This window comes from Peribacillus sp. FSL M8-0224, assembly GCF_038003055.1.
Taxonomy (GTDB): domain Bacteria; phylum Bacillota; class Bacilli; order Bacillales; family DSM-1321; genus Peribacillus; species Peribacillus frigoritolerans.
In genome coordinates this window covers 5505515-5563185 of sequence record NZ_JBBOOJ010000001.1, presented here as the reverse complement: position 1 = coordinate 5563185, position 57671 = coordinate 5505515, and the positions used below count along the sequence as shown (strand labels likewise).

Genomic DNA, 57671 nt, shown 5'->3' with positions numbered 1-57671 from the left:
AGGAATACCGACAGTTCCCAATGTCGCTAAAAGAACTACGAAAGATACACCTGGTACACCCGCAATCCCTTTGGATGTGATCATTAACACTAGCATTAGCGTGATTTGCTCATACATGCTTAAATCGATTCCATACATTTGAGCGATGAAGATAGCTGCTAACGCTTGGTATAATGTAGAACCATCAAGGTTAAAGGAGTATCCAGTCGGAATAACAAATGTAGCAATATGTTTCGGACATCCCGCTTTCTCCATTTTTTCCATGATTTTCGGAAGAACCGCTTCTGAACTTGCAGTAGAGAAAGCAAGAATCAATTCTTCTTTTAGAAGTTTAATCAAAGTAAAGATATTGAATCCTACAAATTTTGCAATAAGACCCAGAATGACAATTACAAAGAAGATCATTGTTCCGTAAACAGAAAGCGCTAACTTTCCTAATGGAATTAAAGATTCCAAACCGAACTTGGAGATAGTCACACCGATTAGTGCAAATACACCGATAGGAGCGAATTTCATGACCATGTTAGTTAGGTAGAACATTCCTTCAGCTACACCTTGGAAGAAACGGAATACTGGTTTACCCTTTTCACCGATGGCCGCAATACTTAGTCCAAACAACACGGAGAAGAAAATTATCGCTAGCATATCGCCTTCTACCATGGCTTTAACTGGATTGGATGGCACGATGTGTACAAGTGTATCTACGAACGATTCATGCTGCTTAGTTTCTGCTGTATCAACATATGTGGAGATATCAGTTTGTTCCAGGTTATTCATATTCACACCAGCACCAGGCTGGATGATATTCGCTGAAATTAAACCAACAGCAATCGCTATCATAGTTACGACAACAAAGTATGATAATGATTTAGCACCTAGTTTTCCTACCGCTTTCAAGTCACCTACACCGGCAACTGCAACGATAAGGCTGGATACGATGATCGGCACTACGATCATTTTAATCATTCGTAGGAAAATGTCTCCGAATGGCTGTAAAAAGCTTTGGGCCGACTCATTACCATAAAAAATGGCACCAACGATAATCCCTAGAATTAAACCAATGAAAATTTGGCTAGCTAAACTTAATTTGAATTTCTTCATTTACTTTCCTCACCTTCCATAAAGTCTTTGATGCAAAAACATTTTTGTCTCGGTAAGGGAAACAAGATACTAATAAAAAGAAAGTAATTTTTCTTTTTTTGAAAAACTCTGTCTTTACGCCGAAAAAAAAGACACTTCATGTGTCGATTTCTTATTGGCGTGAATATTCACACATGTTCCCTTAAAGACGCTGACGAGGTTAGCTGTCGGGTTAGGAATTGGAAACACAAATGCCCTTTCATTTCTGAATTCACCCCTAGCGGATAAAATCCACAAAAATGGGTCCCCCGTTCTTGGAATAAGATTAAGCGAGTTAACTTATAATAAAATATTATACTAAAAATGATAATCTGTAAATATTTATTCGCATCAGTTCTAGAAAAAATCTTTTAATATGTCTGAATATTCTGCATTAAAGGCTGTTGTATCTATAATTACGCTTCCCGATTTTTAATCAAATAAGTTATATCGATATAATTAATTCCTAATTTAACATCACCTCTCTTGTGAAAAAAGCGGTTATTTTTCCAGAATGCCAAGTAACAGATATCTTACTTTTTCCCTAGAGGTGAATTTTTTATAAGTTCCAGCTTTCACTTTTTCAAATTGAATCGGGGTAATAAAATAAGAATGGTTCTTCACTGCCGCATTCGGCTTCAGCAGGATGACGTCACCTACAGACGGTCCCTTTATGATTTCTTGCTTCCCTTCAGCCTTAAGACCTTTTGTAATGTAATGTTTATCCACATGGCCTTTATTAGTCAACTTGTAAATATAAGGCTGCTTTTGGTATTGTACGGCCTCTATCGGAATGGAGGGTACACCGGCTTTCTCATTGGTTATTACAGTAAGATTCACTTTCGATCCCACTAACAAAGGTTCCGTTTCTTCGCCTTCCGGTTCGATTAAAGCCTGAAATGGAAATCTGTTATTTTTTTTTAATGATGGCTCTTCAGCGGGATAGGAATGGATACGGCCTATCTTCCCTTTCAATGCCTTTTTTGAAACAGAGGAACTTGCTTTTATAGTCATGCCCACTTCAGCCTTTTTCATTTCCTCTTCGGAGAAATCCCCTTCAATTGCCATATTTGTCGAAACAATGGATATAATGGGATTATTCAGGTTTTTATTGATATTTTTAACGACACCATCAGCCTCGCTCGTCGTTACAATTGCATTGGACTGCTCCTCAATCGAACTTAATTTAGCATCAAGCATTTTCACTTTTTCATCCAACCTGTTTTTTTCTAGTTCCTGCTTGTACATTTCTTGCTCAATGTTACTTTTAATAAGATCTGAAGAGCTTGTCGTTATATCAATATTCAAGTTCTTTTCCACCGATTCATCAATTGCCGCTTCAGGTTCACTGATCACGGTCCCCTGATAAGACCTCAACTTCCCTATGTATTCCTCAATCCCTGCAATTTCCCCCTCCGCGGCCGTTTTCTCCGCTTCCAAATTCGCTTTAAGCGCATCAAGTTCGGTCGTCGTATACTCAAACAACGAGGAGCCAGCCGTAATCGCATCGCCTTCTTTTACAAGGAATTTCTTAAAATCATTTTTCTTGGCATCAAAATAAATATCATACTCTTCTACTGGTTTAATTACCCCATTTGTTTGAATAGTATCCGTAATTGTATCTTTTTTTACCTTAGTCCAGTTTTCAACGAAAACCGTCCGTTCCACTTTGCTTTCTTTTTTTTCAATAAGGTATAAGTTAACGGTTATTAACACTATCGACGCAATGGAGACCGTCGCTATTTTCCATTTACCGCTCATTCATTTCACCCGCTTTATACAAATACGCCTACTTGGATGTATCCTAAAAAGGCTTTAACAAACCATGTGGCCAAATACAATAGAACAATCATTAAAAGGACCATATAATTATTACGTTCTGTAAATTCCTTTAAATAAAAATATTGCAGAGCAATAATAAGAAATTGAAAAATGGTAATTTCGCTGAAAAAGTGAATGAAATAATCACTTCTGAGAAAATACTGACTGATGATCCCCAATGAAAAAGGATTGGCATCGCTGCCTAAATCCATTAAAACGAATAAGGGAATCAATAATGTTTTTTCTATTAATTGCAAGCCAAAAAGAATCATTTGAACGATAACTAATTTAATATAGGGGATATCAGTAACGATCCAAAAGAATAGAGCTGCTAAAAATATGTATATGGAAGGGTCGATTATTCCTGTTATTATATTGCCGCTCAAAATCAGCAACTTTGCTGCTTCGAATTCATTGGCGCTCATCTTCGTGATTTCTTTGGAGAATGATTCTGAACCAATGCCAAAATATCCCCCAACGGCGAATACTATAAGACTAAGAAAATATAAAACTATTAATTTCAATCCAAGCTTTGTGACTGCCTCTGCATTTTGCAGCTGATAACGACTCCGATAAGGCTCTAAAATGCCCTTTAACAATCCGACCTGGTACACCATAATTGGTCCTCCTGCAAAAAATGATATATCATCATACATTTTATCCTATTTTGGAAACAATTGCAGAAATAAGGAATGAATATACAAAAAAAACACATAAGCCTTTTCCTTCAAATGTAATCCTCATACTAATTTGGTGTTAATACTGACAAATGGTGGGCAAGGACTTTAATGCGCGAAGGAGTTTGTCTATAGTTCTCTCCATCCATATCCACATCAAGCGGCCTCTTGGATTCAATAGTCAAGGTACCTGCTTGTAAATAAGTCACCCCAGAGTCAGAACTCATATTTTCAGTCCATGAACGTTTCATCGCTATTATTTCTAAAAATGCACCAAGGCTTGCATTTTCCAAGATGGCAACGCCAAAGAGCCCATCGTCTGGACTAATCATGGGGAAAGGTAATAAATTAGTGCCGATAAAACAACCATTCAAGACCAAAATCATAACGGCTTCCCCTTCAATGAAATTCCCATCATATTCTAGTTTATAGGAAAAGGGAGCATTCTCACCAATCGTCCTTACAGCGCTTAATAAATATCCTATCTTTCCGAACCTGCTTTTTTCCTGCTCATCAATATTGTTTGAAGCATCTGAAATAAGTCCCACTCCCCAAAAATTGGAAAAATAATCGTTATTGGACTTCCCAATATCAATTGGACGAACCTTGCCATTTACTAATGCTTCCGCAGCTTGACGAACTTTTTGAGGAATCTTTAATGTCCTGGAGAAGTCATTGCAAGTCCCTCCAGGTAAAATCCCAAACAACGGCCGCCTCTGAAGGGGTGAAAGGCCATTTACACACTCATGTACCGTTCCATCTCCTCCCAATACGAAAACTACATCCATTTCTTCACCATATTCCAAACAATAACGGCACGCATCGCCTTTTTGCTTGGTTTGTAGAATGAGAAACTCATCAATATGTGGAGCTAATACCGGAAGACAACCCTCTAGATTCCTTTCGAGTTTATCTTTCCCTGCATTTTTATTATAAATCAGCATCCCTTTTTTCCATCGCATGATTCTTGCCCCCATATCATTGAAAGAATGGTCTTCTTCCCATCACTTTTTACTTTTTCCTAAACCTCCGTTTTTAACACTCATTAAAAATTCAAATGAAAAAGAGGCTATTCGCCCCCTTTCAGTAAAGCCTTCATATATACAACAAATAATCCTTCATCATTAAGATAAGCTTTGAACACAAGGGACTTCTTTTTTCATTTTTTTCCAAAAATAATAAAAGGCTTTCCAAGATGATGGAGCTCGGCCTAACTTTTGAAAATTCTTCCTGGAGCGCTTTTAAAGCTTCCGTATTTTTACGTGTTTCCATCCCCTCTTCTTTACGTGTTTCCACTTCCAGCATCCTGGCGATAATCGAATGGATTTCTTCTTTTGGGCTCATATCCCGCATCGAGCAACCTGGTAGGGGAAATTGTTTCAATAATGGATCTTCCATGTTTTCCAGACTTGTGACAATGGAATCCATCCGGTTCAATATGAAGCTAGGTAACAATTCCACATCGAAAGCATTTTGTTTCCTGATCAATATTCCGATATATCCTTTGAAAAGCGAATCTAAAATAATGGTGCAATCGGGTAGAAGATCAGATGAAAGCCCCGGGTATAACTCAATGATTTTACGCTTGAACCAAATCAAGCCCTCTTCATGGATATGATGTAAAAATCCATCTAGTTCCTTGCTGATATGAACCATTTGTTCCTGCATCATCATTTGAATCAAGTTGGTATTTCCCGTCATATGCTCAATGTGAACAGTGATCTGCCTCATGAATTTGTCTTTACTGGACAATGAAGCATCCAGTTCAAGATCAAGTAATGAGTCTGTCAACGCTTCATAATAAAATTTAAAAATGGAGACTAGTAATTCCTCCTTCGATTTAAAATAATTATAAAAGGACCCTTTTGCTATCCCGCATTTTTCAACAATTTCCTGAACCGAAGTTGCATGATAGCCTTTCTCCGCGAAAAGCTCTACAGACTTATCTATGATCATCTTATTTTTTTCTTTCATCAAATTCATCCTATCTCTTAAAATTGTCCATTGGTGACCAATGGGTCACATCTTCCAAATTGTATCCCAAAACCCTTGAAATCACAACGTTAACACTAACGGATATTATCTGTTGCAATCATAATCCATATACTATATATTTGAGTTTGTGACCGACTGGTCACAATTTTATGTATGGAGGGTACAAGCTTGAATTCAATAATTAAATTTTCATTAAAGAATAAATTGGCAATCTGGTTGCTTACCATCATCATCGTTGCAGCTGGTTTATACTCCGGTTTAAACATGAAACAAGAAACCATACCAAGCATCTCCACTCCTTTAATAAGCATCTCCACTGTTTATCCTGGAGCTGCACCTGAAGAAGTAGCAGATAAGCTCACCGACCAGATTGAGCTAAAAGTAACAAATTTGCCAGGAGTCGAATTAGTCAGTTCTTCGTCCATGGCCAATGCCTCTTCCATCCAATTACAATATGATTATGATACGGATATGGACGATGCAGTAAAAGAAGTGAAAGAAGCTTTAGAGAAATTGGAACTGCCAGAGGGAGTAGATGACCCGAGCGTATCTAAATTAGAATTAAACGCTTTTCCTGTCGTCGCACTCAGTGTAACAGATAAGGCTTCTGATTTACCAGCCCTTACAAAAAATGTCGAAGAGGTGTTAGTACCTAAACTTGAAGGAATTGACGGCGTGACATCCGTATCCATTTCCGGACAGCAAGTAAATGAAGGCAGCCTTGTATTCGACCAGGACAAGATGGCTCAATACGGGCTCGATGAAGAAACCGTAAAGAAGGTTATCCAGGCCGCAAACGTCAGTATGCCGCTTGGCATATATAACTTTGATGATAAAGAGAAAACGATCGTTGTGGATGGAAACATTTCCACATTAAAGGACCTGAAAAATATAAAGATACCTTTAACCGGCGGCCCGCAAACAGGAGCTCCAGCACAAACTGGACAGGAAACCAATCAATTATCTCCTGAAATGGCAACAGGTCCTGCCCAAATGCAAAATGTGAAATTATCAGACATTGCCGATGTTAAAATCACCGGTAAGGCTGAATCGATTTCAAGAACAAACGGTAGCGAATCGATTGGAATTCAGGTTACAAGATCACCTGATGCCGATACAGTTGCAATCGTCGACGAAGTAAATGAAGAAGCATCGAATTTCAAAGAAGAATTTAACGGGGTAAGTGTACACACTACTCTCGATCAAGCTAAACCGATTAAAGATTCTGTTGAAACCATGATCAGCAAGGCACTCTTCGGCTGTCTGTTTGCCGTCATTGTTATCATGCTATTCCTTAGGAACTTTAAAACGACTCTCATTTCCGTCATTTCGATTCCATTATCCCTGTTAGCAGCCCTTTTGGTGCTCAAACAAATGGATATTTCATTGAATGTCATGACACTTGGGGCCATGACCGTTGCGATTGGCCGAGTCGTCGATGACTCCATTGTCGTCATAGAAAATATTTATAGAAGAATGGCGTTAAAAGGCGAACAATTAAAAGGCGGCGAATTAATACGATCTGCCACTAAGGAAATGTTCATCCCCATCCTTTCATCGACAATCGTTACTGTAGCCGTATACCTGCCTTTAGCAAGCGTTACAGGACCTGTCGGGGAACTATTCATGCCATTCGCCTTAACAATGGTGTTTGCATTAGTCGCTTCATTAATAATCGCCATCACACTTGTTCCGGCAATGGCAGACACTTTATTTAAAAAGGGACTATCTAAAAAAGAATTACAATCACATGAAGAAAAGCCAAGCAAACTATCAGCATTCTATCGAAAATCACTGGATTGGTCGTTAAACCATAAGCTAATCACTTTCGGTACAGCCATTGTATTATTAGTTGGAAGCTTATTCCTAATCCCAAGCATCGGTGTCAGCTTCATGCCTGCAGATGAAGAAAAAACAATCATCGTAACTTACACTCCCGCACCTGGAGAGTTAAAAGAGGATATTGAAAAGCAAACAGAAAAAGTGGAAAAATACTTCATGGATAAAGACGATGTGAAGACCGTTCAATACACACTTGGTGAAAGCATGATGGGCGGCGGCATGATGGGCGGCTCGAGTAACTCGGCTCTCTTCTATGTACTCTATGACGAAGACACCGAAAATTTCGGGGACAAAAAAGAAACCGTCATAAAAGAATTAACTGAACTTGATTCACCTGGAACATGGAAACAACAAGATTTCACATCAACATCAAGCAACGAAACCACTCTATTTGTTTACGGAAATACACAAAAAGATATTGAACCGGTAATTGATGATATTCAAAATATCATGAAGAAAAACAAAGATTTAAAAGATGTTGATACAAGTCTTTCGGATGCTTATGAGCAATACACTCTAGTGGCAGACCAAGAAAAGCTAAGTGACCTTGGACTGACAGCTGCACAAATTGGCATGTCCATTGCCAATACGAATAAAGATGATGCTTTAACTACCATTAAGAAAGATGGAGAAGAAGTCAAAGTATATGTCGAGACAAAAGAAACGACATTCGAAGACAAAAAAGATCTAGAGAATACGAAAATTTCTTCTCCAACGGGAATGGAAATCCCATTGAAAGAGCTTGTGAAAATCGAAGAAGGCAAAGCTTCCGATACAATCAGCCGCCGCGATGGAAAAATTTATGCCGACGTGTCTGCAACAATCAAATCGGATGATGTGGCCGCAGTGACAGCTGAGGTACAGAAGGAAGTTGATAAATTAGATCTTCCTGCAAGCGTATCTATAGACTACGGCGGAGTGACGGAAGATATCCAAGAATCATTCACTCAACTTGGTATCGCTATGTTAGCGGCAGTTGCTATCGTATACTTTGTCCTAGTCGTTACTTTCCATGGTGGTTTAGCACCAATAGCCATTCTCTTCTCCTTACCATTTACGGTAATCGGGGCATTGGCAGGGCTATTCATTGCAGGTGAGACCATCAGCGTTTCGGCAATGATGGGTGTCCTGATGCTTATTGGTATCGTCGTGACCAATGCCATCGTATTAGTGGACCGTGTTATCAAGAATGAAGAATCCGGGCTATCTACCAGGGAATCTTTACTCGAGGCAGGATCCACCCGTCTACGCCCTATCCTGATGACTGCCCTTGCCACAATCGGCGCTTTAATACCTCTGGCAATCGGTGCGGAAGGCAGCGGATTAATATCACAAGGTTTGGGAATTACCGTTATCGGCGGACTGGTGAGTTCTACATTGCTAACACTTGTAATAGTGCCGGTAGTATATGAAGTTATAATGAAAATAGGTAAAAAGAAGAAAAAAACAGTTAAGTAACGAAGAAAAAGAAAAGCGGATTCCTGATATAAGGAGTCCCCTCTTTTTTGATTCAACAATGCATCAATATGTTCGGCCCTTTTGACTGAACTATATTCCTTTTCTTTCAACCTGTCCCGTCTCTTAAGACAAAACGTCCTATTCGTCATTTCCAAGGAAATCTGTTTGTTTAAACAAAAAAAAGGAAAGATCTCGCTTCCCCTTTTAATTTCTATATATTAGTGTTTGGTGAAAGTTTGATCTATCGCATTTGCCAGATCCAGAGATTTTTCTTTTAGATAACGCTTCGTTACGTTTAAATCTTTATGACCGGCAAGCTTGGATATCGTTTGTATATCTATTCCATTATCCACTAACCTTTGACAAAAAGTATGTCGCAGTTTATGCGGATGCACATTGTATTTTTTCAATATATATTGAACTGACCTCGGAGTGATCCTTTGATTATAGCTTGAGATGAATAGCGGATCTGCTTTTTCTTTTAAAGACAAAAGATAATTTTGTACATGTTGTATTGCCGATATCGTAAGGGGTACGGATCTGTCGATTTCACCTTTTGCGTTCCGGACAAGTATATAATTACGCTCTGTTTCCATGATGACATCACGGCCATTTAAGTCACATAATTCGGAGACACGAATTCCAGTATGTAACAAAAGGTAGACGATGGCAATATTCCTTAGATTTCCTTCTGCTTCTATATCTCTTAATAGTATCTGCTGCTCATTGAGGCTTAAAGTTTCAGGTACCTCAAGCTTGTGCTCCTTAACTTTACGTTCCACAGAAAGCATCACTTGCGGTTTGCCTAAAAATTTAAAGAAGACATTTAATGCGATATAGTGTTTTTCGATTGTCCCTGGGCTTTTCTTGCAATTTTCTAAATAATCAAGATAACCCTGAACATCTTCAGAATGGATCTCCATCAATATCTTTTGTGTCTGGTCACAAAACTGTGAAAGGACACCAGTATACGTTTTGATCGTATTAGCTGATTTGCCTTGGTCTCTCAACCATTCAGCAAACGAAAAAATCATTTCATCTTTAGCAGAGGTATCCATCGGCTATTCCCCCAATGACAGTTTCAGAACTATGTTAAGTTTAACATATATCCCTACAGAAACGAAGAATTCTGTCCCTTTGTCTTAAACTGATATGGATAAGACAGATAGCTGTAGAAATTCAGATGCATTAATAGTATGTCCTACCATTTACCCTGCATATAACTTTCTTTAAGGTCTTTAACAGGTTTAAATAATAAGTACTGAAGATAACGACCTCAAAAAAGACCAGCCGGATGGCTGGTCTTTTCAAATGGCTTGGCGGCGTCCTACTCTCACAGGGGGAAACCCCCAACTACCATCGGCGCTGAAGAGCTTAACTGCCGTGTTCGGAATGGGAACGGGTGTGACCTCTTCGCTATCGCCACCAAACTTAAAAGGAACGTTGTTCCTTCAAAACTAGATAATAAGAAGGTATTTCATTTTTTTTAAAGCGTTGGTTAAGTCCTCGATCTATTAGTATCAGTCAGCTCCACATGTCACCATGCTTCCACCTCTGACCTATCAACCTGATCATCTTTCAGGGATCTTACTAGCTTGCGCCATGGGAAATCTCATCTTGAGGGGGGCTTCATGCTTAGATGCTTTCAGCACTTATCCCGTCCGCACGTAGCTACCCAGCTATGCCTTTGGCAAGACAACTGGTACACCAGCGGTGCGTCCATCCCGGTCCTCTCGTACTAAGGACAGCTCCTCTCAAATTTCCTGCGCCCGCGACGGATAGGGACCGAACTGTCTCACGACGTTCTGAACCCAGCTCGCGTACCGCTTTAATGGGCGAACAGCCCAACCCTTGGGACCGACTACAGCCCCAGGATGCGATGAGCCGACATCGAGGTGCCAAACCTCCCCGTCGATGTGGACTCTTGGGGGAGATAAGCCTGTTATCCCCGGGGTAGCTTTTATCCGTTGAGCGATGGCCCTTCCATGCGGAACCACCGGATCACTAAGCCCGACTTTCGTCCCTGCTCGACTTGTAGGTCTCGCAGTCAAGCTCCCTTGTGCCTTTACACTCTACGAATGATTTCCAACCATTCTGAGGGAACCTTTGGGCGCCTCCGTTACTCTTTAGGAGGCGACCGCCCCAGTCAAACTGCCCACCTGACACTGTCTCCCACCCCGATAAGGGGCGCGGGTTAGAATTTCAATACAGCCAGGGTAGTATCCCACCAACGCCTCCACCGAAGCTGGCGCTCCGGCTTCTCAGGCTCCTACCTATCCTGTACAAGCTGTACCAAAATTCAATATCAGGCTGCAGTAAAGCTCCACGGGGTCTTTCCGTCCTGTCGCGGGTAACCTGCATCTTCACAGGTACTATAATTTCACCGAGTCTCTCGTTGAGACAGTGCCCAGATCGTTACACCTTTCGTGCGGGTCGGAACTTACCCGACAAGGAATTTCGCTACCTTAGGACCGTTATAGTTACGGCCGCCGTTTACTGGGGCTTCGGTTCAAAGCTTCGCTTGCGCTAACCTCTCCCCTTAACCTTCCAGCACCGGGCAGGTGTCAGCCCCTATACTTCGCCTTGCGGCTTCGCAGAGACCTGTGTTTTTGCTAAACAGTCGCCTGGGCCTATTCACTGCGGCTTTTCTGGGCTATTCACCCTAAAAAGCACCCCTTCTCCCGAAGTTACGGGGTCATTTTGCCGAGTTCCTTAACGAGAGTTCTCTCGCACACCTTAGGATTCTCTCCTCGCCTACCTGTGTCGGTTTGCGGTACGGGCACCTTACATCTCACTAGAGGCTTTTCTTGGCAGCGTGGAATCAGGAACTTCGGTACTATATTTCCCTCGCCATCACAGCTCCGCCTTAATGGAAACGGGATTTGCCTCGTTTCCGGCCTAACTGCTTGGACGCGCATATCCAACAGCGCGCTTACCCTATCCTTCTGCGTCCCCCCATCGTTCAAACGATGTATAGGTGGTACAGGAATATCAACCTGTTGTCCATCGCCTACGCCTTTCGGCCTCGGCTTAGGTCCCGACTAACCCTGAGCGGACGAGCCTTCCTCAGGAAACCTTAGGCATTCGGTGGAAGGGATTCTCACCCTTCTTTCGCTACTCATACCGGCATTCTCACTTCTAAGCGCTCCACCAGTCCTTCCGGTCTGACTTCAACGCCCTTAGAACGCTCTCCTACCATCGACACCATACGGTGTCAATCCACAGCTTCGGTGATACGTTTAGCCCCGGTACATTTTCGGCGCGGAGTCACTCGACCAGTGAGCTATTACGCACTCTTTAAATGGTGGCTGCTTCTAAGCCAACATCCTGGTTGTCTAAGCAACTCCACATCCTTTTCCACTTAACGTATACTTTGGGACCTTAGCTGGTGGTCTGGGCTGTTTCCCTTTCGACTACGGATCTTATCACTCGCAGTCTGACTCCCAAGAATAAGTATTTGGCATTCGGAGTTTGACTGAATTCGGTAACCCGTTGGGGGCCCCTAGTCCAATCAGTGCTCTACCTCCAATACTCTCATCTTGAGGCTAGCCCTAAAGCTATTTCGGAGAGAACCAGCTATCTCCAGGTTCGATTGGAATTTCTCCGCTACCCACACCTCATCCCCGCACTTTTCAACGTGCGTGGGTTCGGGCCTCCATTCAGTGTTACCTGAACTTCACCCTGGACATGGGTAGATCACCTGGTTTCGGGTCTACGACCTCATACTCATTCGCCCTATTCAGACTCGCTTTCGCTGCGGCTCCGTCTCATCAACTTAACCTCGCATGAAATCGTAACTCGCCGGTTCATTCTACAAAAGGCACGCCATTACCCATTAACGGGCTTTGACTACTTGTAGGCACACGGTTTCAGGATCTATTTCACTCCCCTTCCGGGGTGCTTTTCACCTTTCCCTCACGGTACTGGTTCACTATCGGTCACTAGGGAGTATTTAGCCTTGGGAGATGGTCCTCCCTGCTTCCGACGGGATTTCTCGTGTCCCGCCGTACTCAGGATCCACTCAGGAGGGAACGAAGTTTCAACTACAGGGTTTTTACCTTCTTCGACGGACCTTTCCAGGTCACTTCATTTACCCCGTTCCTTTGTAACTCCATGTTGAGTGTCCTACAACCCCAAGAGGCAAGCCTCTTGGTTTGGGCTAATTCCGTTTCGCTCGCCGCTACTCAGGAAATCGCGTTTGCTTTCTCTTCCTCCGGGTACTTAGATGTTTCAGTTCCCCGGGTCTGCCTTCAGTACCCTATGTATTCAGGTAAAGATACTGTTCCATTACGAACAGTGGGTTTCCCCATTCGGAAATCTCCGGATCAAAGCTTACTTACAGCTCCCCGAAGCATATCGGTGTTAGTCCCGTCCTTCATCGGCTCCTAGTGCCAAGGCATCCACCGTGCGCCCTTTCTAACTTAACCGTTAAAAAAGATCTTACAGATGCTTTGAAAAAAATTAATTGCCTTCTATCTATTATCTAGTTTTCAAGGAACAAAGCAGAAAGTATCCATCACATCGTGATGACTGTCTTTCCTATTTGAATGAATTACTCATTCAAAACTGAACAAAACAAAAGCGCTCTCGTAATTATCCTTAGAAAGGAGGTGATCCAGCCGCACCTTCCGATACGGCTACCTTGTTACGACTTCACCCCAATCATCTGTCCCACCTTAGGCGGCTGGCTCCATGAAGGTTACCTCACCGACTTCGGGTGTTACAAACTCTCGTGGTGTGACGGGCGGTGTGTACAAGGCCCGGGAACGTATTCACCGCGGCATGCTGATCCGCGATTACTAGCGATTCCGGCTTCATGCAGGCGAGTTGCAGCCTGCAATCCGAACTGAGAATGGCTTTATGGGATTCGCTTACCTTCGCAGGTTTGCAGCCCTTTGTACCATCCATTGTAGCACGTGTGTAGCCCAGGTCATAAGGGGCATGATGATTTGACGTCATCCCCACCTTCCTCCGGTTTGTCACCGGCAGTCACCTTAGAGTGCCCAACTGAATGCTGGCAACTAAGATCAAGGGTTGCGCTCGTTGCGGGACTTAACCCAACATCTCACGACACGAGCTGACGACAACCATGCACCACCTGTCACTCTGTCCCCCGAAGGGGAAAGCCCTATCTCTAGGGTTGTCAGAGGATGTCAAGACCTGGTAAGGTTCTTCGCGTTGCTTCGAATTAAACCACATGCTCCACCGCTTGTGCGGGCCCCCGTCAATTCCTTTGAGTTTCAGCCTTGCGGCCGTACTCCCCAGGCGGAGTGCTTAATGCGTTAGCTGCAGCACTAAAGGGCGGAAACCCTCTAACACTTAGCACTCATCGTTTACGGCGTGGACTACCAGGGTATCTAATCCTGTTTGCTCCCCACGCTTTCGCGCCTCAGTGTCAGTTACAGACCAGAAAGTCGCCTTCGCCACTGGTGTTCCTCCAAATCTCTACGCATTTCACCGCTACACTTGGAATTCCACTTTCCTCTTCTGCACTCAAGTTCCCCAGTTTCCAATGACCCTCCACGGTTGAGCCGTGGGCTTTCACATCAGACTTAAGGAACCACCTGCGCGCGCTTTACGCCCAATAATTCCGGACAACGCTTGCCACCTACGTATTACCGCGGCTGCTGGCACGTAGTTAGCCGTGGCTTTCTGGTTAGGTACCGTCAAGGTACCAGCAGTTACTCTGGTACTTGTTCTTCCCTAACAACAGAACTTTACGACCCGAAGGCCTTCTTCGTTCACGCGGCGTTGCTCCGTCAGACTTTCGTCCATTGCGGAAGATTCCCTACTGCTGCCTCCCGTAGGAGTCTGGGCCGTGTCTCAGTCCCAGTGTGGCCGATCACCCTCTCAGGTCGGCTACGCATCGTCGCCTTGGTGAGCCATTACCTCACCAACTAGCTAATGCGCCGCGGGCCCATCTATAAGTGACAGCGTAAACCGTCTTTCCATCTTCTCTCATGCGAGAAAAGAACGTATCCGGTATTAGCTCCGGTTTCCCGAAGTTATCCCAGTCTTATAGGCAGGTTGCCCACGTGTTACTCACCCGTCCGCCGCTAATCTCAGGGAGCAAGCTCCCGTCGATTCGCTCGACTTGCATGTATTAGGCACGCCGCCAGCGTTCGTCCTGAGCCAGGATCAAACTCTCCGAAGAAATGTTTGACTTGCTCATTTGCTTTTTTGATAGTGTGTGCTCACTTAAAATTTAACGTTGGCGCTTTGTTTTGTTCAGTTTTCAAAGAGCAATTTTCACAATCATTCTTTCGAACGGCTGTTTATTCATCATAACATCTTATTGATTAGTTGTCAACTTCTGCGAAGTTTTTAACTTATTTTAAATCGCTGTGTTTTTCAGCGACCATTTCATCTTATCATTTTCATAGTAAGAAGTCAATAGTTATTATTTCTTTCAGCAACCTGCCAAAAGCGATGAATTTTTTTGCATGTCTTAGTTGGTGCTTATTTATATTAATCCCATTTCACTTTAAAGTCAATGCTTTTTCTCCATTTCTTATATTTATATATTATCGGTGATTAGCATCTTCAGTTTATCAACAATTCCAAGACAGCACTTATATAATAGAAAGACAAAAATGACCTGATAAGTATCTTCATATCCTTTTTGATGCTTCTTAATAATAGTGAAGTTTTGGGACATAACCAAGTTGACTTCATAATTTTCATTATGCTATTATATAACCAAGTAAAATAATCGGAATAGTTAATTTTATTAAAACTTTCTATTAACAAAACTTAGCTAAATCAAAGGAGATGGGAATATGACAGCAGCAATGGTAATACCAGGTGCGGAATCTTTTTTCTTACCCGGCAATTCTATCGGCATCCTTATTTGCCATGGTTTTAACGGAACGCCACAAAGCGTAAGGTATTTAGGTGAAAAATTTGCCGCCAAAGGCTTTACTGTCTTCGCTCCTCGACTGGCAGGCCACGGAACGGATGAATATGAAATGGAAACAAGTCATTATCAAGAATGGATACAAGATGTTGAAATGGCTTATGCAAAATTAAAGCGAACCTGCACCCATGTTTTCGCCATCGGACAATCCATGGGAGGTGCCCTTGTTCTTGACTTAGCGACAAAATTGGCTTGTGATGGAATTCTCACCATCAACGCCGCTCTCCAAGTTCCTGAATATGAAAGATATCGTAACCAATCGGTTCCACGCTTCATTCCCGAAGGCAAGCCTGACATAAAAGACGATACACCTAAAGAAATCACATATGACCAAGTTCCGTCAAAAGCGATTAATCAATTGCTTGATATAATGGAACATACCAGCCAAAAACTAATAGACGTTTCGTGCCCGATACTTATCTTCCATTCACCAGAAGACCACGTTGTACCGGACTCGTGTTCCTATCAGATTTACGATACTGTCATGTCCGGTGATAAAGAGATGGCGCGCCTTGAAAATTCATATCATGTGGCGTCGTTGGATCATGACAAAGATCATATCATTGAACATTCCTATCAGTTCATTCAAAGGTTAAGTAAAAGGGAAATCATCGCTTCTTAAAACTCCTTTCTCCATATAAATCAGGTTTACCCACTCACTTCATGGGTATATACAGTATATAAAGAAAAAGGAGGTAACATAATGAGCGGTTTATCAGACAAAGTAAAGAGTGCTGTAAATAAAGTTAAAGGTGAAACGAAAGACCAAGTCGGAAACGCGAAAAATGATCCTCACTTACAAGCAGAAGGTAAAGCCGATAAATTAAAAGGCAATCTCCAAGATGGCATTAGTAAATTGAAAAATGACCGTTAATTGCAAATAGCCGAATACAGGATTCACTCTCTTAACGAACATTCTCATTTCATATAAAAGTGACCCCCCTTTTATAGAGAAGAGGCGGCAGATGATCTGCCGCCTCTTCCTTCTTCAATTCGCTTGAATAACCACAACACACATATCATCAGGCTGATCTTGCTGCATTTCAGGTGACATCAAAAAATCGATAGGGGGAGATTCTTTACAATCAAACCATCTTGTCGAGACCGCTTCTTTTATTTGGTTGAGCCCTTCCGTCCCTTCTCGATCTATCGCTTCCATGACTCCATCCGTAAATAGCATAAGCTGAATCTTCTCTTCATAATGAATGACGGATTTCTCTATTTTCATCTCGGTGAAGAAACCAACAGGACATGTCCCTTTTGAAAGGGAGACCACTTTTCCATCGTCCATTAAAGCAAATCCAGGAGGATGTCCGGCATTTACATATTCCACTGTCTTTTGCTCTGTATCAATGATCATATAAATCGCGGTAAAATAATAATGCACTTGATTATCATCTTTATTAAGGGTACTCATCCAGCGATTCATTTCATTTATTACTGACACTGGGTCCGAATGAGTCCTGATGGCATCCCTCAATACGGAGGATATGAACATACACACAAGTGAGGCGGATATGCCATGCCCCATCATATCCAACAGGATGATCCCATACCGATTTTCATCGATGCGGTGCCAATAGTACATATCCCCTGCTAATTTATTCGCAGGTAAGTATGATGCCCTTATAGTTAAGTGGTCATTTATAATGGGTTCACTTAATAAGCTGCTTTGAACCTGCATGGAAAGATCCAATTCATTACGGATTTTTTCATCCTGCATTTTATGCCAATCTTTTTCATATTTAAGTCTTAACCCCACGCGAATCCTCGCAAGTAAATCTATTTTATTGATGGGCTTCATTATATAATCAATTCCGCCAACATCAAGTGCCTCGGCCACCTTGTTTGAATCTTCAAGGGCGGTCACAAAAATCACGGGTATATCTCTAAGGTGAGGAATACTTTGAAGTCTCCTGCACGCCTCTATCCCATCGATCTCCGGCATCATGATATCAAGCAGAATGATATCAACTGAAGTCTCTTTAGGTTGCGGACTATCCACCTGTAAATATTCAAACATCTCAACAGCTGAAGTTAATGATAGAAAATCCGTATAGCCAGCTCGTTTTAGAATTTTCTCTATAACGAAAAGGTTAACCTGGTTATCATCTACGATTAAAATCGTCATTCTTTCATTCCCCTTTTGGCTTATATCGAGCGGCAACATTTATCTTTTTTATATGGAACAGTACTTTTATAAAGCTCCCTTAACAGGGATTTTTCCATTATATTATAACGAAGTTCAGTCTCTTTTAATAATAATAAACTGCAGTCGAGATTCTGCATGGAGACCAACTCATTATATATACCCCTTCTTCCGATGACTTAAACATAGTTATTCAAAAAAAGTGAAAAATAATTTAATCAAAAAGAAAGAGTCCGCATATATGCGGACTCTTTCTTTTTACAGTTTCCGATAAATCCGTTCCTTTGAATCAAAGTCCTCATAATCCTCCGAAAAGGATGATGTATGAAGAGTTTCCTTGCTGCCGACCGCAAGGAAGCCATCTTTACAAAGACTGTCATAAAACAACTGATTAACATAGGTCTGTAATTCACCGGTAAAATAAATCATCACATTCCGGCACATGATGATATGGAACTCATTGAACGAACCATCAGTAACTAAATTATGCTGGAAGAACACAATGTTTTTAAGGAGGCCCGAATCAAGATAAGCATTTTGATAATCGGTTGTATAATACTCCGAAAATTCCTGGTTACCTCCAGCTTGCAGATAGTTTTTCGTATAAGACTGCATTCTATTTAAAGGTAATATCCCTTTTTCCGCATGACGGAGGACTTCATCATTCATATCAGTGGCATAAATCCTCGCCTTATCATAAAGTCCCTCCTCCTTGAGGATGATCGCCATGGAAAAGGCTTCTTCACCGGTTGAACATCCCGCATGCCAAATTCTGATTTCAGGAAGTTTTTTCAGGAGCGGTACAATATTTAAACGAAAGGCTTTAAAGAAATCCGGATCGCGAAACATTTCAGTGACATTTATTGAAAAATCTCTCAATAGCTTCTCGACATACCCTTTTTCATATAAAACCATTTCAATCATTCCGCTGATCCTGCGAACATGGTCCAGCCTCATTCTATTTTCAACTCTTCTTTTTATTGAAGAACGCATATATTTACGAAAGTCAAAGCCAGAAACGGAATAAATGGCCTCTAGCAATAATTCGATTTCTAAATCTTCTCTTTCTTCAATCGTTAAAGTATCCTTCATGAAAATCCTTCCTCACCCATACTATCAATCAATTAGTCAGCCATACTCTTAGGACGGATAGCAGCTGATCCAATTTTAATGGTTTGCTGACATAATCGGAAGCGCCGGCCTTCAGGCATTTTTCCCTATCGCCTTTCATCGCTTTTGCAGTTAACGCGATGATTGGAAGATCCTCGAATTTACTTTGCTCGCGAATTCTGGTCATCGTTTCGTAACCGTCCATACCCGGCATCATGATATCCATCAATATAACATCTATATTGTTTCCTTTTTCAAGGAGTTCCAAACATTCAAAGCCGTTTTCAGCTGTAAGGATTTCCATCCCCTCATGCTTCAGCGCATTTTTCAGGGCAAATATATTACGGTGATCATCATCGACGACCAGTACTGTTTTATTGCAGAATGGTTTGGCCTTATCCAGATCTTCTTCATCCATCATACCTGCATCCGGTTCTCCCTGATCGCCAAAAGGCGCGACAGAATCATCGTGGTTAGCTGCTGCCACTTCCGGAGAAGCAGCTATTGCTTCGTCGACATTTTTGAAGCCCTCTGGCATGCTTGGAATAAAGAAAGTAAAGGTACTGCCTTGCCCCTCTTCACTATCTACAATGACCCAGCCTCCCAGAAGTTTGGCAAACTCCCGGCAAATCGATAGCCCAAGTCCTGTACCGCCATATTTTCTCATTGTAGCTCCGTCACCTTGCTGGAATGCTTCAAAGATAAGTTTTTGCTTCTCTTTTGATATTCCGATGCCAGTATCCGTCACCTTAATTTCAACCCAATTGCTTGCTCCTTTTGTCTGTATCCATTGTGCTACATTTTCTTCATCAGCTTTTTTGATTTGGACAGACACAGAACCTTTTTCCGTGAATTTAAATGCATTGGATAGCAGGTTTTTCAAAATTTGCTGGAAGCGCTGTTCATCCGTAAAGAAAATATCCGGAACGTTTTTACTTTTTTCGATTATAAAGTCAATGTTCTTTTTCTTCGCTACATGATCGAAGTTACGGTGCAATAACTCAGGAAGCTCACTCAAATTCATTTCATCAAAGACCACTTCAAGCTTTCCGACTTCAACTTTTGATAAATCCAAAATGTCATTGATCAACGTTAATAAGTCTTGGCCTGATGAATTAATGACACGAGCGAATTCCTGTTGCTCTTCATTTAATTTACTATCATTAGGATCTGAAAGCATTTCTGATAAAATCAGGATACTATTGAGCGGTGTCCGCAATTCATGGGACATATTTGCCATGAACTCCGATTTATATTTTGAACTTAACTTCAATTCTTCCGCTTGTTTTTCAAGATTCAGTTTAGCGACTTGAAGCTCTTTCGATTTTTCTTCCGTTTCACGATTTCTCTCTTCCAATTGTTCATTGATCATTCGCAACTCTTCAGCCTGTGTTTGCAGTTCCTCCGATTGGGCTTGCATTTCCTCTGACTGTGATTGCAATTCTTCCGATTGAGCCTGTAACTCTTCAGTCTGTGCCTGTGATTCCTTCAATAAACGCTCTATTTCCATCCGGCCCTCTACATTATTGATCGTGATGCCCAGAGTATCAAGAACCTGGTTCAGGAACGTTTTTTGCAGCTTCGTAAAGGCCTCCAAACTCGCCAGTTCAACCATCGCCACCACTTCATCCTCAAAAACGACTGGCGCAATGACAATGCTTTTCGGGTTGACTTCCCCCAATCCTGTCGTAACCAATTGGAAATCTTCAGGGATATCCTCGATGACTTTGGATTTCTTTTCAAGGGCGCATTGACCGATCAAACCTTCGCCAAGACGGAATTCACGCCTGCCCGAATCTTCACCATCTCCAGCAAAGCTGGCAAGCTTTACAAAGCGCATATCCACACCCTCACCCCGTTTGACGTAAAAAGCTCCAATTGAAGCTCCCATCATCGGTGCAAGTCTTGTAATGAACCGGTCAGCAAGGACTTCCACATCAACAATGCGCTGATACATGGTAGCTATATCTGCAACACGGGTCTGAATCCAGTTCTGTTCACTGATCTTTTCAGTGAAATCTTTTTCTTTTTGATTATAGATTTCAAGCGATTCCGCCATATCATTGAACGATTTCGCTATATCCCCAATTTCATCAGTGGTCCGCACCGGGATTCTTGGTATGACCGACAAATTTTTATAATCGATATTTTCGATGACCTTCGTAATCGATTGCAGATCTTTCGATGTACTGCGGATCATCCAAACAACCGTTACGGAGATGACCAAAATGCTGAGAATAACCGCAAAAATTACAAATCCGATCATATCTTCATAGGTTTGTTTCGAATTACTTAAAGTATCTTTCATGACACCTTCTTGGTAATCCTTAAATTCATCCATCGTACTGATGACTTTCGTTCGCTTTTCCCTTTGGTCATCCATCAGGCTTGAAAGATTATCAGAAGAGTTTTCCGATTTTATCTTTTGGATGATTTCAGCCTCCGTTATGGAGTAAGAAGCATATTGGGTCTCGAACTCTTTCAATAATTGCTTCGCTTTCGCCTTATTTAACGAACCTGATAACCCGGCAATTTTTGATTCAATCAAATTATGATTCTCATTGATGATTTCGAGGCTCTCTGCTCTTTCTTCTTTATTTGCATCATTGGCTGCAAACAAAATCTCACGGTCCGACCTAGAAAAAAGCTGACGGATTTCCATCGAAGCTTGCACTTTTTCATAGCGATTTTCAACTATTTCAGTCATGCTGCTCTTTAAATTGTTTAGCGTAAACATCATGAATGAAAGTAAAATAGCCAAGAAAAGCAAGATCAAACCAAATCCCAACATTTGCTTTTTCTTAAAACCCATTTTTTCCCGCCCACCTTCAATACTTATTTATACCAGCCCGAAATAACGGCATTGCAAAATACTAGAACTCACCTTATATTCTTTGAAATGATATATAGATAGTTTCATTGCTCAAAATCAATTTTAACATTTTCCAGGCTAAAATGGTTACCCACACTATCATTTTACATGAATTCCTTTTCCAATTAAGTAACAGTCTGCCTTACCATTGTCATAAACACCCAAATATATGGTTCGTACATAATAAAAGCCGAAAGTTTTCACTTTCGGCTTTTGGTGTGATCCTGTTTATTTAATCTTCTTCACTTCAACATATAAAACATGGTGGCCGTCCATTTCCTTTACAGTAAATTCATATCCGGCGTATTCAATTCTATCCCCGACAGCAATTTCAAATCTGCCTGTCAGGAACCATCCTCCCAATGTATCGATATCTTCCTCCGGCAAATCGATCGCAAGGGTATCATTAACATCTTCAACCAATGTTTTAGCATCGAATACATAATGCCCTTCCTCAATTTTTTGAATGAGCGGACGTTCATCCTGGTCAAATTCATCTCGGATTTCCCCGACGATTTCTTCAAGGATATCTTCAACCGTTACAAGACCGGCTGTTCCGCCATATTCATCGGTCAAAACTGCCATATGGATCCTTTCCTTCTGCATTTTAAGCAGAAGATCATGAATGGCGATCGTTTCAAGAACACGGATGATGGGTGTTACAAAGGAATCCACCGTCAAAGCCGTTACATTATCTTCTGTAATGGTCGCTGTATAAAGTCGCTTGATATTGACCATTCCCACGACATTGTCTTTATCACCGTCTATGACCGGATACCTTGTGTATTGTTCCTCTTGAATCAGTTCCACAACTTCCAATAATGGCATGCCTTTTTCGATAACGGTCATTTCCGTACGCGGAACCATGATTTCATTGGCAATACGCTCATCAAATTCAAATATCTGATTGACATATTTGTATTCCGATTGGTTGATCTCACCGCTTTTATAGCTTTCCGATAAAATGATGCGCAGCTCTTCTTCGGAATGGGCCATTTCGGACTCGGACGCAGGCTTTAATCCGAACATGCCCGTCAGGAGACGTGCAGAACCATTCAGTAACCAAATGAATGGGTATAAAATGCGGTAAAAGAGAATTAACGGCTTTGCAAATAGCAAGGTTACCTCTTCTGCCTTTTGAATCGCAACCGTTTTCGGTGCGAGTTCGCCGACTACAACATGAAGGAATGTCACGGAACCGAACGCGACCAGGAATGAGATGATGTGACTTACAGATTCCTCTAATCCCCATTTAGTGAACAATGGTTTTAAGATCGCCTCGACCGTCGGTTCACCCAACACCCCTAAACCTAATGCGGTTACTGTAATCCCCAATTGACAGGCAGATAAGTACTCATCGATATGCGATGTCACTTTCTTGGCTGCGAGGGCATTTCTATGACCTTCTTCAATTAATTGATTGATCCGGGAACTTCTGACTTTCACGATTGCAAATTCCGATGCAACGAAAAATGCGGTTAATGCTATTAATGCAGCTACTGCCAATAATTTTATAAAAATCTCCAATATGTGCGGGTTCGCCATATAGCTCCAATCCTACTGACCTTCGGATTAGACATGTACGGCTTAATCCCAAGCACCTCCTGTATAAATGGTTATTTTCGTTTAATAAGCGATTTTTGCCTTATAACATGAACCAAAACCATTTAGCCTATATCGTTAATATGCACCTTTGTGCATAAAACTATAGAGCTAAATTTTAATCATACGAGCAACACTAGTAATGATTGGATCAAGGCCATGCTTTCACGGGATATCTGTTTTTTTAGAAGAAGCTCACTTTTTCCGTCCTTTTCAATCAAGCTGATGAATTCCTGAAGTTCTTCGTTCAGGCCATCCATTTTATTCTTGAGCTGAAGACCTTTTGCCTCAATTGCTGATGCGGCTTCCTTATCCTTTTTAAGTATTTCTTTAATATCTTCCAATGTAAGGTTTTCTTTTTTGTATCCTTCGATACGGCGGAGCCTTTCAAGTTCACCGACTGAATAATAACGGTAATTAGAGGCGGAACGTTCTGCTTTAAGCAAGCCAAGATTCGTATAATAATCTACGGTTCGTTTCGTAACATTCGCCATTTCCGCCAACTCGCCAATTTTTAAAGTCTCGTTCCCAACATAGCCCCTCCTAACCGTCACGTTATGGTTTAGACACATCTAAAATATGTCTATTCTTCCTGACGTTTTATTCTATTCCATAATCGTACATTATTTTAATTGAAATGAAAAATATTTATTATCCTCTTTACCCTTCATTGGAAAAATAAAAACCGATTAATTGAATAATCGGTTCAGACTGTAGACAAACGATTGCCTGCATTTTTTGAGAGTGTATGAAATATGAACGCTGATTGGAACGTAAGGCACTCGTTTTCCGCGGTCTCCGGGAGCCTCGAACACCCGCTCCAATCAACTTTGTTTAAAAATTAAGATGGAACCCTTTTTGTCCACAACTCAAACCGCTTAATGGTTTAATTTAAGATCTATTCCAGTGGATTTTATTTTTTTGTTTTAACTGAGAATTGATTGCTCAGTATCTTAGGACCGCACTGGCATAGGGAAGAATGCTTTAACTTTTTTATTGGTGTTCCACATGTTCCACAAACTTTTGCTACCATTTATACTGTCCTCCTAACTTTTATTTCATGATAAATATATTATACTACTTTTATAATAATAATCAATACTAAATTAAAATTATTATAAATAAGGATATCATTTGCATGATTAACCTTTCACTTCACAAGTGATTAAAATAAGGATAAAATATAACAAAACACATCAGGAAGGTTGGTTTTCTATGACGAGTGAAATTCGCTCCATTCCCCGTCCCTTAGTACGAACGAATCAATGGGTCATTTTGTTAAGCGTAGCCACTGCCTTATTAACGGGACAATTATGGATATTAGCCATTCCTTTAACAGCGGGACTTTTGGGTCTTCTCTTTAATTTCAATCCAGTGATGCGTCTTGCCAAGCTCTTTAGTTTGCTTAGGACTTGGATTCACTTCTTTTTTGCTTGGTTGGGATGTTACCGGATATATATTCACCTTGATGGTCGGAATGGCTTCACTCATAGCCATTCTTGGATTCTGCATCGGCTGCTTCATCCTTTATCAATGGAAGCAATATTCCTATCGCCGATCTATTCGCTAATACCATACACAAATGGGACTGACATGCATCAGTCCCATTATATTATTCGGTTGTACGTAAGAAATTACTCTTTTTGACCCAAATGGTCGCCAAAACAATCAGCAAAATCAATACAGCTTGCGGCACCAGCGTTTCCATTGTTGGATAAAGACCTATCGTTTCTACAAACGGAAAGGAACTGATCGTATTTGTCTGTATCACCTGTGAAACCTGAAGTGAATGAATGGAGACTCCAAGAATCTTGAAAGCCAAGGCATATATGAGTACCGTTGCCGCTTTAAAGAATAGGGTCATCGGTAATTTCACACTATAGCGCAGCATGATGAAACCAATTACCACTAAAATGAGGAAGGCAAGGAAAATCCCGCTCAGCAGCTGCTTTAATTCCATATAAGGAGCCATACCGGCATAAAAGATAATCGTCTCGGCCCCTTCACGGAATATGGATAGAAAACTGATCAAAGCGAAAGAGATGATGCTTCCCGTAGCAATGGCTTGGTTCATTTGCTTGTCGATATACCGGTTCCATGCATGAACATTCGATTTACCATGAAGCCAAAGACCAATTGTCAACATCATTGATACGGCTATTATCCCAGTGATTCCCTCAATATATTCCCGGCTTGACGCAGCCGTGATCTGAGAGAAAACGATATTGATTATGACCGCCAATATGGAACTGGCAGCTAAACCCGCACCAACCCCTGTCCAAATCCATTTTTGTTTGTCCGCTTGCCCGATTTTCTTTAGGAAAGACAGCAATGTAGCTACAATTAAGAGTGCTTCCAACCCTTCCCGCAAAAGGATCGAAGCGGCATCCCATGTCGTATATCCCGTATCTTTAATTAAAGGGAGTAACCTTGTGTTTAAATCGGAAACGATTCCCTTCGCTTCCTCCGGCTTTACCTTTTTCGATTCTAACAGGCTGATTGCGGTCGGGACTTTCGTTTCCATATCGCTGTAAAGCTTGCTGTCCCTTGTGGAGACCTCCCCTTCGACATTAGGCCAAATTGTCAAGATCTCATTTAGCTGATCAACGGCAGAATCGATGTCACCCTTTTCAATATCCGTTGCACTTCCTTGTAAAAGTTGCGTTATATCCCCAAGGGAATAGGTATTCTCCTGGCTTCCCTCTTCAACTTTACCAGCAAGGAAATCCTCGATTAGGCCCTTCAATTCAGCTAGATTTTTTTGGGCTTTTTCCGAATCAGGTGGGTCTTGAGTAATCGCTATCCGCACAAAGGCCATTTTCGTTTCAAATTCACCATATGCAGCAACACTTTTCTCCCTGACAATGACCTCTGCGTCGGTCCATTGACTCAGAAGGCTGGTATATTGAACTTTAGCTTGATCAAAGTCACCTTCAGTTATCGAAGCTTCCAACTTATCTAATAAAGGAAGTATCGCTTCTAAGCGTTCTTCATAGTCCGTCTTGTCAACAGGGTTTTCGTTGGTATCATAAATAACAAGAGTACTGGATAATGCCGATAATCGCTTCTTGATTTCATCTGTGGAGGCTTCGTCTCTCACAGCACTTTTTACCGCAGACAGCCTCTCGTCGACTTCCCTCGCACTCTTGCTGTCCGTTTTTATCGTTTGCCAATCTTTCTCGAAAAGATCGATATTTTTCGACACTTCCTCAAGGTCTCCGGATTTTACCTTCATTAAACTATCGCCAATATAAACAAAAAGCTGATCATGGTTTTCACCCGCCGAAACAACCCTTACAGCCGTCGAAAGAAATAAAAGGCTGACTATTAAAACCAAAATCCCACTCTTCCATTTAGAAACGGTCATACTGGTCCCTCCTTATTCATGAACTAAAATCGCCAACTGGATAATTTCCATGCTGGCGATTTTCACGTCCTCATTTGAGATTATATTTATCCAAAAAGGGAATCCCCAATATAGCCACCCTTTTTCACACCTGGTAAACAAGCGAACATGGCACTGCCCTTGTGAACGATATATTCGTTGAGCTTATCATTTTTCGCCAGTCGCTCTTGTATGGGAATGAATTGTTTACTTGGATTTCGCTGAAAACAAATGAATAGCAATCCTGCATTGAAGCTCCCTGTTTTAGGATCCATGCCATCTGCATATGAATATGGACGCCTCAATATCTTTGCTTTTCCGTCCCCCCTGGAAAGACTCATATGCGAATCTTCCGGAATGACCCGATTTCCATTTGGATCTTTAGCTTCAAGGTCCACGGTATCGAACTCATTCTTCATTCCTAATGGAGCTCCACTGTCACGATGACGGCCAAACGTATTTTCTTGTTCCTTCAATATTGTCCGGTCCCAAACTTCAATGTACATCTGGATTCGGCGCACCACCATATAACTGCCTCCAACAAGCCAGTCAGGACCGTCTTCACCCTTCACCCAAACATGCTCATTCATTTCATTGTCATTATTCGTATCCGGATTGACCGTCCCATCCTTAAACCCGAAAAGGTTACGAGGTGTCGTTTTTTGTGAATCGGCTTGCTTAGTCCGTTGAAAACCTGTTTGTGCCCAATGAATGATCGTTTTCCCTCTTCCGATCCTCACTAAGTTCCGGACGGCATGAAAAGCCACTTGGAGATCATCTGCACATGCTTGAATACAAATATCCCCACCGCTCCATTCTTCTTCTAAAGCATCTAAAGGGAATTGAGGCAGATCCTTTAATTCTGCAGGCCTTTTCGATTTCAAACCAAATCGATCTTTGCCATCCTTCGAAAACAGGGTCGGACCCACTCCAAAAGTGATCGTTAAATTGGAGGGGGATAATTCTTTCGCTTCCCCCGTATCCTTTGGGGGCATATTCGTATTAAGGGATGCTTCACCAATCAAATTCCCCTCAGTCATCTGAGCCGCAGCCTCTGTCCAATCCTTAAATAACTGGATTAGGTCTGATCTTTTATCTGTGGTTACTTCCAATGATGCGAAGTAAAGGTTATCTTGCGCCTCAGTGATGATACCGGCTTGATGTGCTCCATAAAAAGGAACGATATCCTTAGTTTGTCCCTTTGCCCTTTGTTCAGAAAGTGTCAGCAGCCCGCCAAATCCAGAAGCCCCTATCACGACTCCGATTCCACCAACTCCTGCCGTTTTCAACATATTTCGACGACTCACTTTTTTTGTAAAAAGTCCGGTTTCATCTTTAGGCTTATGTTCTTTCAATTAAGATTCCTCCGTTACAATCCCTATTTGCGAAAGTGGTTCAGCCAATGCATCAATTGCTTGACTTAACTCCTTGACTTCAGATTCCTTTAAATCCGTATATGAGATGTAGCCATCCCCTTCTTTATGCTTTTCAAGCAAGCCGTATACATCGTCAAAACGTTGTTGGATTTCCTCAGCAAGCTTCGCATCCTTTTCTTTCAGCGCTGGAGTAAGCAGTTCATAGATCTTTTCTGCACCTTCAACATTTGCAACGAAATCATACAGGTCGGTATGGGAGTATCGGTCTTCTTCTCCTGTCACTTTGCTCGTGGAAACTTCATTCAATAAATCCACCGCACCCGTGATCAACAAATCAGGTGTTACCTCAACCGTTTCAACTTTGGCTCGAAGCAAATTGACGTCACTCATTAATTGTTCTGCATACTTTTCGTAGCCCTTCGTTGTATTTTCTTGCCATAGCCCCATTTCAATCCTATGGTAACCGCCCCAGTCTTCATCTTTGACATCCCCTTCACGCGCATCGATTTTGGGATCAAGATCCCCAAATACTTCAGCGATTGGTTCCGCTCTCTCATAATGCATGCGGGCTGGTGCGTATAATTCCTTCGCTTTTTCAATATCACCGGCAGATACGGCCTCAGTGAATTCTTCCGTTGCGTTTACGAACTCTTCTATTTCACCGATGGCATATTCCCGGTACTCGCTAGATACATCATCAAGCTTACTCGCACTTGCTTCTTTGGCATTATCATCTGCCGTCTTGGCTTCTTCCTTTTCCTGCGCACAGCCAAATAATAGGCTGGTTGATAGTAAGACCGCTAATGACGCCTTTGCTTTTTTCATTTTGTATTCTCCCTTTGAAATGATTTGTAGATTTATATTAGCAGATAATGAGAATCATTATCAATATATATTTTTAATGGAAACGTGACATTATTCATTCTCTTTGAAAAGAATCCACGCTATCCCTTTTGCTTTCGCAGGATAAGTAGCTCCCAGCTGGCTAAAAATAAAAAAGGCAGCCTACATTTCAGCTACCTTTCACGCTCACTCATTAACTTGTCATTTTCTTTATCCATGATTTTTGTGATTTCCTCAACAAATTGATTGATCAATATTAGCTCTTGCTCATTATAAGCTGAGCATAATTCTTTTGTGGCCATAGAGAGCGATTGATAGTGCGATTTAATCTGTTCCTGCCTTTCCGGTATCGGCATAATCATGACCTTTCTTCCGTCCAATTGATCTCGTTCCCTTTTAACATAACCCGACTTCTCAAGGCGATTGATCAGTGCCGTAACCGAACCCGTGCTCAATCCTGTAATTTTGGATAATTCACCGGCGGTAATCGGTCCTGTTTCATTCAATATTTCAGCACTCTTTAAGTCCGTATGGGACACGCCTATTTTCTGGGCCATATTTTGTTGAAATAACACGGATCTCATTCCATACCGCTGCAATCTGTGTGTTAAACTCTCTAACAGAGTTGAATTCACCCTATTATCGCTTGACATAAAATGCCACCCCTTTTACACTTGAATTTATCTTGATTATCAAGATAAATGTTTTGTTTCATCTTAACGTTACCCTTCAACCATGTAAAGGAAATTCATGAGCTGGTTGATATGAAGGAGGAAAATAAATAAATGAACGATCAAAAAAAACAAAAATTCATTGTTGCCGGTTTACTGCTGAGTATCTTGATGTCAGCAATGGATAATACGATTGTTGCGACGGCTATGGGAACGATCGTTTCTGATTTAGGCGGATTTGATAAGTTTGTATGGGTGACATCTGCCTATATGGTCGCCACGATGGCAAGTATGCCGATATTCGGTAAGCTTTCGGACATGTATGGAAGAAAGAGGTTTTTTATTTTCGGACTTATAGTCTTTTTGATTGGTTCCGCATTATGCGGCATGGCTCAGAGCATCGTGCAGTTAAGTATCTTCCGTGCAATCCAAGGGATCGGCGGAGGCGCCCTGATGCCTATAGCCTTTACGATCATTTTTGATATTTTCCCACCTGAAAAACGGGGAAAATTAACTGGCCTTTTCGGTGCTGTATTTGGGGCATCAAGCGTATTGGGACCACTTTTAGGTGCCTATATTACCGAATACTCCAGCTGGCACTGGATTTTCTACGTCAATGTTCCGATTGGGATCATTTCTTTATTTTTCATCTGGAATTATTACAAGGAGTCACCCAACACCCGAGAGCAAAAAATTGATTGGGGTGGCGCAGCAACTCTCGTCATTGCCGTTATCAGCTTAATGTTCGCTCTCGAACTGGGCGGGGAGTATGGCTGGAGTTCCTCTCCCATCATAGGCCTGTTTGCCAGTTTTGTAGTTTTCTTCGTTTCATTTTTCTTTTTCGAAAAAAGAGCAAAAGATCCAATCATTTCATTATGGCTGTTTAAAAGGCGATTATTTGCCACTTCTCAGATTTTAGCGATTCTTTATGGCGGTACATTCATTATATTAACCGTCTATATCCCGATTTTCGTGCAGGCAGTTTACGGTGGTTCCGCAACAAATGCAGGACTGATCCTAACTCCCATGATGCTTGGTTCTGTATTCGGCAGTGCAATTGGCGGGATATTCAATACAAAGACAAGCTTTCGTAACTTAATGACGATTTCCGTCATCTTTTATTTTGCAGGAATGCTTTTATTAGGGACCATCACCCAGGATACCAGCAGGACTTTATTAACTTTGTACATGATTTTGACTGGATTTGGCATGGGCTTTTCCTTCTCCCTCTTGCCTATAGCATCCATCCACAACTTGGAACCTAGATACCGGGGGTCGGCCAACTCAACAAACTCCTTCCTTCGTTCTTTTGGGATGACACTCGGTGTAACGATTTATGGAGCGATTCAGAACAATGTATTCACAAGTAAAATGACGGATGCGTTTAAAGGAATGCAAGGAAGTCCGGATACAGCCGGATTGATGGAGGATCCACGCCAGCTCTTCCAATCGGATGCACGTGCCGAGATTCCTGACTTTATCCTGGATAAAATCGTTCATGCGATGTCCGATTCGATATCAATGATATTCACCTTAGCCCTAATACCGATCGGTCTTGCAGCCATCACTGTGTTCTTCATGGGAAAAACAAGGGTGGAAACACCTTCAAAAAAGGAATCCTTTCAATAAACAAGAAGCGCTGCACTTCCAGCGCTTTTTGTATTTTCATCTCCCTTCTATAAAGGAGGTGATGATTGCCGAAAAATCATTCGACTACTAAAATATAAGTAACACATTCACATACCGAGGTGAGAAGTTTGAAGATCGTATGTTTTGGAGACAGTTTAACAAGAGGCATTTCTTATGTTAGAGGGCGCCTTCGCATCATTAAAGAAAATTATCCAAACTCTTTAGCTAAGCTAACAGAATCTTTGCCATTCGTCGAGGTTTTGAATAAAGGGGTTTTCAATGATAACTCCGACCTGTTGGTTAGCCGGATCGAGAAAGACGTCATGTCTGAAAATCCCGATATCGTATTAATAGAGGTCGGTGGAAACGACTGTAACTTTCATTGGGACGAAGTAGCCAAGAATCCAGATGGTGACCATGAGCCCATCGTTCCAATCGAACGCTACCTGGAAAATATCACACAACTTGTCAAGCAGGTTCAGGACAAGCATATTACCCCTTTCCTTTTAACTCTTCCGCCACTGGATCCTGCCAGATATTACAGATCCATCGCCGATAAGTTCGGTCATTCAATCGGGCATTTCGTTTCCCATGTCGGCGGTATTGAACATTGGCATGGGATGTATAATCGCCAATTGAAAAGCCTTGCAGAGGAACTAAAGGTGCCTTTGATCGACGTCCGTTCCTATATTAAATCCTCCGGTGACTTGGGTCCCTTGATTAGCGATGATGGCATCCACCTCACTTCAGAAGGATACCAGCAAATGAGCCTGGCCATTTTCAGTGATTTGCGGAAGCATATGGATGAAGATAGGTTTCCTCAGCCATAAAACGGTAAAAAGGCAAAGCATGGCGCTTTGCCTTTTTGGGTTTTACAGACTTTTCACTTCCACGTTTTCCGGAAGCTTGAAAGGGTTTTCGGTATTGATCCGGTCATAAAACATCATCCCGTTCAAATGATCTAGCTCATGTTGAAACACGATTGCAGCAAAGCCCTTCAGCCGCATCTCTATTTCCTCACCATTACCGTCCAAAGCTTTGATTTTAACCCGTTCATAACGCGGTACATATCCTTTAATATCACGGTCGACAGAAAGGCAGCCTTCACTTTGCGGTAAATAGATCATTGTGGCCGAGTGGCTGATGATTTTCGGATTCACTAGGGCATATTCAAACAGCTTCCCCTTTTCGTCGGGAAAATACATGACGAACATGCGTTTATTCAAGCCTATCTGATTGGCAGACAACCCAACTCCTTCACGCAAGTTGAACTTCTTTTGGAGTTTTGGATCCTGACTGTTTTTCAGGTATTGCATCATGCATTCCAGCGTTTCACGATCTTCATCCGATATCGGCAGGCTAACTTCATCCGTTACCTGACGCAGAATGGGATCCCCTTCTCTGACGATATCCTTCATTGTAATCATATAGTCTTTTATAAATTTACTCATAGAACTTCACACTCTTCTACCATTTTATTTTTTCATGACTTAGACCATTTCACTTTAGCATTTCGCATTTAAAAAGTCTAATATGCCGGTTAGATTAAATATTTCTAAATTCCGGACTCTTTAAACTCTCATATATAAGTGTTATTTCTTGCCTTTAACATTATTTACCTTTAATTTAAGGTACAAAGACCTATAGATTACATGTTTAAAAATTTTATACTGAATATATATACTTAAAGGAGATGAAAAATTGAACTCGAACTCTAAATTAGTTTCGAAATTGCTGCCGTTCCTTACGGCTCTCATTGTGATAATTGCTGGAATCAGTTGGTATGCTGTTACTCAGTCAAAGGATATGGTCATTCCTTTTTCATCGGTGGAAAAAACGATTAAAGCCCAAAATGGAGCTCTTGTCACCATTGAAGAAAAAAGAAATGGCACTCTTCACATCTCCACACCAGATGGAGAATACGTTTCCAGTATTCCTCCCAACAGTCAAATGATCAATAAACTAGTCGAAACTTATAACGTTCAATATTCTTTTTCATCAACTAATAAATCAGCATTATGGATTTTAGGCGGGTTAATGGCGGCTCTCGTCACAACCGGTGTCATTATACAGAAAAAATCAAAGGGCGGATTGCGGATCGGCAGCAAAAAACAAAGCCTTTCCACCCCAAAACCCCTGCCTGAGATAACTTTGGATGATGTAGGCGGTTTGCAATCCGATATCAAACAGGAAATCCTTCAGACACTTACTACACTAAAGGAACCTGAACGTTCAGCTAAAATTGGAATTAAGCCGCCTCAAGGCATTTTATTATACGGCCCTCCTGGAACGGGGAAAACGCTGCTTGCACAGGCAATTGCAAAAGAGCTTGGTGCAAACTTCTTCTCAACGAGCGGTTCAGCCTTCAACGAAATGTTTGTTGGAGTCGGTGCAGCCCGAGTCCGCAGCCTTTTCCAAAATGCACGTAAGCAATCGCCAGCTGTCATTTTCATCGATGAAGTGGACGCATTGGCTGGTAAAAGGAAACCCCATGGCGGGGAAGAAGGCGAAAAAACGTTAACCGAACTGCTTGTCCAATTGGATGGAGGCCATCCAAATGAAGGCATTTTATTCATTGCAGCGACCAACAGGAAAGATATGCTCGATGAGGCATTTCTACGTCCTGGCAGGATTGATTTCTCTTTCCAAGTCCCACTTCCGGATACACAAGGAAGAAAGGAAATCATCGATATCCATACGAAGGGAAAGCGTCTAGCGACAGATGTCCTGGCTTCCCTGGATGAGTTGGCTGAAAGTACATCCGGTTTCTCCGGCGCTGACTTAAGCTCCCTTTTCGATACTGCCTCACGTCATGCCCTGAGGAATGAACAGGATATGATTCGTAAACAGGATCTTGATTACGCCATTGACCGTACGATTCTTGGAGCGACATCACGTACCTTGAATGACGCGGATACGAAGCGGCGTGTGGCCATCCATGAAAGTGGACATGCCCTGATCGCTGCTTTGACAAAGCCTGGTTCCGTTAGAAAGGCTACCATCATTCCGCGTGGGGAAGCCCTTGGATATGTAGCGCCAATACCAAAAGAACTTCATCTGGCAACAGCCAGTGAATTGCTTGATCAAGTCAAAATGATCTTGGCAGGCGGCGTGGCGGAAAGAATGTATTTAGGGGAACATAGCATCGGTGTAGGCGGAGATGTACAGCAGGCGAAACATCTGCTGGAACAAATGGTCGATACCGGAATGCTTCAAGATGGATTTACCCTCACCTTCAATAAAGGTGAGAAGGAGCAAAAGATGCAGGAATTATTCACGAAAGCGATTCAGGAAACGGAAATGTTGATTGACTCGAATCGCCTACAGTATGAAGAGCTCGTTGAAGAGTTATTGAAAAAAGAGACACTTGAGGGAACTGAAGTTCAGCGTATCGTTGACGCTTCGGAAATAACCGGCATATGCTCGAATGCATAATACTCTTCCCACTAAGTCTTAAGAACTGATTTCCAGAGCCTGTTTGCAATAAAACAGGCTCTTTTTTTCATATGTGGTATTGAGCCGCAAAGCCAATCTTTAATTAATATTTTATGTAGGCAGTCCCTGTGCTGCTAGCAAAACAAAATGAAAGGGAGGTCACTGGCAAAATCACAGTGGCCTTCCTCTACCGGAAACCTGACTGAATGAGTTACTTATCCGCTTCTGACCTGTTTTACATCAAGGGATTTAGCCATATGTTGTTTCGGTATCTTGGCCTTAAAATCATCCTTTTTCAAACGCATCGCAAATAATAGGGCTATGACGAGCAAAGCCACAGAACCTAGGAGAGCAAATTGATAGGATATTAAAATAACATGGTGCTCCCCATTCGTTCCTATCGAGCTAGTGCCCACTTCCCCCAGAATGCTGGCTAGGATGGCTACACCAATGGCAGAGCCAATCCGGTTTTGGACATTGAACAATGTGGCCGCCATTCCCATCGAAGCAGAGTTGATATTGGTGAAAGTGGAAAACTGTACGGCCACAACAGTATGTCCCAAACAGATACCGACGCTAAATAATAAGGCACGAAGGAACCAGGGGTTGGCTGTCGGCCCGACAATGCTAATCAATGTATAAATGATGATTGTACCAAGCAGCCCTATCCGGATCACCTGATGTATGCCCAGTTTCTTCGTAGTCCAAGGCATCATCCGGGAGGCCACCATCAAACCTATAGCTTCCGGGAAAGTGGTCAGCCCGCTTTCTAAAGCTGAAGCATGAAGCGAACTTTGATACATTAACGGGAACACGAAGAGCATCCCCAATAAGCCCGCCATTGAAAATAATGAAATGATGCCCAATGTCCGAAACAATCGATCGGATAATAAACGCAAATCAAGCATCGGTTCGTTCACACGCAGCTCCAATAGAATAAATGAGAGAACAAGAACTGCACCGATAATTCCTGTATACATGATAACGGGGGAACCCCATCCTTTAGATGGTCCTAAGCTCATTGCATACATCAGCATGGAAAAGCCTGCAGCTGACAATAAGAATCCTGGAAGGTCCAATCTGCCAGCAGTTGATTCTTTATTTTCTTTTAAAAACCATACACCGAATATCAGGACCATAATTCCGAAAGGGACATTTATATAAAATGCCCAACGCCAAGACAGCTGCTCCGCAAGGAATCCGCCAACAATCGGACCAACAGCTGGTGCGAATGCTATGGGAAGCACAAGGGAACGGGACACCTTTGGGCGTTCTTCAACAGAGAACGTTCTAAATAATATGGCCATTCCAATTGGTGTAAGGATCCCGCCTCCTGCCCCCTGCAAAACCCTGAACAAATTCAAGGTTTGAAGATTATTAGCGAATCCGCATAAAAAGGAGGCTGCCGTAAAGACACCCAATGCCATCAAGAAGATGTTCTTGGTTCCAAAACGATCCCCAAGCCACCCAGCTACCGGAAGGAATACAGCCAGGCTTACTAAATATCCTACATTAATGCCACTGGCTGAAGAGGGATCAAGATTAAATTCACTACTGATCGTTGGCAGGATCACATTGACAATCGTCCCGTCCATCGAAACCATGAACATCGCTATGACATAAACGATGCTAACTACTATTTTAGGGTCCATTTGTATCCTTACTTTCATTTTGTTCCATCAATGCTAGCAACTAGTTTTATGTATTTCCAGCAGTCCTCTCGATATATCAATGACCAGCCTTCTGGAATAACCAAAAAGGTGGGCCAAAGGGAATTTCGACCTTCTTCAATTATAAATTCATTGTAGATCCCATTTTCATTCACGAAACGGTTGGTCATCAGTCATTGTCCTCCTTCATAATTTTTTCAAATTCTCGATAGTGAATGTTTGTTAGCAATCTCCTAGCCAACCAATAATGATAATCATTATCAATCATAATCTACAGGTAATGATATATATTTATAACTTACTGGTCAAGTGCCTTCCGTGGATTTACTGAGAAAGTCCTATTTCTTACCAGTCACATTTCTCTTCAAAGCAACACGCAAAGCCCTGTTAATCAAAGGCGGCAAAACTGAAAGATGCCCTTCCCCTTCAAACTCGTTGAATTGAACATTCACTCTGCTATCCTTCAAGGATAATCGTTTTGATAATTCCAAAGCATTTTCATTCATCCCGCTTTTATGGTTGCCTTCCAGCTCCCCCACGCCAAGCAAAAAGGAAATATCACCATCCTTTCCTTGATTCAATCGGGAAAGAAACTTCTCCTCCTCCTCACGGAACCACTTTTTGTTCCAATGGAGAGATGGGCTTCCAGCCATTTCGAAACCGGCAAATCGCCAATCTATCCGGTGGTCAAAGACAAAAGGTTTGGCTGGCAATGGCTTTAGCACAGAAAACGGAGATTTTATTATTGGATGAGCCAACCACCTACCTTGATATGGCACATCAACTAGAGGTTTTGCAAATAGTTGAAAAGCTTAATAAAGAACAAAAAATAACGACTGTCATGGTATTGCATGACATTAACCATGCGTCACGGTTCTCACATGAAATCATAACGATGAAGGAAGGGGAAATCGTTAAAATCGGTACCCCAGGGGAAATCATCACACCTGCCGTTTTAGAGGAAGTCTTTCGTATTCATGCAAGGGTGATGATAGATCCGGCCAATGGAGCACCCGTTTGTTTAGGTTATGACAATTTATCACAGCAAGAAGTATATAAAGAAGCCGTTTTATCCAATTGAAAGGTGTGGTTCGGAAAACGTATAATTCATCAAATGATATTCCCGAATCAACTGACCCAAACCAACACCTCCAACTCCTCAGGTATGGTTTCCATCTAAATTTTATAACATAGTTGATTGGAGAGGAAGGTACGGGACTCCTGCTTAGAAAAGCGCGTCTAGGGGAGACCCCGCAGGCGCAAGCCGAGGAGGCTCCCCGACCGACCGCGGAAAGCGAGTGCCTGGATTGGAAATCAACATCCAAATTGTACTAGCCATAAAAAAACTGCAGGCAAACTCACTTTAGTTTGTCTACAGTCTAAAGTCAAAAGGGATGTCGACAAGTCGACATCCCTTTTTTAACCGTTTTATAGTTTTTCCAACTGGATGATATCTGGTGTATTTGGTTTCTGGATCCCTGACTTTTGCAACTTCACTGCCGTTCCTTCAGGTAAGTTAGTGAATATAATAGGAGTGACCGTTGATGGTGCATTCCGTTTAATGAAGTCTAAATCAATTTCCAAAAGAGGTGTTCCTTTTGTTATTCTTTGGCCTTCTTGAACAAGAGCTGTGAACCCTTCTCCATTTAATTTAACTGTATCTAAGCCAACATGGATCAGAATTTCCAGACCATTATCCATTTTCAAGCCCAGTGCATGATTTGTCGGGAAGATACTTAGCACTTCCCCATCGATTGGGGATACTAGTTTTCCGTTGACCGGCTCGATAGCGAAGCCATCCCCCATCATTTTCATGGCAAACACTTGATCGGGAACTTGTTCTATCGGTAAAACGGTTCCTTCAATTGGAAGGACAAAGTCATTTGCACCCAAAGCTTGGTTTTCCTCTACTATATCCTCTGCCACTTGTGCAGAAGGACCTGCTTTCACTTGGCTTGGATCGACGCCATTCTTGACAAGTTGTTTCATTGCATTTGCAACGAATTCAACATTCGTTCCAACAATGACCTGTACACTCGATTTATTCAACTTCATGACACCGCGCGCACCATGCCGTTTTAAGGCTGCTTCATTCACATTTCCTGAATCGGCCACTTGTAAACGCAAGCGTGTTGCACAGTTATCAATTAGCTTTATATTCTCTTTACCGCCAAGATCTTGAATGAAAAGCGATCCCATATCGGTATATTTATCCCCTGTTTTTACAATTGTTTCTTCTTCCACTTCTTCCTCATCGTCTTCACGGCCAGGTGTTTTTAAATCCATGATCTTGATGACAAAATAGAAAATCACGAAGTAAACTGCCGCGTATATCAATCCAATCGGAATTAACCATAGCGGTTTTTGCGCAATACCAAAGTTCAAGAAATAATCAATGGCTCCTGCGGAGAATCCAAACCCATGATGGATATCCAATATAACAGCAAGTGCCAGAGAGACCCCGGTTAAAAGGGCATGTATTACATATAACACCGGTGCGATGAACATGAACAGAAATTCAATCGGTTCAGTGATTCCTGTAAGGAAAGAAGTGAAAGCCAACCCAACAAGCATCCCTGTCACCAATTTACGTTTCTCTTTCTTAGCAGCTGCAATCATCGCTAATGCCGCAGCTGGAAGACCGAACATCATGATCGGGAAAAAGCCGGTCATGAAGGGCCCAGCAGTCGGGTCCCCTGCGAAGAAACGATTTATATCACCCGTCGCTCCATTGTACTCACCAAAGACGAACCAAACCATACTATTCAAGACATGATGCAATCCTACTGGAAGCAATAAGCGATTCAATACGCCGAATACGCCGGCACCCAATGCCCCTGCACCTGTAATCCAGTCACCGACACTATTGATTACATCTTGAATCGGAGGCCACACAAAACCGAATATTCCCGCAAGTATGATCATCGCAAGCGAAGTGATGATCGGGACGAATCGTTTCCCTGAAAAGAATCCAAGCCATTCAGGGAGTCTTATGTCGGAGTATCTATTATATAGAAGAGCGGCAACTATACCCGATATAATACCGCCTAAAACAGCCATGTTGATTTCTTTATCAATCGCTTGTGTACCATTCGTTAATACAAAGTATCCAACAAGGCCTGATAATGCCGCAGCGCCACTTCCATCTTTGGATAATCCTATCGCTATTCCCAAGGCGAACAATATCGCAAGGTTATCGAATATCGCCTTTCCAGCTGCGGCAATAAAGGCAATATCAAGTAAATCCGGTTGCCCTAAACGAAGCAATAACGCGGCTGCTGGTAAAACGGCAATCGGTAACATTAAAGCTTTCCCAATCTTTTGTAAAAAATTTAACATCGAACTCATCTCCCTTGTACCTAACTTCTTTGATCAACAACAAGATGTATTAAGCGTTTTCATTTTATCAATATAATAACTTTTCTTTGGGATTATACTAGCACAGAAAATATATAGATGTCTATACCAATTTACTTGTAAATATACTATATTCTTCGAAAACAAAGTAAAAATATCATTTTTGTTCTTGATACTCCTTAACTGGTCTAGACAACTTTTAATAAAAACGATAAAATGAGGGCAAAATATATGAGACCATTTCATGACTCATTCATTAAGTTTTACTTTCATAAAGGAGATTATGTATGAAAACATTCATTATTAATAATCTAATGGTTTACAGCGAAAAGGAAACATACAAAAATGGATTCATTAAAGTCGTGGATGGAAAAATTGCCGAAGTTGGTCCAGTCAGCCAATACAAACAGGACGATGATGCCAAGGTAATTACTCTTTCACCGGATTATCAGGTAATTCCCGGTGCCATCGACATTCATATTCACGGAGCATCCAATTCCGATGCAATGGATGCCACACATGACGCATTATCCACAATGGCAAAGACCCTTCCTAAAGAAGGAACCACCAGCTTTCTGGCCACTACAATGACCCAATCCACCCAAGCCATTGAATCAGCACTTCTTAACGCTGGTAAATATATCGAGAATCAAACTCAAGAACACGCTGAAATAGTTGGAATTCATTTAGAAGGTCCTTTCATTTCACCGGCCCGTAAAGGAGCACAGCCTGAGGATTATATCGTTGATCCCGATGTCACTCTATTTAAAAAATGGCAGGAAATGGCCGAAAATCAAATCAAACTTGTAACGCTTGCTCCTGAACAACCGAACGGATTAGATCTTGCCGCCCACTTAAGGGGAACTGGCGTCGTCGCCTCCATCGGCCATTCAGATGCAACATATGACCAAATAGATGAAGCAATCCAGGCAGGGACTACCCACGTTACACATCTTTATAATGGGATGCGTGGACTCCATCACCGCGAACCAGGTGTTTTGGGAGCTGCTTATCTTCGAGACGAGCTATATGTTGAACTTATTGCTGATGGCATTCACTGCAGGCCGGAAATGATCAAGCTGGCATATAACCAAATTACCAGCGAACGAATGATACTGATAACGGACTCGCTTCGTGCCAAATGGCTTGAAAAGGGAACCTATGATTTAGGTGGTCAGCCTGTTAATGTTGACGAAACTAAAGCAACGCTTTCAGACGGCACACTAGCCGGCAGTATATTGAAAATGAACGATGCCATCAAGAACACAATGAAATATACCGATTGTTCCATGACTGACATTATAAAAATGACGGCGGAAAACCCTGCCAAACAACTTCGGATTTTTGACAGAAAAGGAAGCATCCAGGTCGGCAAAGAGGCAGATCTTGTAATATTGAATGATCGCTTGGACGTCGAAATGACGTTCTGCAGAGGAAATTTAGCTTTTAAAAAGGAGAATGTATAATGAATATCATACAAGTGCAGGACTACACGGAAATGAGCCGGACAGCCGCAGAAATATTGATCGGAAAAGTCAAAGGAAATCCAAATATCAAATTGGGCCTTGCAACAGGCGGTACCCCTAAAGGAATGTACGATAATTTGATTGAAGATCACGTGCGCAATCATACTTCATATGAACATGTAACGTCTTTTAATCTTGACGAGTATATCGGCTTAAAACCAAATGATCCAAACAGTTACCATTTTTATATGGATGACTCCTTATTCACTCACATCAATATAAATAAAGAGCGTACTCACCTGCCTAATGGCACAGCCGATGACACGAACGGAGAATGTCAACGGTATGACGAAATGATTGATTCCGTAGGTGGGATCGATCTTCAGATACTTGGCATTGGCCAAAATGGCCATATTGGTTTTAATGAACCTGGAACTTCCTTCACATCCGGGACACATGTCGTGACACTTGAAGATTCAACGCGCCAAGCGAATGCACGTTATTTCGACTCCATAGACGAAGTTCCGACACATGCCGTTACGATGGGCATTTCAACAATCATGAAAAGCAAAGAAATTCTGCTGCTGATTTCTGGTGAAGAAAAAGCCGAAACACTGAAGAAATTGATACACGGTGACATTTCCGAGGAATTTCCTGCATCTATCCTAAAAAAACATAATAGTGTTACAATTATCGCAGACCAAAAAGCGTTATCCGGAGTGATAATACCCTAAAGGAGCGAAAGTCGATGATTGATAAAAACTCACCTCTTCCGATTTATTTTCAAATCGAAGAACAAATAAAAAGAAAAATAGAAAACGGTGAGTTCCAAGCGCACGATGCCCTTCCATCTGAACGTGAATATGCCGAGCAATTCGAAATTAGCCGGATGACCGTCCGCCAAGCCATAAATAATTTGGTGAATGACGGATACTTATACCGTCAGAAAGGAAGGGGAACCTTTGTCGCCGATAAGAAATTGGAGCAGCAGCTCAATGGGCTGACCAGTTTTACCGAGGACATGAAGGCCAGGGGATTAAATCCAAGCAGCAAGCTGCTGAGCTTTGAAATCATTCCGGCAGATAAGAAGATTGCCAGTGAATTGCACATTTCCCTTTATGCTCCCGTTTATGAAATAAAACGCATTCGGTTGGCTGATGATGTTCCAATGGCGCTCGAGACCGTGTACATGTCTGCCAATTTAATTAAAGGATTAACGGAAGAAATCATTAACCTTTCCCTTTACCAGTATGTGGAGAACTACGTTAAACTAAAAATAGACTATGCTTCACAAACGTTGGAATCATCGATTGCTTCTGAATTGGAAGTGACCCATTTAGCAATTCCGAAGCACTCACCCATATTATTCATTCAAAGGAATACGTTCTTAATAGACGGAACTCCCCTTGAATATGTTAAATCGGCTTATCGTGCGGACAGGTATAAGTTCACTATCAACATAAGCAGATAAAATTGAATATTTTCATCACTATAGTCTTTTAATTGCCAAAGGTAATCGGAGGGTGTCACAAATATGAACTCATACTTTGAAGAAGTGCAGGTATTACTCACAATTGTGGGAGAACAGGAAAAGCAATCAATTAAGGAATCTGTGGAACATATCTCAAAAGCAGTCATGTCGGATGGGATCATCCATCTATTCGGGAGCGGGCACTCCCACATTTTGACCGAAGAGGTATTCTACCGGGCAGGTGGGTTAGCCGCAATTCGTCCAATTTTCGTTGAAGATCTAATGCTTTTTAAAGGAGCTTCAAGGGCATCCCAACTTGAACGCCAAAATGACCTATCAGAGAAATTCATGCATGATGAAGATATCCGTCCTGGTGATGTCTGTATTGTCATTTCGTCATCCGGCGTAAATCCCGTTCCGATAGATGTCGCCACTATCGCAAAAGAAAAAGGGGCATTCGTCATTGGACTAACATCACCGGAGTATGCAAAAAGTTGTTCTTCACGGCATAAACAGAAGCATTATCTCCACGATGTCGTTGATTTGGTCATAGACAATCATATTGCCAAAGGTGACACATTACTGAAATCAAATAATATACCTTTTGGTTCCGGATCGACCGTGGTCGGGGCCGTTCTCCTCAATATGGTTTTCACGCAAGTCATCCAAACGATTATTGAATCAGGGGAAACCCCTCCCGTATTCCTAAGCAGTAATATCGAAGGGGCAGATGAACACAATCAAAAGATCATCGCGAAATATAAAACAAGAATTCCCCAATTATGAAATGGAATACATAGTTTTTTTGTTTCGGTTGTTTATTTCTTACTGTAGGCAAACTCCATCGAGTTGGTCTACAGTTTTTTTGAGAGTTTGGAAGTTGACCGTTGAATTCCTCTGCAGGCACTCGCTTTCCGCGGGCGGTCCGTGAGATCCTCGGCGCCTTTAGCGCACGGTATGTCTCCCTTGGACTCTCTTTTCCGCAAGAGACCCGTACCTTCCTTTCCAATCAACAGAGTTTAAGTAATTAGACAGAACTCCATGTGCCAACAGTCTTTCTGCAACCTTTATTGAAAAGCTTTTCCATCCTATCTTAAGTAAAAGTTTCATTTAACGCATAGCATGTATTTGTTGATTCCACACATTCGTTTCATGCACCAGCAGACCGTAACAGATTTGTGTTGTAGACGAGTGTAACACCGATTGAGAAAGTTGTTAATCTTGAAGCTGTTGCAGATGCAGCTTACAAAACCAGTACGCCTGATTATGTGTATGATGGAACTTATGATTGTTATTTCTTCCCCCACCGGGTAAGCTTTTAAATCCATTTCCCATCTTATAATCATTCAAAAAGGGTTTCGGAATAAGAGCATTCCGAAACCCTTTATGTCTACAGTCTGGAGGCATCCGAATGGAGGCCTTCTTTATTTTATAGTCCCTTTTATTCCTTATTTTTTAAAAACGGCCACCAATTCGCGTTTCCAAACGTTGCAACCATCACCGGAATAAACAATGGCAAGATGACAAACGCATATAAAGCAAGCCCCACCAATATTAAAGTGGCTATTTCCAAGAGCGATAAAACTCCTGCTGGCATCATGGCAGCAAAGGTTCCGCCCAGAATGACAGCCGCCGAGATGATCACCGTTCCCATTTTTCTCATGGACAGTAACATCGCTTCTTTGACCGGCTTATCTTTCCACTCGTTAAAGCGATCCATCAAGAAAATGCTATAGTCAATGCCAAGAGCAATCAAGATGACGAAGGCAAAGAAAGGAACTGCCCAGCCAATGCCGGCATAACCGAGAATATTAACAAAAATCAACTCTGTAATGGCTGCCGCTGTATAATAAGTCAAAACGAGCGACACTATCAAATAGATAGGCATGATCAAGGATCGCAGCATGAAAAAGAGAATGATTGCAATACCCGACAGCATCAAAACGACCGTCCTTGAGAAATCCTCCCCAGACATCATGCCCAAGTCATGATGTGTACTTGTGATTCCCCCTATCGCCACCTGCGCGTTTTCAAGCTTTGTATCTTTCGTTACTCTTTCAACGGTTGCCTCAATCGAATCGATTTGCTCGATTGCTTCATTGGAATAAGGATTCGCCTTGAATACCACATCCATGGTCATGATTTTACCATCTTCAGATAAATACGCGTTCAATGCTTCCCCGAATTCTTCGCTTTCCACTACTTCTTTGGGAATGTACATGCCTGTTACCGTTTTATCCGTTTTTGCCAGCCCTGATAAATAACCCTGTGCGGACGATAGTCCATCATGGACTTCATTCAGACCATCAGCACTTTCATTTAAGCCATCAGTCAAATCAGTAAGCTGCCCGCCGAGGCTTGAAAAACCATTTAGGAGTTCTTGCTGCCCATTACTTAAGCTAGTAAGGCCTCCTTTAAATCCTGACAGATTATTTATGACTTCCCCCTGACCATTAGCCATGGTGCTTAGACCCTTTTGTAAAGTGTCAACGCCTGAAACCAATTGGTTAAGGCCCTCCCCAAGAGAATTTTGACCCTTTACGATTTCTTCCATATTTTCATTCGCCGTATTCAAACCGCCGGACACTGAACCAAGATTCCTATTGAGCTCTGAAAGGCCTGCTGCCATGGGCTCCAAGCCACCCTGTGCCCCTTGCACTGTTTGCTTGATCGTTTGATAGGACTGATCAGCCTGTAATTCTGGATGAGTGGCTTCCATTTGCTCAAAGGAAGGATTTAAACCGGCAAGGCTTTGTGATACACCCGTAAGGTTAGTTTGAATTTCTTTATATCGACCTGTGAGCTCACTTAACCCATTAGCTGATTGTTTATAGCCTTCGAGAAGCTGCCCGCTTCCGGTGGCGAGCTTATCCAAGTTTGCCTTGACCTCATTCAATCCGTTTTTTATGTCCCCGGTCCCTGAAGACCCATCGCGGATGCCTGCTTCAATGCTTGTTAATGCCTTCTCCACCTGACCTACGCCGCTCTTTAATTCATTGGTCCCGGATATGAGCCCCCCTATTCCGTCCGTCGCTTGCTTCAATCGCGGTCCTGAATCGGAAAGCTCACTGCCTGCCGTTTTCAATCCATCGCTTATTTGTTTAATGCCTTCATTTCCTTCCCCAATTCCCTTTTCCAAGGTTTCGGCCTGGTTCGCTACAAATAAATCCTTAATCGGTTCACCTGTCGGGCGGGTCATGGATCGAACTACATCGACTTCATCCACCTTTACTACTTCCTGGCTGATTTTTTCAGCAAGTGCGACGTACTCTTCCGAATCCATGCGTTCGTCATTCTTTATGACAATCTGTGTTGGCATCGATTGTCCCGGTCCGAATTCATCGGAAATGATATTAAATGCCATGATGGAAGGAACATCATCACCCGCTTCTTCAAGGGAGTTATATGAAATCTTCCCATCATATATAAACAAAAAGGGAACACAGACGATTGCAACAATCACCAGCGCCAACAATGGACGGTTCAGGGAGAAGTTACCGAGAATTCCCCATAGTTTACTTTCACTATGCTCAAGTTTCCCTTTTGCCGGCCAGAATAGCTTTTTGCCAAGAACCGCCATGAAAAATGGAACGATCGTATAAAGGGTGATCATTAAAATGAAAACCCCTATGGCAACGGCCGCCGCAGATTGATAGAGCTTAAAAGTGGAAAAGCCAATTGCCGCAAAACCAATCATTACGGTCAGCCCGCTGAAGAAAACAGTCTTACCGGAGGTTCGGTACGTCTCAACGATCGCTTCATGCAAGGACTCCTGTGACGATAGCTCTTCCTTGAAACGACTAAGCAGCAGGATGCAATAATCAGTCCCGATTCCAAATAAAATACCTACCAGGAATATTTGGGTGTAAGACGAAATCGGAAAGTCCCATTTATCCACCAGGAATGAGACGATGGATTGTGAGCATAAATAAGTGAAACCTACTGTTACCAACGGAATGATCGGTGCCACCACTGAACGGAAGACTATCAGCAATACAGCCAGAATGAAGACCACCGTGATGCCTTCAGTTTTCTTCAGCCCTTCTTGGGAATTGGCATTAAGATCTTCATCGATCATCCAGCTGCTTGTGTAATAATGCTCGACATCCACTTGCTCCAGCTCTTTATAAAGGGCATCGATCACTTCCTTAGCTTCCCGGTCCCCCTTGACCATCGTGATGGATGTCAAAACCGTTGTTTCGTTCTCCGAGACCAACTGACCTTTTAGCGAGGGCTCTTTAAAATGGGTCATGACCTCTTTGATGCCAAGCTCTGCTTTATTCTTTTCAAGCTTTTGGATCGCTATCTCAATCTCTTTCAATTCCGGGGAAGACAGCTTCTTATCACCATGAAATACGAGAGCCACTTGTGACTCATCCTTATCCTGAATCTCTTTCATTAGCTCATTGGCCATCCCAGAGGAATACTCTGCCGGTACATCCAGCTGGCCCTTATTCCGGACAAGCTCCGCCATATCCGGTGCCGCAAACAATAAACCTGCCGTAATGGCAATCCAAGCGATAATGACCAGCCATCTTCCCTTTATGATCCCCCTCATTTATATTCCTCCCATTCCTCATTCTTCATTTGAATGAAAATTTGTGAAAGCTTCTCATATGTATCAAGGAATTTAACAATCTCTTCATAATCGAATTTCGTCATGATGCTCTCTACCAATTTATGAATCTTATTTTCCGTTTCCTGTAACAACGCTTCCCCCTCTTTGGAAAGCTTCAAATGAAAGACCCTTCGGTCAACCTGGTCCTGTTCCCGTTCTATCAATCCTTTGCCTTCCAGCCTGTTGATGTTGGACGTGACGGCACTCTTATTAATATAAAAGGCATCACTGATTTCCGTCGATGTACACAACCGCTGTTGTTGAATGAACCGTAAAGTATAGTATTGTTCGTTCGTCAGCACATCACAAATCTGATCTTTTATTAAAAGCTCCCCCATCTTATTTACATAGAAAGAAACCTTCATATATCGATCAATCAATCCAGAAACTTTTTCATTAGACATCGTTGCACCTCCCAAAAAGTAGTTCAGTCATTTAACTATATGTAGAGTACTATTGTTTTATTTATCATGTCAATCCCATGATAGTTTATTATTTCCAGTTTAACTTATGGTAAATAAGGGAAAACCCAAAGTAAGCAAACAATCTACTATTCTAAAGGAGGAAATATAAATGACTCAAACAACTATCGAAACTCAAACGAATAGCAAACTTTTAAAAGGGATTTTAATCGGAGGGCTTGTCGGCGGTGCATTGACCTTGCTTGACTCCAACACGAGAAATAAAGTAAAGCGATCTGCCATCCTTTTAAAAGACAACTCCATGAATATGATTGAACAGGTCAAGGAAAATCCCGGCGAAATGAAGGAACAGATGGTATCAGGAGTCAAAGGGGCAACGGAGACGATTAAAGAGGCAATCAATGACGTTGAAACACTATATGAAACCGTCAATGAAGACGTGGTGGGTAAAGTATCCGAAGTAAAGGATATCTCCACTGATGCCCTTGGTACAGCGAAGGACGCAACAAGTGAATTAAAAGACATCAGTTCAAAAGTGGTCGTTGCCGGTAAACAGCTGAAGGAAACGCCAGCACAATCATTGAAATCCGATAATGTTATAGGTGAAAAAGAGAGTGATGAAATCGTTAAAAAATCAGGATTATCCAATCAAAAGTCCATCTCATCCAACTTCTAATATATAAAAAAGCTGAGGCATTATGCCTCAGCTTTTTTTGTAGAGAAAATGGGCCCGGAAAATGTGCGCTTCATCAAATGAAGTTCCCGAACAACCAAAACAACACCTTCAACTAAATAGGGATGGTTATATCTAAATTTAAAAACAGAGTTGATTGGAGTGAAAGGTACGAGACTCCTGCTTAGAAAAGCGCGTCTAGGGGAGACCCCGCAGGCGCAAGCCGAGGAGGCTCCACGACCGCCCGCGGAAAACGAGTGCCTGAAGCGGAAATCAACATCCAAATCGTACAAGCCATAATAAAAGCTGAGGCATTTTGCCTCAGCTTCTTTGTTTCGGTATATCCTTCACTTGATACCTTAGTTAGAGTCTTCCAATTTATTCGTTATATCATGGTCTTTTTTCACTTCGGCTAACCAAACTGGATATTCCTCTTGTAATCTTTCAGAAAGAAGCGTTTCTTTAATTACTTCTTTACTGTCTTCTAAATTAGCTTTTTTTGCTTCCTTCTTACCGGTTACTTTTATGATATGGTACCCATATTCGGTTTTGACTGGATCACTGACTTTATTTTTATCAAGATTAAAGGCAACATCTTCAAACTCTTCCACCATATCGCCTTTCCCAAAATACCCTAGGCTTCCACCGTTATCCGCCGTTTCAGTATCAGTGGAATATTCAGCTGCCAACTTAGCGAAATCACCGCCTGCTGCAAGTTCTTTCGCAACCTTTTTAGCCGTTTTTTCGTCTTCGACTAAAATATGACTAGCTTCCACTTGTTCCGCTTGAGCAAATGTATCTTTATTATCTTCAAAATACGTACTGATTTCATCGTCCGTCACGGTAATTCTCGGTTCGACCAGTTTTTTCGTTTGCAGGTAAACCACGATGTCCTTTTTTAAGGCATCCATTGAAGAACCGCTTGCTTCCAATTGTTCTTTTAACGACTTTTCATCACCATAGGACTCAACCATAACATCGATTTCTTTCTGGATTTCTTCATCCTTAATTTTGATTCCTGCTTTTTCCGCTTCCAATTCCACCAATTTATTCGTAATTAACAGGTCTAAAGTATCTGCTCCGTATCCCGCAACAAGCGCGTCATACAGCTCATCCTCATTGATTTTCTCGCCATCGATACTCGCAATTGTCTTATCCATGGACGAAATCATCGCAAATGCCATGATCCCGGCAATGATTAAAATGCTCCCTGCCCAAATATATGCCTTCGTGCTTTTTAATAGTTTCATGAATAATCTCCCTTAAGTTTTCTATTATGATAGCTTGGAAATATTAATTAATCCTTAAGATTTTAACTCAACCTTCAGGATGCACTAACTCAATCATTATACTAACATACTTATATCCCAACAGATATTTTAGAGTATTTCATTCTGCTACAGATTTTACATTAAAATTTTGGTTGATCATTACAAAATACGGTATTATACCGTTATATCAACTTTTGATATATAGGTAACAGAGTGTAATTCGGCCTTTACTCGTGAGTTTCGAGCAAACTAAAAAGCATGGTGTACGGAGGGAATTCCTACACCATGCTTTATTTATTTTGTTATTTACGATGCATCTTGAATTCAAGGAAGAGTTCATTGTAACGGGCCAAGTTTTTCTTCCCAAGGTTTTCGTACACTTCCAGTTTCTTCGTCAGTTCAGGTGATGGATAGAACCGTTCATCTTTCACCACTTCTTCAGGCATATATTTAAGTGCTTCTTTATTAGGTGTCGAGTAACTTACATATTCAGCATTTTGAGCTGCAACTTTCGGGTCCAGCATGAAGTTGATGAACTGGTGGGCCGCATCGACATTTTTCGTTGTTTTCGGGATGACCATATTATCAAACCATAAATTGGACCCCTCTTTTGGAACAACGTATTCGAGATCTTCATTTTCAGCCATGATTTCAGAAGCAACTCCCGACCAAACAAGGCCAATCGCCGCCTCCTGGGCTTCCAATAGCATGCGGCTTTCATCTCCCACTATCGCTTTAATATTCGGGGTGAGGGCATCAAGTTTGGTTTTTGCCTCTTGAAGGTGTTCTTCATCTGTATCATTCAATGAATAATTCAAAGAGTTCAGACCCATGCCCATCACTTCTCTAGCGCCATCCGTCAAAAGGATTTCATTTTTTAAATCTTTATCCCATAAATCCGCCCAGGCCGTTATTTCTTTGCCACCGAGCATCTTGGAATTGTAAACAATTCCAACTGTTCCCCAGAAGTACGGGACGGAATATTTATTCTCAGGATCGAATGGCAGATCGATGAATCGCTCATCGATATTTTTCAAATTCGGAAGCTTGGAATGATCCAAGGGAACCAGCAAGTCTTCTTGCCTCATCTTATCGATCATATACTCAGACGGAATGGCAATATCATAAGTGGTACCGCCCTGTTCAATTTTAGTCATCATGGCCTCATTCGAATCGAACGTCTCATAAATGACCTTTATACCTGTTTCTTCTTCAAAACGATCGATTAGATCCGTATCGATGTAATCGCCCCAATTATAGATGGTAAGCGTATTGCTGCTCGTAAATCCCTGCGCTGAATTCAATCTTGAAATCGCATAAAGCAGCAAAGCGGATACGAGGGAAATGAGCAAAAACATTTGGAGAAGCCTTTTCATCGTTTCCCCCCCATTCCCGTTTGCCTAACACGTTGAGTTATAAAGTAATAGACGACAACCAACAGCAGTGTCACGACGAACAGCAGTGTCGATAGTGCATTGATATTCAATGAAATTCCACGGCGGGCCAATGAATAGATTTCCACGGAAAGAGTTGAGAAACCATTACCGGTCACAAAGAACGTTACCGCAAAATCATCAAGTGAATAAGTCAATGCCATAAAAAAACCAGCAAAGATACCTGGCAAGATGTATGGAAGGATGACCTTCGTCAATACATCCCACCGGCTTGCCCCTAAATCCCGGGCCGCATCAATTAAAGTAGGGCTCATTTCCTGAAGTTTCGGAAGGACCAGCAGCACAACGATCGGGATACTGAAGGCGATATGTGACAACAGTACCGAGTAGAATCCAAGCTTGATCCCGGCCATTGTGAATAAAATCAGGAAGGAAGCACCGATGATCACATCGGGACTGACAATCAATACATTATTCAATGACAATACCGTATTCTTAGCTTTACTGCTCGTAAAGGAGCGAATTCCAATTGCCCCTATCACCCCGATGATCGTTGCGATCAGTGCAGATAATAAAGCTATCACAAGTGTATTCAATACAATGATCAACAGCCTCGTATCTTGGAACAGCTCCTTGTACCACTCCATCGTGAACCCTTTGAAGTCATACATCGTTCCACCGCTGTTAAAAGAGTAAAAGACTAAAAAGAAAATCGGTGCATAGAGAATGAGAAAAATCAAAACGAGAAACGCTTTTGATATTGGTGATAATTTATTGCCCAATTTACACACCCTGCTTTCGGTTACCCGTTACAAACATAATCAGGAACATTATAATAATCAAAAATACCGCGATCGTGGAACCCATTCCCCAATCCTGTGTTACAAGGAAGTGCTGCTCGATAGCCGTACCAAGCGTAATGACTCGGTTACCGGCAATCAATCTTGTAAGCATGAACAATGAAAGTGCCGGGATGAAGACTACTTGGCATCCCGTCTTTACCCCATCTAATGTCAACGGAAAAATGACACGGCGGAATGTCATCCATCGGGACGCTCCCAAGTCATTGGCCGCATCCAAAAGGGTTGGATTCATTTCATCAAGCGCATTGAATATCGGTAAAATCATAAACGGTATGAAAATATAAACCGAGACGAATATGAAGCTGAAATCCGTAAAGAGAATCTGCTGCTTTCCGATTCCTACTGCCTCCAGAAAACCATTCGCCACACCATACGTGCCAAAAATTCCAATGAAGGCATAAGCCTTCAAAAGTAAATTGATCCAGGAAGGCACGATAATCAGCAAAAGCCACAATTGCTTATGCTTGGTTTTCGTTAACAAATAAGCTGTCGGGTAAGCGACTAAAAGGGATATCCCCGTAATCAGGAAAGCATACCAAAATGAGCTTAATGTCATTTTTAAATATACTGGCGTAAAGAACTTTTGATAGTTAATCAATGATAAATTGCCTTCAATGTCAAAGAAGGAATAGTAAAGGATTAACAAAATGGGTGCGATCACGAATAAAGCAATCCATAAGACATAGGGTATGAAGTAAATATTACGGGATATTTTATTCTTCATGACTTTCCCCATCATGATACGCTTCCAGACGCTTATCGAATTCTTCTTCAGTTTCACCCAATCGCATGACATGGATCGATTCCGGTTCGAAATAAAGACCTATTTCATCTCCGACTGCCACTTTTTTCGTTGATTGGACAAGCCATTCATTTCCATCATGGTCATAACAGCTGATTTCATAATGAACACCGCGAAATAGCTGGGAGTCCACCCGAACTTGCAGTTTTCCGCGATCGACGGAAGTAATCTCCAAATCTTCCGGGCGGATGACAATATCGACAGCTTCATTACTGTTCAATCCTTGGTCAACACACTCGAACTGTCTGCCGACGAATTCCACGAGGTAATCTTCAATCATTTTTCCTTTTACAATATTGGACTCACCGATGAAATCGGCAACGAATCGATTCAGCGGTTCATCATAAATATCCGTAGGGGTCCCGCTTTGCTGGATTTTCCCTTTGTTAAGGACAAAAATCTCATCTGACATCGCTAATGCTTCCTCTTGGTCATGAGTGACGAAGATAAACGTGATTCCCAGCCTCTGTTGCAGCTCCCGCAATTCATATTGCATTTCTGTACGCAATTTCAAATCAAGGGCAGATAGCGGTTCATCCAGGAGGATGACTTCAGGTTCATTAACAATAGCCCTCGCAATCGCTACCCGTTGCCGCTGACCGCCGGACATTTCCCTGATCTCCCGTTTTTCATACCCCTCCAAATTAACAAAGCTGAGGGCTTCCTTCACCTTGATTTCCACTTCCGAATTCTTCATTTTTTTGATCCGAAGACCAAATGCTACATTTTCAAACACATTTAAATGCGGAAACAGTGCATAATCTTGAAATACCGTATTCACTTGCCTTTTATTGGCTGGCACATCATTGATCTTTTTCCCTTCAAAGTAAATATCACCTTTGGAAGCTTCCGTAAATCCGGCAATCAAACGAAGGATCGTGGTCTTCCCACACCCGGAAGGACCCAATAGCGTATAGAACTTCCCTCTCTCGATTTCAAAACTAACATTATCGAGAACCACCGTTTCATCATCAAATTGCTTCGTAACCTGATCGAAGCGTATTATATTCCCATTTGCCATAGCTTCTTCCCTCTCTCCATTCCCTTACTCATCAATCTTCAACGATTGCATTTTTTTGAATTCTATAAGTATGATTCCGTCACCACGAGTAATAACTCGGACGGACCTTCAAAATCATTGATGATTTGATGTTCATCTGAAGCATGAAAATAAATCGATTCCCCTGCCTTGACGAAATACGTATGTGTACCCAGCTTTACAATGACTCTTCCGCTTAATACATAACCGAATGTTTCCGACAAGGATGGTTCAAATTGTTTGAACTCCCCTTTTTCCTGGAGAGTCAGGCGAATAGGTTCCATTTCCTTTTCATTCGATTCAGGCACGAGCCACTGAATTTGGTATCCCCGTTCTTCATCGATGAAAAATGTTTGTGCTTCTTCTTCATACACTACTTTTTGGACTTGATCCTCATCATCGAAGAACTGTTTAGGCTTGCAGCCGAGTACTTCTAAAATATTGAAAAGAGTTTCAATCGAAGGGGAACTAAGATCCCTTTCCAACTGTGAGATATATCCTTTGCTTAAATCCGTTCTTTCGCCCAATTCTTCCTGGGTCAATCCTTTTTTCAAGCGAAGGTTCTTTATTTTTTTTCCAATTTGCATTCCATAACCCTCAATCGGTTTACTTATAGTAAACACACAGTAGATAAAGTTTTATATAAGTAAACTTTCAGTTTAATTTTACGAATATCATTATACAGGAAATGCCGGAAACTTCAAACGGAATTTCCGGCATTCATTAAAAAAAGGACTGCCGTCTGGCAGTCCCCCTTTTACAACTTCAGACATATCTCTTGCGCTTTCTTTTCCCCATCAGCAATACAGTCCGGGATTCCGACACCATTGTATGAACAGCCCGCAAGTAAAACATTCGGATAATTCTCGGAGATTTTCGCCTCCAGGGATTGAACGATTTGAGGATGTTTAATATGGTAGTTCGGCATATTTTCATGCCATTTCGTCACTTCACTCGTAATTGGATTCCCAGAAATGCTTAGACTGTTCTTAATGTCGTGTAAAGCCACAGAGATCAATTCCTGGTTTGTAAGGGACCGTAATCTTTCATATTCCGGACTTGAGCTTTTATAAAAAAGCCTTACCAAAAGCTGACTGTTTTCAGAAGTATGCTCCCATTTCCGGCTTGTCCAGGTACATGCATTGCAGATCAAATCACTATTATCACCTGCAATGAAACCTGTCCCGTCTTTTGGAAGCATGCTGTCCGGGATATCGAATCCAAGATAAACGCTAATCATCGAACTATTGATCAAGCCGTCGAAATCCTCATCCAACTCCCGATCCCCCAATAATTTCTGGGCAATTGTATGCGGTGTACTCAATACGATAAAGTCCGTTTCCAGCGTTTCACCGTTTGCCAATGAAACGATGTACGCCTCATCATTTCTTCCGATTTCATCTACACTGACCCCTTTTAATATCTCGACCATATCGAGGCTTTCCTCTATTCTTTCCACCAGTGTTGATAAGCCATTTTTAAACGAAAGGAACTTCTTATTCCCCTTGCTTTTGTATTTCTGCTTATTTTCCGATAGGCCTCGTATTATACTGCCATATTCATTTTTATAATCCAGCATCTCCGGCAGTGTTTTGGCAATGGTCAATTCATTTAATTTTCCTGAGTAAACACCTGATAGGACTGGCGATATCTGCTTTTGCACCAATTCCTTGCCTAAGAAACTTTCAAGAAATAAACCGATGGAGTCATTCTTCGTAAATGTCTCATTTTTTGTGTAGAAATCCTTTAAGGCGTCGACCTTCCCTTGGGCGGAAACCAGATCACTTTTGGCCAGTGACTCCAGGCTCATTGGTATTCCGAATAGGGCATCTTCGGGGATTCCCTTCAGCATCCCATCAGTATGGATGAATGATTTTCCCGTCGTATTATAGACGACTTGATCCTCCAGGTTCAATTCTTTAAGAAATGGCTGTATATTCTGTTTCCGGGCAACGATCGAATCGGCCCCCGCTTCAATTTTAAAAGGACCATCGTGCACAGTCCTTATTTTACCGCCTAGTTCCTCATTTCCTTCTATTAATATTAATCGTACGGAGAGACTCCTCGCTTTAACTGCCTTTTGTAAATAATACATGGTTGATAAACCGGTAATGCCTCCACCTACGACTACGACTGTTTTCATTAGGACTACACCTCGATTAAGATTTTGCAATAAGTAAAGTGTACCATAAGGCAGCAGCATTATTAAAAGCAGCCCTTCTAAAATCATCGGATACATAACGAAACCTGTAACAAATTGGACAAAAAAGACCTCCCCTTTTGGAAAAGTCCATTAGCCAATTTTATTTGTTATTCCTCCCCTTATTCGATATCCTTGTTCACCATATCCAATCTATATTCCATTATCTCCATCAACCCGCTTCTGCCTTCCTTCTGAATGCCTGTATCCTGAAACCCCGATTTCGCATAAAGCGTTTTTGCGTTCACGTTCATGACGTCCACTGCCAGAATGATCGAATCCTTGTTTGGAAAAATCCCTTTTGCGAATTCCGGAAGGCTTTGCAAGGCTTTCTTTCCAATCCCTTTTCCCTGATGTTTTTGATCAACAAGGAATCCCCGGAGCAATATCGCTTTTTTATCGCTGGTGAAAGGGGTGATGTTTTCGCCAATGTGTAAAACGAAAAAGCCAACTGGGATACCCTTAGCCAATATTACGACAGGGTGCCTGTCGCAATCTTCCCGGCAATATTTCAGTGACTCATCCGGCAGAGCTGAAAAAGGGGTTTGTGTATTCGGTAAATAAAACTGGGAAAGCTGGTTAAGGTGTTCCGGTAAATAAGGCATTAAAGTTATGGTCTCGATTTCCTTTTCCATTAAGCACACTCTCTTTCATCAATTATTGGATACAATAATGATTCGATGCCCCGTCGGATATTCCCTTCCCAAACCGGAAGGAGCACTGTCGAATATATCGACAGTGCTCCTTCTGTATAATCAATGTGTATTTTCATTGATAGTCAGTGCTTCTCGTAAATTTATTTGCTGGCGGAGTATGTTGGCAACATCACGGGAGATTTGTCGTTTTTCAAACATATCCTGCACTTCGTCCCGTTCTGCCTGGATCGCTTTATAGAACAGCTCTCTTTCATACTCGGCCATTTTACTCGGGGTACGTCCTCTGTTCTCACGCTTGCATTTTAAAATTAACACTTTATACTCGTCTATGATCATCGAGGATGTCTTATGATTATCGGCTGTAATTCCGGCCTGTATCTCTTGGATGGCGGCTTTATACATCCTGATTTTAAGATCCCTGACCTTTTCCAATCTCTTAAGATTGATTTTTCTTATTTCACTTTTATTAGGGAAAAATAATTTTAAAACCCTCAGCATACTTCTCCTGAACAGCGTTACTGACCTAAAAAAACGGAACTTCAGTCGATTTGTTACGGCACCTTCCATACGCTGGATATATTCCTTGCATATATACGCCGTCTCCCGGTCCACTTTTTCATCCTTAATAAGTTTATCCAGGAATCTTTGCTCTGCTTCAAGGGCCTTGAAGCGAAGATCCTTCTCTTCTTCCCTTAATGCAGCCGGTTCTTTCTCCTGTTCTACATAGGACAGTTCATTGATCTTGGTACAATACCTGGAAATGATCGACAAAGCCGCTTCCCGGTTTTCATCTGTCATTTGGGACTCAATCACCCGAATAGCGGCTTGATGTGATTGGATGGCAGCAGCTTTCGTTTTGTCAGCCTGCT

The 57671-nt window shown here is 41.9% G+C and carries 43 protein-coding genes, 3 rRNA genes, 1 pseudogene and 1 riboswitch (2 of these 48 running past the window's edge); of the genes and pseudogenes, 13 read left to right on the top strand and 34 right to left on the bottom strand.

All coding sequences use genetic code 11. The features are described from left to right. From MKX49_RS27160 to MKX49_RS27140, 5 genes are all read right to left on the bottom strand, one after another. Nucleotides 1-1101 carry the 5' portion of a cation:dicarboxylate symporter family transporter gene (locus tag MKX49_RS27160; protein ID WP_048679924.1) on the bottom strand. 162 nt of this gene lie to the left of the window's left edge, so 1101 of the gene's 1263 nt are visible here — the first part of the coding sequence; its start codon is at nucleotides 1099-1101; the stop codon falls past the left edge of the window. Between the two features lie 173 nt (nucleotides 1102-1274). Then, nucleotides 1275-1422, bottom strand: a riboswitch (cyclic di-AMP (ydaO/yuaA leader). A 198-nt stretch (nucleotides 1423-1620) separates the two neighbouring features. Beyond that, the gene (locus MKX49_RS27155; RefSeq protein WP_340878333.1) at nucleotides 1621-2880 is read right to left on the bottom strand and encodes an efflux RND transporter periplasmic adaptor subunit; all 1260 of its coding nucleotides are present in this window, start codon (nucleotides 2878-2880) and stop codon (nucleotides 1621-1623) included. Between the two features lie 14 nt (nucleotides 2881-2894). Next, on the bottom strand, nucleotides 2895-3557 hold the full coding sequence (locus MKX49_RS27150; RefSeq protein WP_340878332.1) for a hypothetical protein: 663 nt from the start codon (nucleotides 3555-3557) through the stop codon (nucleotides 2895-2897). Nucleotides 3558-3685: 128 nt separating this feature from the next. After that, on the bottom strand, nucleotides 3686-4579 hold the full coding sequence (locus MKX49_RS27145; protein WP_340878331.1) for a diacylglycerol/lipid kinase family protein: 894 nt from the start codon (nucleotides 4577-4579) through the stop codon (nucleotides 3686-3688). 133 nt (nucleotides 4580-4712) lie between these two features. After that, nucleotides 4713-5591 carry a TetR/AcrR family transcriptional regulator gene (locus MKX49_RS27140; protein WP_340878330.1) on the bottom strand — a complete coding sequence of 293 codons (879 nt, stop codon included), beginning with the start codon at nucleotides 5589-5591 and terminating at the stop codon, nucleotides 4713-4715. Nucleotides 5592-5780: 189 nt separating this feature from the next. Between MKX49_RS27140 and MKX49_RS27135 the strand changes: the two genes are divergently transcribed. Continuing rightward, a complete protein-coding gene (locus MKX49_RS27135) occupies nucleotides 5781-8912 on the top strand; it encodes an efflux RND transporter permease subunit (RefSeq protein ID WP_340878329.1) in 3132 nt (1043 codons plus the stop codon). A gap of 218 nt (nucleotides 8913-9130) precedes the next feature. On the opposite strand, the gene MKX49_RS27130 is transcribed toward MKX49_RS27135, so the two are convergent. The 4 genes from MKX49_RS27130 to MKX49_RS27115 all read right to left on the bottom strand — a co-directional run bounded on the left by MKX49_RS27130 (nucleotide 9131) and on the right by MKX49_RS27115 (nucleotide 15066). Then, nucleotides 9131-9970, bottom strand: a complete 840-nt coding sequence (locus MKX49_RS27130; protein WP_048679905.1) for a tyrosine-type recombinase/integrase — start codon at nucleotides 9968-9970, stop codon at nucleotides 9131-9133. Nucleotides 9971-10226: 256 nt separating this feature from the next. Then, a 5S ribosomal RNA gene (rrf, locus tag MKX49_RS27125) occupies nucleotides 10227-10342 on the bottom strand. Between the two features lie 64 nt (nucleotides 10343-10406). Then, nucleotides 10407-13339, bottom strand: a 23S ribosomal RNA gene (locus MKX49_RS27120). A gap of 176 nt (nucleotides 13340-13515) precedes the next feature. Continuing rightward, nucleotides 13516-15066: ribosomal RNA gene (locus tag MKX49_RS27115) — 16S ribosomal RNA — on the bottom strand. Together the 16S, 23S and 5S rRNA genes form the textbook arrangement of a ribosomal RNA operon. Nucleotides 15067-15691: 625 nt before the next feature. On the opposite strand from MKX49_RS27115, the gene MKX49_RS27110 reads away from it, so the two are divergent. After that, nucleotides 15692-16450, top strand: coding sequence for an alpha/beta hydrolase (locus MKX49_RS27110; RefSeq protein WP_048688814.1), 759 nt, complete (start codon nucleotides 15692-15694; stop codon nucleotides 16448-16450). Between the two features lie 81 nt (nucleotides 16451-16531). Next, nucleotides 16532-16702, top strand: a complete 171-nt coding sequence (locus MKX49_RS27105; RefSeq protein ID WP_065310846.1) for a CsbD family protein — start codon at nucleotides 16532-16534, stop codon at nucleotides 16700-16702. Nucleotides 16703-16816: 114 nt separating this feature from the next. Here the strand turns inward: MKX49_RS27105 and MKX49_RS27100 are convergent, their stop codons facing one another. The 5 genes from MKX49_RS27100 to MKX49_RS27080 all read right to left on the bottom strand — a co-directional run bounded on the left by MKX49_RS27100 (nucleotide 16817) and on the right by MKX49_RS27080 (nucleotide 24133). Continuing rightward, nucleotides 16817-17959, bottom strand: a complete 1143-nt coding sequence (locus MKX49_RS27100; RefSeq protein ID WP_340878328.1) for a PP2C family protein-serine/threonine phosphatase — start codon at nucleotides 17957-17959, stop codon at nucleotides 16817-16819. 276 nt (nucleotides 17960-18235) lie between these two features. Next, nucleotides 18236-19069, bottom strand: coding sequence for a CheR family methyltransferase (locus MKX49_RS27095; RefSeq protein WP_034304823.1), 834 nt, complete (start codon nucleotides 19067-19069; stop codon nucleotides 18236-18238). Between the two features lie 28 nt (nucleotides 19070-19097). Continuing rightward, nucleotides 19098-21899: a response regulator gene (locus MKX49_RS27090; RefSeq protein WP_340878327.1), complete on the bottom strand. Its 2802-nt coding sequence runs from the start codon at nucleotides 21897-21899 to the stop codon at nucleotides 19098-19100. Nucleotides 21900-22187: 288 nt separating this feature from the next. Further along, nucleotides 22188-23486: a hemolysin family protein gene (locus MKX49_RS27085; protein ID WP_340878622.1), complete on the bottom strand. Its 1299-nt coding sequence runs from the start codon at nucleotides 23484-23486 to the stop codon at nucleotides 22188-22190. 197 nt (nucleotides 23487-23683) lie between these two features. Beyond that, on the bottom strand, nucleotides 23684-24133 hold the full coding sequence (locus MKX49_RS27080) for a MerR family transcriptional regulator (protein WP_445670149.1): 450 nt from the start codon (nucleotides 24131-24133) through the stop codon (nucleotides 23684-23686). Between the two features lie 643 nt (nucleotides 24134-24776). On the opposite strand from MKX49_RS27080, the pseudogene MKX49_RS27075 reads away from it, so the two are divergent. Next, a pseudogene (locus MKX49_RS27075) lies at nucleotides 24777-25131 on the top strand (DUF4395 domain-containing protein). 42 nt (nucleotides 25132-25173) lie between these two features. Here the strand turns inward: MKX49_RS27075 and MKX49_RS27070 are convergent. From MKX49_RS27070 to MKX49_RS27055, 4 genes are all read right to left on the bottom strand, one after another. Further along, on the bottom strand, nucleotides 25174-26928 hold the full coding sequence (locus MKX49_RS27070) for an FTR1 family iron permease (RefSeq protein ID WP_340878325.1): 1755 nt from the start codon (nucleotides 26926-26928) through the stop codon (nucleotides 25174-25176). Between the two features lie 86 nt (nucleotides 26929-27014). Beyond that, entirely contained in the window at nucleotides 27015-28301 is a 1287-nt protein-coding gene (gene efeB / locus MKX49_RS27065; protein WP_340878323.1) for an iron uptake transporter deferrochelatase/peroxidase subunit, read from the bottom strand. After that, on the bottom strand, nucleotides 28302-29147 hold the full coding sequence (gene efeO, locus MKX49_RS27060; RefSeq protein WP_340878322.1) for an iron uptake system protein EfeO: 846 nt from the start codon (nucleotides 29145-29147) through the stop codon (nucleotides 28302-28304). A 191-nt stretch (nucleotides 29148-29338) separates the two neighbouring features. After that, a complete protein-coding gene (locus tag MKX49_RS27055; protein ID WP_340878320.1) occupies nucleotides 29339-29818 on the bottom strand; it encodes a MarR family winged helix-turn-helix transcriptional regulator in 480 nt (159 codons plus the stop codon). A gap of 132 nt (nucleotides 29819-29950) precedes the next feature. On the opposite strand from MKX49_RS27055, the gene MKX49_RS27050 reads away from it, so the two are divergent. After that, the gene (locus tag MKX49_RS27050) at nucleotides 29951-31465 is read left to right on the top strand and encodes an MDR family MFS transporter (RefSeq protein WP_340878319.1); all 1515 of its coding nucleotides are present in this window, start codon (nucleotides 29951-29953) and stop codon (nucleotides 31463-31465) included. A gap of 128 nt (nucleotides 31466-31593) precedes the next feature. Beyond that, nucleotides 31594-32295: an SGNH/GDSL hydrolase family protein gene (locus MKX49_RS27045; protein WP_340878318.1), complete on the top strand. Its 702-nt coding sequence runs from the start codon at nucleotides 31594-31596 to the stop codon at nucleotides 32293-32295. 42 nt (nucleotides 32296-32337) lie between these two features. Here the strand turns inward: MKX49_RS27045 and def are convergent, their stop codons facing one another. After that, nucleotides 32338-32916, bottom strand: coding sequence for a peptide deformylase (gene def, locus MKX49_RS27040; protein WP_048688779.1), 579 nt, complete (start codon nucleotides 32914-32916; stop codon nucleotides 32338-32340). 250 nt (nucleotides 32917-33166) lie between these two features. Between def and MKX49_RS27035 the strand changes: the two genes are divergently transcribed. After that, a complete protein-coding gene (locus MKX49_RS27035; RefSeq protein WP_340878316.1) occupies nucleotides 33167-34900 on the top strand; it encodes an AAA family ATPase in 1734 nt (577 codons plus the stop codon). Nucleotides 34901-35115: 215 nt separating this feature from the next. Here MKX49_RS27035 and MKX49_RS27030 read toward each other — a convergent pair whose 3' ends face one another. The 3 genes from MKX49_RS27030 to MKX49_RS27020 all read right to left on the bottom strand — a co-directional run bounded on the left by MKX49_RS27030 (nucleotide 35116) and on the right by MKX49_RS27020 (nucleotide 37151). Continuing rightward, complete coding sequence (locus MKX49_RS27030; RefSeq protein WP_340878315.1) at nucleotides 35116-36570, bottom strand: DHA2 family efflux MFS transporter permease subunit; 1455 nt, start codon at nucleotides 36568-36570, stop codon at nucleotides 35116-35118. Further along, nucleotides 36567-36740 carry an MbtH family NRPS accessory protein gene (locus tag MKX49_RS27025; protein WP_251543070.1) on the bottom strand — a complete coding sequence of 58 codons (174 nt, stop codon included), beginning with the start codon at nucleotides 36738-36740 and terminating at the stop codon, nucleotides 36567-36569. Before MKX49_RS27025 ends, MKX49_RS27030 begins: the two co-directional genes overlap by 4 nt. Nucleotides 36741-36908: 168 nt before the next feature. Beyond that, the gene (locus MKX49_RS27020; protein ID WP_340878313.1) at nucleotides 36909-37151 is read right to left on the bottom strand and encodes a hypothetical protein; all 243 of its coding nucleotides are present in this window, start codon (nucleotides 37149-37151) and stop codon (nucleotides 36909-36911) included. Between the two features lie 56 nt (nucleotides 37152-37207). Between MKX49_RS27020 and MKX49_RS27015 the strand changes: the two genes are divergently transcribed. Beyond that, entirely contained in the window at nucleotides 37208-37651 is a 444-nt protein-coding gene (locus tag MKX49_RS27015) for an ABC transporter ATP-binding protein (protein ID WP_340878312.1), read from the top strand. Between the two features lie 347 nt (nucleotides 37652-37998). On the opposite strand, the gene nagE is transcribed toward MKX49_RS27015, so the two are convergent. Continuing rightward, entirely contained in the window at nucleotides 37999-39909 is a 1911-nt protein-coding gene (gene nagE, locus MKX49_RS27010; protein ID WP_340878310.1) for an N-acetylglucosamine-specific PTS transporter subunit IIBC, read from the bottom strand. A 305-nt stretch (nucleotides 39910-40214) separates the two neighbouring features. Between nagE and nagA the strand changes: the two genes are divergently transcribed. The 4 genes from nagA to MKX49_RS26990 all read left to right on the top strand — a co-directional run bounded on the left by nagA (nucleotide 40215) and on the right by MKX49_RS26990 (nucleotide 43650). Then, nucleotides 40215-41393: an N-acetylglucosamine-6-phosphate deacetylase gene (gene nagA / locus MKX49_RS27005; RefSeq protein WP_340878309.1), complete on the top strand. Its 1179-nt coding sequence runs from the start codon at nucleotides 40215-40217 to the stop codon at nucleotides 41391-41393. After that, on the top strand, nucleotides 41393-42127 hold the full coding sequence (gene nagB, locus MKX49_RS27000; RefSeq protein WP_063595476.1) for a glucosamine-6-phosphate deaminase: 735 nt from the start codon (nucleotides 41393-41395) through the stop codon (nucleotides 42125-42127). The genes nagA and nagB overlap by 1 nt, the downstream gene beginning before the upstream one ends. 14 nt (nucleotides 42128-42141) lie before the next feature. Further along, nucleotides 42142-42864 carry a GntR family transcriptional regulator gene (locus MKX49_RS26995; protein ID WP_034304859.1) on the top strand — a complete coding sequence of 241 codons (723 nt, stop codon included), beginning with the start codon at nucleotides 42142-42144 and terminating at the stop codon, nucleotides 42862-42864. 63 nt (nucleotides 42865-42927) lie between these two features. Then, nucleotides 42928-43650, top strand: coding sequence for an SIS domain-containing protein (locus tag MKX49_RS26990; protein ID WP_340878308.1), 723 nt, complete (start codon nucleotides 42928-42930; stop codon nucleotides 43648-43650). 655 nt (nucleotides 43651-44305) lie between these two features. On the opposite strand, the gene MKX49_RS26985 is transcribed toward MKX49_RS26990, so the two are convergent. Both MKX49_RS26985 and MKX49_RS26980 read right to left on the bottom strand, forming a co-directional pair. Next, a complete protein-coding gene (locus MKX49_RS26985) occupies nucleotides 44306-47422 on the bottom strand; it encodes an MMPL family transporter (protein WP_340878307.1) in 3117 nt (1038 codons plus the stop codon). After that, nucleotides 47419-47886, bottom strand: coding sequence for a MarR family winged helix-turn-helix transcriptional regulator (locus MKX49_RS26980; protein ID WP_048688729.1), 468 nt, complete (start codon nucleotides 47884-47886; stop codon nucleotides 47419-47421). The genes MKX49_RS26985 and MKX49_RS26980 overlap by 4 nt, the downstream gene beginning before the upstream one ends. A 169-nt stretch (nucleotides 47887-48055) precedes the next feature. Between MKX49_RS26980 and MKX49_RS26975 the strand changes: the two genes are divergently transcribed. Beyond that, nucleotides 48056-48580 (top strand): YtxH domain-containing protein, encoded by a 525-nt coding sequence (locus MKX49_RS26975; protein WP_340878306.1) that lies wholly within the window; start codon nucleotides 48056-48058, stop codon nucleotides 48578-48580. 356 nt (nucleotides 48581-48936) lie between these two features. Here the strand turns inward: MKX49_RS26975 and MKX49_RS26970 are convergent, their stop codons facing one another. The 9 genes from MKX49_RS26970 to MKX49_RS26930 form a co-directional block, all read right to left on the bottom strand. Further along, nucleotides 48937-49827 (bottom strand): peptidylprolyl isomerase, encoded by an 891-nt coding sequence (locus MKX49_RS26970; protein WP_072274037.1) that lies wholly within the window; start codon nucleotides 49825-49827, stop codon nucleotides 48937-48939. Nucleotides 49828-50150: 323 nt separating this feature from the next. Continuing rightward, on the bottom strand, nucleotides 50151-51224 hold the full coding sequence (locus tag MKX49_RS26965) for an ABC transporter substrate-binding protein (protein WP_323599468.1): 1074 nt from the start codon (nucleotides 51222-51224) through the stop codon (nucleotides 50151-50153). Further along, nucleotides 51221-52024: an ABC transporter permease gene (locus tag MKX49_RS26960; protein ID WP_034304873.1), complete on the bottom strand. Its 804-nt coding sequence runs from the start codon at nucleotides 52022-52024 to the stop codon at nucleotides 51221-51223. The genes MKX49_RS26965 and MKX49_RS26960 overlap by 4 nt, the downstream gene beginning before the upstream one ends. A 1-nt stretch (nucleotide 52025) precedes the next feature. Then, entirely contained in the window at nucleotides 52026-52829 is an 804-nt protein-coding gene (locus MKX49_RS26955; protein WP_034305104.1) for an ABC transporter permease, read from the bottom strand. Then, entirely contained in the window at nucleotides 52819-53928 is a 1110-nt protein-coding gene (locus MKX49_RS26950; protein WP_034304875.1) for an ABC transporter ATP-binding protein, read from the bottom strand. The genes MKX49_RS26955 and MKX49_RS26950 overlap by 11 nt, the downstream gene beginning before the upstream one ends. Nucleotides 53929-53990: 62 nt before the next feature. Further along, nucleotides 53991-54533, bottom strand: a complete 543-nt coding sequence (locus MKX49_RS26945; protein ID WP_034304877.1) for a helix-turn-helix domain-containing protein — start codon at nucleotides 54531-54533, stop codon at nucleotides 53991-53993. A 170-nt stretch (nucleotides 54534-54703) separates the two neighbouring features. Beyond that, nucleotides 54704-56089 (bottom strand): protoporphyrinogen oxidase, encoded by a 1386-nt coding sequence (locus MKX49_RS26940; protein ID WP_340878305.1) that lies wholly within the window; start codon nucleotides 56087-56089, stop codon nucleotides 54704-54706. Between the two features lie 179 nt (nucleotides 56090-56268). Further along, entirely contained in the window at nucleotides 56269-56781 is a 513-nt protein-coding gene (locus tag MKX49_RS26935; RefSeq protein WP_251543052.1) for a GNAT family N-acetyltransferase, read from the bottom strand. Between the two features lie 120 nt (nucleotides 56782-56901). Then, a protein-coding gene (locus tag MKX49_RS26930; RefSeq protein WP_323599464.1) for a Na+/H+ antiporter crosses the window boundary here: on the bottom strand, nucleotides 56902-57671 show its end. The gene runs 1264 nt beyond the window's last position; the window shows 770 of its 2034 coding nt (coding positions 1265-2034); its start codon lies off the right edge, out of view; it ends in the stop codon at nucleotides 56902-56904.

Bases quoted from the DNA above. Each gene is read 5' to 3' on its own strand.
- MKX49_RS27155 (WP_340878333.1), bottom strand. From the start codon at position 2,880: ATGAGCGGTAAATGGAAAATAGCGACGGTCTCCATTGCGTCGATAGTG.
- MKX49_RS27150 (WP_340878332.1), bottom strand. From the start codon at position 3,557: ATGGTGTACCAGGTCGGATTGTTAAAGGGCATTTTAGAGCCTTATCGG.
- MKX49_RS27145 (WP_340878331.1), bottom strand. From the start codon at position 4,579: ATGCGATGGAAAAAAGGGATGCTGATTTATAATAAAAATGCAGGGAAA.
- MKX49_RS27140 (WP_340878330.1), bottom strand. From the start codon at position 5,591: ATGAAAGAAAAAAATAAGATGATCATAGATAAGTCTGTAGAGCTTTTC.
- MKX49_RS27130 (WP_048679905.1), bottom strand. From the start codon at position 9,970: ATGGATACCTCTGCTAAAGATGAAATGATTTTTTCGTTTGCTGAATGG.
- MKX49_RS27110 (WP_048688814.1), top strand. From the start codon at position 15,692: ATGACAGCAGCAATGGTAATACCAGGTGCGGAATCTTTTTTCTTACCC.
- MKX49_RS27105 (WP_065310846.1), top strand. From the start codon at position 16,532: ATGAGCGGTTTATCAGACAAAGTAAAGAGTGCTGTAAATAAAGTTAAA.
- MKX49_RS27100 (WP_340878328.1), bottom strand. From the start codon at position 17,959: ATGACGATTTTAATCGTAGATGATAACCAGGTTAACCTTTTCGTTATA.
- MKX49_RS27095 (WP_034304823.1), bottom strand. From the start codon at position 19,069: ATGAAGGATACTTTAACGATTGAAGAAAGAGAAGATTTAGAAATCGAA.
- MKX49_RS27090 (WP_340878327.1), bottom strand. From the start codon at position 21,899: ATGGGTTTTAAGAAAAAGCAAATGTTGGGATTTGGTTTGATCTTGCTT.
- MKX49_RS27080 (WP_445670149.1), bottom strand. From the start codon at position 24,133: ATGTGTCTAAACCATAACGTGACGGTTAGGAGGGGCTATGTTGGGAAC.
- MKX49_RS27070 (WP_340878325.1), bottom strand. From the start codon at position 26,928: ATGACCGTTTCTAAATGGAAGAGTGGGATTTTGGTTTTAATAGTCAGC.
- efeO (WP_340878322.1), bottom strand. From the start codon at position 29,147: ATGAAAAAAGCAAAGGCGTCATTAGCGGTCTTACTATCAACCAGCCTA.
- MKX49_RS27055 (WP_340878320.1), bottom strand. From the start codon at position 29,818: ATGTCAAGCGATAATAGGGTGAATTCAACTCTGTTAGAGAGTTTAACA.
- MKX49_RS27050 (WP_340878319.1), top strand. From the start codon at position 29,951: ATGAACGATCAAAAAAAACAAAAATTCATTGTTGCCGGTTTACTGCTG.
- def (WP_048688779.1), bottom strand. From the start codon at position 32,916: ATGAGTAAATTTATAAAAGACTATATGATTACAATGAAGGATATCGTC.
- MKX49_RS27030 (WP_340878315.1), bottom strand. From the start codon at position 36,570: ATGAAAGTAAGGATACAAATGGACCCTAAAATAGTAGTTAGCATCGTT.
- MKX49_RS27025 (WP_251543070.1), bottom strand. From the start codon at position 36,740: ATGACCAACCGTTTCGTGAATGAAAATGGGATCTACAATGAATTTATA.
- MKX49_RS27015 (WP_340878312.1), top strand. From the start codon at position 37,208: ATGGGCTTCCAGCCATTTCGAAACCGGCAAATCGCCAATCTATCCGGT.
- nagE (WP_340878310.1), bottom strand. From the start codon at position 39,909: ATGTTAAATTTTTTACAAAAGATTGGGAAAGCTTTAATGTTACCGATT.
- nagA (WP_340878309.1), top strand. From the start codon at position 40,215: ATGAAAACATTCATTATTAATAATCTAATGGTTTACAGCGAAAAGGAA.
- nagB (WP_063595476.1), top strand. From the start codon at position 41,393: ATGAATATCATACAAGTGCAGGACTACACGGAAATGAGCCGGACAGCC.
- MKX49_RS26995 (WP_034304859.1), top strand. From the start codon at position 42,142: ATGATTGATAAAAACTCACCTCTTCCGATTTATTTTCAAATCGAAGAA.
- MKX49_RS26990 (WP_340878308.1), top strand. From the start codon at position 42,928: ATGAACTCATACTTTGAAGAAGTGCAGGTATTACTCACAATTGTGGGA.
- MKX49_RS26985 (WP_340878307.1), bottom strand. From the start codon at position 47,422: ATGAGGGGGATCATAAAGGGAAGATGGCTGGTCATTATCGCTTGGATT.
- MKX49_RS26980 (WP_048688729.1), bottom strand. From the start codon at position 47,886: ATGTCTAATGAAAAAGTTTCTGGATTGATTGATCGATATATGAAGGTT.
- MKX49_RS26975 (WP_340878306.1), top strand. From the start codon at position 48,056: ATGACTCAAACAACTATCGAAACTCAAACGAATAGCAAACTTTTAAAA.
- MKX49_RS26970 (WP_072274037.1), bottom strand. From the start codon at position 49,827: ATGAAACTATTAAAAAGCACGAAGGCATATATTTGGGCAGGGAGCATT.
- MKX49_RS26965 (WP_323599468.1), bottom strand. From the start codon at position 51,224: ATGAAAAGGCTTCTCCAAATGTTTTTGCTCATTTCCCTCGTATCCGCT.
- MKX49_RS26955 (WP_034305104.1), bottom strand. From the start codon at position 52,829: ATGAAGAATAAAATATCCCGTAATATTTACTTCATACCCTATGTCTTA.
- MKX49_RS26950 (WP_034304875.1), bottom strand. From the start codon at position 53,928: ATGGCAAATGGGAATATAATACGCTTCGATCAGGTTACGAAGCAATTT.
- MKX49_RS26945 (WP_034304877.1), bottom strand. From the start codon at position 54,533: ATGCAAATTGGAAAAAAAATAAAGAACCTTCGCTTGAAAAAAGGATTG.
- MKX49_RS26940 (WP_340878305.1), bottom strand. From the start codon at position 56,089: ATGAAAACAGTCGTAGTCGTAGGTGGAGGCATTACCGGTTTATCAACC.
- MKX49_RS26935 (WP_251543052.1), bottom strand. From the start codon at position 56,781: ATGGAAAAGGAAATCGAGACCATAACTTTAATGCCTTATTTACCGGAA.